Origin of the sequence: Streptomyces sodiiphilus (assembly GCF_039529215.1) — a bacterium.
GTDB classification, from domain to species: domain Bacteria; phylum Actinomycetota; class Actinomycetes; order Streptomycetales; family Streptomycetaceae; genus Streptomyces; species Streptomyces sodiiphilus.
In genome coordinates this window covers 1-43,212 of sequence record NZ_BAAAMJ010000084.1, presented here as the reverse complement: position 1 = coordinate 43,212, position 43,212 = coordinate 1, and the positions used below count along the sequence as shown (strand labels likewise).

Here is a 43,212-nt window from a genome sequence, read left to right as displayed (position 1 = left end):
ATCGAGCATGCCGTAGATCATTTACGGGACAGCCCTTAGTGCGGCGGATGCTGTACCAGGAGCAGATCTGGAACGCGGACGTACGTCGGCCCTTCCTCGTCGGGCGGGGTCGGCTGGTGAAACAGGGGGGTATGGAAGCCGCGATCGAGGTGGTCGCACGTGGACTTCCCAGTCCGTGCGACGGAGGCGTCCTGGTTGTCATCGACGCCGACGACGACTGCCCGGCGACGTTCGGGCCGGAACTACTGCGCCGAGCCAAAGCGGTACGGCCCGGGCTCCGCGTCGCGGTCGTCCTCGCCAACCGCGAGTTCGAATCATGGTTCCTGGCCGCCGCACCGTCGCTGGGCGGTCGGGCCGGTCTGCCCGAAGGGCTGAAGGTACCGGAGGACAACGAGACTCGGCGGGACTGCAAGGGGTGGCTGTCCCACCAGCGGGCCGACCAGGGAAAGTATCGGCCGCGTGTCGACCAGGCGGCTCTCGCGGATGCCTTCGACCTGGATCTCGCCGGGAAGAATTCGCGTTCCTTCCGAAAGTTCGTTCAGGACGTCAGCTATCTGATCACAGGGACCAGGGGGAAGTAGGAATGCCCGTGCACGACGAGTCGTCCTTCGGTTCCGCCATCGTCGCCGCTCTCTGCGAGCGTGGCTGGCGGGAGACGAACCCGGAGGACTACCGACCCGATCTCGGCCTGGACACCAACGAGCTGTTCACCTTCATCGGCGCGACCCAGGCAGACGAGTGGGACGAACTCCTCACCGTCTACGGCGGCAACCCGAACGAGGCGCAGCGTGGTTTCGCGCAGCGCCTTGACCGGGCCATCTCCGACGACGGGCTGCTCCACGTGCTCCGCAACGGGGTGAAGGACCGCGGTGTCCGTCTCCGCGTCGCCTACTTCAGGCCCAACCTCATCTCCGCGGACTCCGTCCTCGACGGCTACCGGGCCAACCGTCTCACCGTCGTCCGCGAGCTGCCCTATGCCACCAAGCAGGCGGACTGGGGTCACCGCCTCGACCTGACCCTGTTCCTCAACGGCATCCCCGTCGCCACCGCCGAGCTGAAGAACCCGCTCACCGGGCAGGGCGTCGAGCAGGCCAAGGAACAGTACCGGACCGACCGCGACCCGACCGAGCTGATCTTCGCGCGCCGCGTCCTCGCGAACTTCGCGGTCGACCCGGACCTGGTCTTCGTCACCACCCAGCTCCGCGGGAAGCACACCCAGTTCCTGCCGTTCAACACCGGCTCGAACGGTCCCGGCGAGCCCGGCGGGGCCGGCAACCCGGCGCCCACCGCCCACGGCACGTACGCCACCTCCTACCTCTGGGAAGAGGTGTGGCAGCGGGACAACTGGCTGGACCTCCTCCAGCGCTTCGTGCACCAGCAGAAGCAGAAGACGCCCGGCGGCGGCACCGCCAAGTCGACGATCTTCCCCCGTTTCCACCAGTGGGACGTGGTCCGTAAGCTCACCGCCCACGCGGCCACCCACGGCGCCGGCCAGAACTACCTGATCATGGCCTCGGCCGGCTCCGGCAAGTCGAACACCATCGGCTGGCTCTCTCACCGGCTCAGTGATCTGCATGCCGACACCGACCCGGCGGCGCTGGCCCCCGAGGCCGTCGCCGACGGACGTATCAGGCCCGGCGAGCCCGTCTTCGACAAGGTCATCGTCATCACCGACCGCCGCAACCTGGACGCCCAGCTCCGGGAGACGGTCGGCGGCTTCTCGCAGACCGACGGCCTGGTCGTGAAGGTCGACGAGAAGCACGGCGCGAAGAGCGAGCAGCTCGCCCGTGCTCTCTCCCGGGACACCGGGAAGATCGTCACGGTCACCCTGCACTCGTTCCCCGCGCTGCTGAACTACATCAAGGCCAACCCGACCGAGATCAAGGGCACCCGCTTCGCGGTCATCGTCGACGAGGCACACTCCTCCCAGTCCGGCGACGCGGCCACCGCCGTGAAGGCCGCCCTGCGCGACCTCGGCCTGGACGCCGACTCCGACGACCAGGGCGCCACCGCCGTCGCCGTGGAGGACAAGCTGAAGGCGAAGGCCGTCGAGCGCTCCCGGGCCGCCAACCTCTCCTACTTCGCCTTCACGGCCACCCCCAAGGCCAAGACCCTCGAACTCTTCGGCACGGAAGGCGTCGAGAACGGCGAGACCGTCTACCGGCCCTTCCACACCTACTCCATGCGCCAGGCCATCGAGGAAGGCTTCATCCTCGACCCCCTGCGCAACTACGTCACCTACAACACCTACTGGAAGCTCGCGAACCTCAACCGCGACGAGAAGGAGGTCGACCCCTCCAAGGCGAACAGCCTGCTCGCCCGGTTCGCGCTCATGCACGAGCACACGGTGTCGCAGCACGCCCAGGTGATCGTCGAGCACTTCGTCGCCCACACCCGCGGCCGGCTCGGCGGGCGGGCCAAGGCCATGGTCGTCACGGCCTCCCGCCACTCCGCCGTGCAGATGGCCCGGGCCCTCCGCAGTTACATCGCCGACCGCGCGTACGACACCAAGTATCCGGACCTCGGCGTCCTGGTGGCCTTCTCCGGCTCCCTCACCATCGACAGCGAGGAGACCACCGAGAGCAAGGAGAACGGCGGCCTGCCGGAGAGCCGGCTGCCCAAGGCGTTCGGTTACACCCGCGCTGACGACAAAGCCGCCAGGGCCGGCGGCAAGGGGCAGCAGGAGTACCGGATCCTCGTCGTCGCCGAGAAGTACCAGACCGGCTTCGACCAGCCGCTCCTCACGACGATGTACGTCAACAAGACGCTGACCGGCATCGCGGCCGTGCAGACCCTCTCGCGGCTCAACCGGACCGCCGACCGCAAGTCGCAGGCCGACCTGGCCGTCCTGGACTTCGTCAACGAGGCCGAGGACATCCAGGACGCCTTCCGCCCGTACTTCGAGGAGGCGCACACCCTGCCCTCCGACCCGAACCTCCTCTACACGGCGCAGAGCCGCGTCATGTCCGCCCCGGTCATCTCGGAGCAGGACATGGACGAGTTCGTCGCCGCGTACTTCGCCGCCCAGGAGAAGGCCGGCGGCTCCCAGGCCAAGTGGGAGAAGCTGCACGCAGAGCTGTACCGGCTGCTTTCCCCCGCCGTCACCCGCTTCAGCGCCCTCCTGGAGAGCGAGGAGGAGGACGACGTCGAGGACGCCGAGAAGTTCCGGGCCCACCTCAACGACTACGTCCGCAAGTACGGTTTCCTCGCGCAGATCGTGCCCTACCGGGACGCCGACCTGGAGCGGCTGTACCTGTACGGGCGCTACCTGCTCAACCGGCTGCCCCGCCTCGCGGACGGCGGTGTCGACATAGGAGAGGTCGACCTCAGCCACCTGCGCGTGGAGAAGACCGGCGAGCACGACAAGTCCCTGGTCCCGGAGGGCCCAGCCGAACTCAAGGGGTTCGGTGACGGGGCCGGCGGCGGGAAGGAGGCCGAGAAGTCTCTGCTGTCCGAGCTGATCGAGAGGTTCAACGCGAAGTTCGGCACGGAGTTCACCGAGGAGGACGTCCTCCCGGCCTTCAACGCCACGAAGAAGGACCCGAAGGTCCGTGCCGCCGCCCTGGTCAACGACGAGGAGAACTTCGGCGTCGTCTTCGACAAGAAGTTCGAGGAGAACATGATGGACCATGTCTCCACCATTGACACGCTCGGCAAGCGGTACTTCGGGACGGACCGGGACTTCAAGTCCAACCTCGACCGCAGCGCCCGCCGTGCGGCCTGGCGGATGATCCGCCGGGAGGAAGGGCTGGACGACTTCTGACACGGCCGGGGGCCGGGGCGCGTGTCGCACCGGCCCCGCCGTCGAAGGCAGGCCCCGCGGGCGCGGCGCCCGGCGGGCCTCCGGGGGGCAGCCGTGAACATGCCTCGGGGCCGAGCGCGCGCCTGCGAGACTGATGACCGGTCAGATCGAAGACCACTGCGAAGAGACTCGACGAGGCGAGGACGGGACCAGGTGCCGGACGTGCGGCGGATCGCGGGACGCTACGAGCTGCTGGAGCAGCTCGATCACGGTGGCATGGGGGACGTCTGGCGCGGTTACGACGGCGTGCTGGACCGGCCGGTCGCCGTGAAGCTGATCCGTCCCCAGGCCGTCACCTCGCCGCACCTGGCGGAGGAGCTGGAGAAACGGTTCCGGCGCGAGGCGCGGATCACCGCGCGGATCCAGCACCCGGGCGTGCCGCAGGTGTACGACGCCGATCTCGACGAGTCCTACGAGCAGCTGTTCCTGGTGATGGAGCTCGTCGACGGGGTGCCGCTGACCAGGTACGTCAACCCCGAGCGTCTCCTCCCCGTCAGCTGGGCGGTGGCGGTGGCCGCGCAGGTGGCGACCGTGCTGTCCCACGCGCACGACGTGCCCGTGGTGCACCGTGATCTCAAGCCGGGCAACATCCTGGTCGCCGGGGACGGCACCGTGAAAGTGCTCGACTTCGGCATCGCCGCCATGCTCCGCACCGACGTCACCAAGCTCACCGCCACGGGCAGCCCGATCGGGACCCACCAGTACATGGCACCCGAGCAGGTGCGCGGCGGCCGGGTCACCCCGCGCACCGACCTCTACGCGCTGGGCTGCGTGCTGCACGAACTGCTCTGCGGGCAGAAAGTGTTCAGCGGGGACAGCGAGTGGCAGCTGATGTCGCAGCACGTCAATGCGGCGCCGACAGCGCTACGGCGGCTGCGGGCCGATGTGCCGGTGGCGCTGGAGGAGCTCGTCCTGCACCTGCTCCGCAAGGCCCCCGAGGCGCGGCCGGCGGACGTGCAGGAGGTGTACGAGCGGCTGCGGCCCTTACTGCCGGTGCCCGGTGAGGAGTCCGCGCCCGTCGAGGGAGGACCAGCCGGGGCACCCGACCCGACCGGGATCTTCCGCAACCCGTACGCGCCCCGCTTCCGCGCCGGAACGGCGGGCGGCGCCCGGCCCGCCGTGCCCGCGGCCGGGCCGGACGCGCCGCCCGCCGTCCCCGCCGCCGAGCGGGAAGCGCTGCGGGAGGAGATCCGCGAGGTCTACGCGCACTACGTGGCGCTGATGGAGGAGGAGCGGTACGCGCAGGCCGCCGAGGTGGTGGGCGAGCGGATCGAGCCGGCCGCGCGGGCCCTCGGCTCGGAGAGCAAGGCGGTCCTGCGGCTGCGTGCCTGGCGGGCGGTGAGCCGTCAGCTGGCCGGTGACCACCGGGCCGCTCTGCCGGAGTTCGAGGCGCTCGCCGACGCCTACGGGCGGATCGGCGGACACACCAGCAAGGAAGCACTGGAGTGCCGGGCCCAGGCGGCGCGCTGCCGCGGCGAACTCGGCCAGGTGACCGAGGCGCTGACCGGGCTGCACGGCGTGCTCGACGCCGTCCGCGCCGTCGACGGCGACGTGAGCGAGAACGCCGTGGAACTGCGCCGCGACATCGGCATGCTGCTGCTCGCGCAAGGGCGGGCCGCCGACGCCTTCGCCGTCCTGGAGCCGCTGCACGCCGACCTGTGCGTGGTGTTCGGCCCGGACGACGAGCTGGCCGCCGAGGTGGCCGAGACGCTGGCCGTGATCCGGCTGGATCTCGACGGTCCCACCCCCTGATCCGGTCATCACCGTTGAGGCCGAAACCCCCGGCGCGCGCCGGGAGTTCGCGACATCATGGAACGATCACGCCGGCAGGGGCAGCAGCGCCGCATGTCCATGCTGCACCGTGCCGGCAGGAGGGGACGAAAGGCGTGAGCGTGAAGAAGGACCGGGAGACGACGCCGGGTGTGGCTACCCAGGTGCGCCAGGTGGGCGGGGCTCTGAAGAAGGTGTACGGGGGTCTTCTGGACGTCAGCGATCTGGAAGGCAAGCCTGACCACGAGCAGGAGCCGCGGCTGCTGTCGCGGGCACTGACCGCACAGGCCGTGCGCATCGTCACCGGCTTCAGCCCGCAGGAGGCGGCCCGGTGTGTCATCGACGGGCACGCCGACCAGGGCATCGACGCCATCGCGGTGGTGGACGGCCCCCAGCCCCACGTGTATCTGGTGCAGGCGAAGTGGAGCCCCGAGGGGAAGGCCAGGGCCGACCGGAACGCGGTGCTGGAACTCCTCGCCGGCCTGCGTCTCATCGACGACGAGGACTTCGCCCCGTTCAACCCGCGAGGCCAACAGCTGGCCGAGCACGCCAAGACCGTCATGGACCGGGGACCCGTACCGGTGACGCAGGTCGTCGTCCTGATGCGGCCCGACGAGCCCGGGGTCGGCTTCCAGGACGCCCTGGCCAACGGCGAGAAGGAGTTCAACCGCTACGGCGAGATCCTCGACCACCGCATCATCCTGGCCCCCGAGGTCTGGTCCTCGGTCCGGAAGGACCTCACGCCCGAGCCCGTCCGGCTCACCGCGACTCTCTTCCCCTGGTTCGGGATCAACTCCCCGTACGAGTCCTACCAGGGTGTCGTCACGGCCGAAGAGGTCGCCGCATGGGCCGAGACCGGCTCCGACCTGTTCAACCTGAACATCCGCAACCCGCTCGGCCGGACCCCGATCAACAACGCCCTCATCGAGACGCTCACCCAGGAGCCCTCCTACTTCTGGTACTTCAACAACGGCATCACCGTGCTGTGCGACTCGGTCGAGAAGGCTCAGCAGAACAGGCGCGCTCCGCACCACCATCCGCTCACACTCACGTTGCACAACGCCAGCGTGGTGAACGGCGCACAGACCGTCCGGTCCGTGGCCGAGGCACTCGCGGCCGACGGGTCCGCGGCAGAGGCACAGATCGGTGTGCGCATCATCGTGACAGGCAGCGCCGAGGACTTCGCCAAGGAGACGACCAAGGCGACGAACCGGCAGAACAGCGTGGAAGCCCGGGACTTCATCGCTCTCGACCCGGTCCAGGCGGCGATCCTCGACGACATGCGGGCCGAGCTCGGACTGGACTACAGCGTGCGGCGCAGCGAGCTCGAACCACCCGAGCAGACCGGCTGCTCAGTGGTCGAGGCCGCCTGCGCACTGGCCTGTGCCCACAGCGACGTCCAGTACGCGGCCCGGATGGGAGTGACGCTCGACGTGCTCTGGGAGCGGGGGTCACAGGGCATCTACGACGTCCTCTTCCGGCCGCAGCCGGGCGCCTACCTGCTGTGGAACGCGGTGCAGGTGCTGCGCGAGGTCCGCCGCACCCTGTACGGACTGCGCAGCCGCTACGAAGGACGTGGCGCGGCCCTGACCGAGCACGGCGTCTTCCTGATCGCCCACCTGGTGTTCCGTCTGCTGGACACCGAGGCCATCGACGAACCGGACCCCGGACTGGAATGGTCCAAGGACGCCACGGCGAAGACCGCGGACCTCGTCGAGCGGCTGCTGCCCGTGGTGGTCGCGTCCATCGACGAGCTGTTCACGGAGCGCTCGCAGATCCGGGCCGTGTGCTCGGACGTCGCGCGATGCCGTGAGCTCTCCGAGCATGTCCTCGGCACCATCGCGAACGGCGCCCGTGCCAAGGCCCCGGACAAGTACCGCCGGGCCAAGGCATCCCGCAAGCGCCGTCGCCCCAACGCCGTCTCCGTGCTCATCGACAAGCAGGTACTCGGAGACGGCGAGCCACTCACTCTCAAGGCCGGGTACCCGCTGGAGGAGGAGGCCCTGCGGGACTGGCTCGCCGAGGACGAACGGCGCGCACGGGCCACCTGGGTCAGCCACCGGACCAAGCCGCTCCTCTGGGCGGCCGACGGCAAACAGTACTCGCCTTCCGGTTTGATCACCCGGATGTGGGAGCTCGCGAACTGGGAGAAGCGGCCCGTGGCCAACCAGGGCACGGCCCGGTGGGCGACCGCGACAGGCGAGACCCTCGCGGACCTGGCGTGGCGCGCACTCGACGAACTCGAGTCCGCCGAGGACGAACCCGGCCGAGAGTGACGGAGGCGGGGACAAGACACCACGCTCAACCGATGGAAGACCGCCGACCCGGGCTCAGGAAAGCAACCAAGACATGCCGCAACTCGCTCTCGCCATCGGTTTCTTCGCCGAACTCCCCAAGCTCCAGCCCTCGGTCAGAAAGGGGGTCATGGACGCCTGGGAGAAGTTCGACCGGCTCAGTCTCGACCAGCTCTTCAAGGACCCGGGACTGAAGCTGGAGAGCCTGACGAACGCGCGGGACAAGCAGATCCGTACCATCCGCATCGACCAGTTCTGGCGCGGTGTGGTCCTCGCCCCGGCCTCCGGGGACACCTTCGTCCTGCTGCGGGTCATGCAGCACGACAAGGCAATCGCCTGGGCGAAGAAACAGAAGTCCAGCATCAACGAGGTGACACGGGCCGTCGAGATCCGGGACGCGGCGACCCTGGACGAGATCACGCCCGCGTACGAACGGGTGGCGGGGGACTCGTCGAAGGAGCGGCTGTTCGCCCCGTTCTCGGACGGGGACCTGAAGGCCCTCGGCATCGACGACGAGACGCTGCGGCAGGCCCGGTCGATCGTCGACCAGGAGCAGCTGGATGTCTTCGCGCCGCTGCTCCCGCAGGACCAGCGCGAGGTGCTGCAGTACCTCGCCTCGGGCTGCACGGTGGAGGAGGTCTGGCAGGACATCGTGGCACCCGCGCTCCAGGCGTCGGCGCACCCGGTGGACACGCGGGACTACGAGACGGCGATCCGGCACAGCCGGGCGCGCATCGCGCTGGTCACCGCGTCCGAGGAGTTGCGGGACATCCTCGAGAAGCCCTTCGCGGCGTGGCGGGTCTTCCTGCACCCCGCCCAGCACAAGGTCGCCTACCGGGCGTCCTACTCCGGTCCGGCCCAGGTGACCGGGGGGCCCGGCACCGGCAAGTCCGTCGTCGCCCTCCACCGGGTGCGGCACCTGCTGCGGCACCTGCGCGACGGAGACCGCATCCTGCTCACCACCTTCACCAACGCCCTCGTGGACTCCCTCAACCAAGGGCTCTCCCTGCTCGTCGACGATCCGGACCTGCGCAACCGGGTCGACGTCATGACCGTCGATGCCTTCGCCGGACGTGTGGTCAACACCTCTCGCCGGCCGGTCAACGGCTACGAAGAGGCCGCCCGGTGGGAGCAGGCCGCCGAGGCCACCGGCTTCACCGGCACCCCGCAGTTCCTCGCCCAGGAGTACAAGCACGTCGTCCTCGCCCAGGACATCCGCGGCCGGGAGGAGTACGAGAGCTGCGAGCGCCGGGGCCGAGGCAGCGCGCTGCCGGCCTCCGCCCGGGCGCTGGTGTGGCGGACCGTGGAGGAGTTCACCCGGCGCCTGGCCGAGGACGGCCTGCGCACCTACCTCGGCACCTGCGGGGAGGCCACCGACCTGCTGACCGGGCAGGGGCCGCGCTACCGGCATGTCGTCGTCGACGAGGCCCAGGACCTCCACCCGGCGCAGTGGCGGATGCTTCGCGCGGCTGTCCCGCGACGCCCCGACGACCTGTTCATCGCGGGCGACCCGCACCAGCGGATCTACGACAACCGGGTGTCGCTGAAGTCCCTCGGCATCAACGTCGCCGGCCGGTCGGTCAAGCTGCGCAAGAACTACCGTTCCACCCAGGAGATCCTCAGCTGGGCCACCGGGCTCCTGCTCGGCCGCCCCTACGCCGAACTGGCCGACAGCGGACGGCACGACACCCTGCTCGGGTACGGCTCCGCCCTGCACGGCTCAGGGCCGCGCGTCCACGCGGCTCAGACGGAGGAGGCCGAACTCGACACCCTGGCAGAGCAGGTGCGCGCCTGGGTGGACGGTGGCGCCGCGTACGGGGAGATCGGTATCTGCGCGCGGTTCCGCAAGACCTGCGAGAAGGTCAGGGACCGCCTGATCGCGGCCGGTGTCCCCGCCAGCCGGGTCCGCGCGGGAGCCGCCCGCACCGACGACGCGGTCAACGTGGGCACCATGCACACCTTCAAGGGGCTCGAGTACCGCTACACCGCCGTTGTCGGCGTCAATGACCGGGCCCTGCCGAACCCTTCGGCCATCACCCCCGAGGATGTCGACCGGATGCAGCACGAGGCCGACCTCGCCGCGGAACGCTGCCTGCTGTTCGTCGCCTGTACCCGTGCCCGGGACGGCCTGTACGTCTCGTGGACCGGCCGGCCGAGCCCGTTCCTGGTGGAAGCCGGCTGCGGGACGACCCAGACAGCAGGCCCCGCCCCTTCCCCCTGATGCGAGCACGCACAAGTACGAGCAGGTAGTTTGACGGCGCTTTCACGGTGTGGGAAGGTGTAGCCGCTTCGGCTCGTGGAGACGACGCGACGAAGAACTTGCGGTAGGAAAAGGCAGGCGGGCGGGAGCAAGGGGGCGCGGCATCAACCGCCCGCGGCATTGCACCGACGGCCGGAGTCCCTCGCCGGCCGCAGCAGAGCGGGACGCGTGGGGCGCTCCCGGAAGGGGTGTGTGATGGCCGAGGAGAAGACTCCTGACGAGGGAGCGGTCGAGAAGACCGGGCGGTGGGTCGCTGATCTCGCGGAGAAGGTCATGGTGAACGGCGCGGGCCCGATCACAGGGTCGGTGACCTGGGCCGAGGCTCGCCTTTCGCGTCGACAGGGCGACGAGTACCGGGCCCTCGAGGACGAGGAGCGACGTTCTCCCGAAGACATGCGGGACGACGTCGACGCAGTCGTCGCCCGCCTCATCAAGGAGTCCGTGGCCGCGGCCGGGACTCAGGGGTTCGTCACCGGACTCGGAGGCCTGGTCACCGCAGGCGTGATGCTTCCTGCGAACGTGGCCGCGTCCGTCACCATCAACTTACGGATGGCCGGTTCCATCGCGCACCTTCGGGGGTGGGACGTCCGCGATCCGCATGCACGGACTGTCGTGATGATGCTCGCGATCGGGATGAGCACCCAGAACGTCCTGGCGGCCTTCGGAGTGAAAGTCAGTCAGAAGCTCGGCGAACAGATGATCAAGAAGATCCCGATAGCCGCGCTCCACGCCGTCAACAAGAAGGTCGGGTTCCACCTCGTCGCGAAGTACGGGACAAAGCGCGCCACCATCACGCTCGCCAAGGGGGTCCCCATCCTGGGAGGAATCGTCGGAGGCGCCGTGGACGCGGGAGCCACCGCGGTCATCGGACGGGTCACGGACAAGGCGCTGCGCGGCGACACCCTGCGGACCGAGATCGAGATCGAGACCGAGACTGAGAAGCCGAAGTGACGAAGACGTCAGAGGCCCGACGGCGGGCGGCGTCAGCGCTGTGTGAGGTGATCGAACTCGCCGGCCCTGACCGCTGTCACGAACACGGCGAGCTCGGATCGCGTGTACCTCAGGGGGGCGAGGTCGGGCCGCTTTGAGTCCCCCACGGCGACGCCGCCGTCGATAACCATGAGCTGCACGCAGTTGTCGCTACTGCCGTTGCTGAAGGAAGACTTCACCCACTCGCCATCGAGAGACGCAGTGTAGAGCTGTTCCTTGTCGCGGTTCATGGGGCTTCCTTCTCCATAGCCTGCAAGAACTGGATAGTCTTCTCCGGAGTCAGCGCGTGCTCAGCAAGGTCTTGAAACCTTCGCCGGGCCTGCCTGACCTCGGCGGGGTCATCGTGCAGCATCTCGCCTGTCATCTTCTCCTGGGAGACGACGCTGCGGTTCACCGTTCCGGGGAAGTCGACGATGGTGAACGGCGCACTTGAGATGCTGGGGGCGCCGGCGGAGTGCGGGATGATGCGCAAGGTGATGTTCGGGCGGGTGGCCATCGTGATCAAGTGCTGGATCTGGCGGTGCATGACGGGCGCGCCGCCAACTACAGCTCGAACAGCCGCCTCCAGACACAGTGCGTCCAGTACCACCGGATTCCGCCGAGTGAGGATCGCCTGACGCTTGGTCCGTGACTCGATGAAGACGTGCCGGTCTTCGGCGCTCTCGTTCCGTTTCCCGAAGGCGGCGATCGCCTCAACGTACTCGCGGGTTTGGAGAAGGCCCGGTACGTATGTGCCGGAGTGGCTTGCCAGCCGTTCGGCGGCATCCTCGACGTAGAAGTAGCGGTAGGAGTCCCCGTGGAAGACCCTGCGGAACCGCTGTTCCTCCCACCACGCTCGACCGTACGACTTGCCCTGCTCGATCTTGGCCTCAAGGGACGCTCGCTCATCGGTGCTGGCGTCGTACAGGCCCAGGAGTAAGCCGAGCTGCCGCTCCGTCGGAAAGGAGCGGCCCCTCTCGAACTTGCTGACGGTGTACCGCGTCACCTGCAGCTTTGCCGCCGCATCGTCCTGACGAAGGCCGGCCCGCCTGCGAAGACGTTGCAGTTCCTCGCCCACATCGCGCATGGCGAAGATCGCGTTGGTGTTGACGTCGACGGACACAGCCCTCCTCCCCGGCCTGCCGCTGCGGGCCGTAGTCAGGGTACCGCTCTGCGGCCCTGCCGTAAGCCCGGGAAGAGCCTTCCGATCACCCGCCAGAGGGAAGAATTACACGTGCCCTTGCGCGTGACAGGTCACGTGACCCATGCTGCCGTCGGTACGCACCGGAGTCGGTGTATCGCTTTGCGTATCGATGGCCGTGCTCGGCCAGCTCGTGTGCGCTCACTCGGCAGGAGGGATCCCGTGACCGTCACCACGCACGAATCTGAGGACGACACGTGCGCATGGGGCTTGACTGCGCATCCGCGCACCATCGAGCGGTGGCGCAACAAGGCCGCGGCAGCGGTAGCGGCACAGGGCGGTGACCGGAGCGCCGTTGACCTGGCCCGCCTCGCGGCTTCGGAACTGCTGAGCAACGTGGTCAAGCACGTCGCCGACCCCCGATGTCGGCTGGTGGTCGAGTGCGGGGGTGGCTTTGCTCGCCTCCAGGTGCTCGATCGGTCAACGGCGGTACCCGCCATAAGAGTCCCCGACTGGGATGCCGAAAGCGGGCGCGGGCTGTGGCTGTTGCATTCGACGGCTGCGGACTGGGGCTACGTCTGCTTCCCCGGCGGCAAGTCGGTCTGGATTCGGTTCCCCCTCACGGGTGGCCGGGAGGAGGCAGCCACATGACCGCCCCTGTGAACTTCACACCGGCAGCCCGGAAGGGTGATGAGCCCTGCGGTCGGCGGAGAAGTTACCGCTTCCGGGAGCACCACATCGTCGCCGACGAGGAACCGGACGCCGAACCACTGTCCTTCTCCGCGGAGTGCGCGGTGTGCGAGCAATTCGGCCCGGAGGAGGAGACCTCGGAGGCCGCGGGCGCCTGGATCGTCCGGCACCTCAAGGCCAACCCCGAGCACCTGACGTACCGGGAGCGCCTCATCCGGCCTCTGAGAGCTGTGCCGGGAAGGTGGCTGTGAGCGTCGAGGCTGAAGTGAGCTGATCCGCTCGCTCCCTGCCAGGCCACGACACCCAAGGGCGGGAGGCGCCCGGCCCGAGCCTGACTCATTGCAAGTCCCCATGGCGACCGCAGGGTTAAGGTCGCGATAGACCACGAAGTGTGACGAGAAGGGCTACTTGCGTGACGGAACTCCAATCGGCTGAATCGAGCGGGACTGAAGAGACCAGATCAGCGCGCTTCGGGAGGCGCTGATCGAGCAGCTGTGCGGGCTGGACGCCGTGAGGAGCGACGCGGTTGAGCGTGTGGTCGGGTTTGCCCGCTGTTCTGCGGGGCCGGTCGCGGAACGACAGAAGCGGTCGTTGATGATCAAGGTGTCTGACGTCTCATCACCAACAACCGCTTCTGATGCCATCTTCCTCGATCACCGCTGCAGCGCCACCGCGGCCACGATGCGGTCGCCTCCCTCGACCTCGCGCTGACCCCTGCCGGGCCGTCGATGTCGCCGACGTACTGGTCGAGCTGCCCGATCCGCGGCGTCGCCAGGGACGCCGCTTCCGTCTGGGCTCCGTTCTGGCGGTGTGCACTCTGGCGGTCCTCGGCGGTGCCCGCACCCTCGCGGCCATCACCCGCTTTCACCGCCGGACTCCCACCCCACCCGCACGCCCGTCTCGGCCTGCGGGCTGTGCCCCGCGCCAGCACCGGCTGCCGGCTGCCGGCCCGCCTTGACGGCGATGCCCTGGACAAAGCGGTCGGAGCCTGGCTGGCCCAGCACGCCGACCCCGGTGAGCCCGTGGCCCTGGACGGAAAGACGCTGCGCGGCTCGCGCACTGCCGGACAGCGGGCGGTCCACCTGGTCCCCGGCGATCATCCACAGCCGATGACTGACGCTGAACCAGCAGCAGTGGCCGGCAGGAGCAGTGAGATCACCAGCTTCAAGCCCTTGCTGAGCGGCCTGGACCTGAACGGCAGGACCGTCACCTTCGACGCGCTCCACACCCAGCATGATCACGCTCGCTTCCTCGTCGAGACCAAGAACGCGCATTACGTCGCACTGATCAAGGACAACCGCCCGAAGCCGGCAGCGTTCTTGCGCACACTGCCCTGGAGCGACATCCCACTGGGGACACGCAGCCGCGAGCGTGGGCACGGACGCGACGAGATCCGCCGCCTCAAAGCCGCAACCGTGCCGCACCGGCCCGCCTTCCCCCACGCCGTCCAGGCCCTGCAGATCGTGCGCCGACGACGCGACCTACGCACCGGCAAAGTCACCCTCGAACGCCTCTACTCTCTGACCAACCACACCGCCCAGGACGCCGACCCCACTCGGTCGGCACAGATCATCCGCGGGCACTGGGCTATCGAGGCTCATCACCACGTCCGCTACCGCACCTTCGCCGAAGACGCCAGCCACGTCCACACCGGCACCGTCCCCAGAACAATGGCCAGCTTCCGCAACACTGCCATCGCCCTCGCCCGTCTGGCCGGATGGGACAACATGGCCGCCCCAACCGACTACTACCGGTCCCACCCCGACCACGCACTCGACCTCATCATGACCGGATCATGAGAATGCTCGAGCCCTGGGTGCCGACCGCCTCCGTGGGAGGCACCGGGCGCTTGGCCAACCGGGGAGTAGAAGTCCATGAGAGGTCTGAGGTGTACACATACGTCAATGCGGCGCTCTTGAGGTCCACCCCGTACCAAGCAGCCTGGCACCGGCATGGCCGACTGCCCTGGCCGTTGGGCCAGGGCTCGGAACATTTCGCATGCTCGCTTGAGGTCGTCGGACTCTCCCAGAGATATCGGCGCATGCCGGTTGTGAGGGACCTCCATCTGGTGCCGGGCCGAGGGCTTGCAGCTTGCTCGGGCCCAATGAGCCGACAAGAACACGCCGCTCCGCACGCTTGCGAGGATTCCCTACCGAGGCGAACCGAGTAGCTGAGACAACCGAGACAGCCGTCAAGCAATCCGGAGAGACGCAATCAACTGAGGTTGCTATTTGTCTGAGAATAGCCATGCCAGGGTAGACGCTAGAGTCATGCCACAGAAGAACAGGCAGGCGAGGACTGCCATTTGCCTCGGAAATCCCCCGTGTATATTCTCTTTGTCGACAAAGGATGCAAACGATATTATGCTCCTGAAGCGCTCTATTGATCCGCGGTAATCCATTGCTACAAATCCGAACCCGATTGCCATGAGGAGGAAAAGTCCGATTTCAAGGATGATCATTGTTATTTTCTTTTCTTTGTTGCCCTGAAGTTGATAGGGCTTCTCCTGTGCCTGCCGAGGGTGAAAAATCTGGTAACGTGTGTCTCATTTGCAATGACAGCAGCCTCGGTGCCCAATCCGGCGCCCATTGCCACCTGTATGGAGCCGGCATGCTGGCCGCTATCGTTGAGGACTGGCTTCCCGCCTCCCTGATATGCAGGCTCGCAGGAAGCGTGCACGGCCAGATAGTGAGCTGCTGTTACTTCAACCTCAACTTGAGGAGCCTCTACTTGCGAAAGCACTGTCCGCATTGCCCTCACCGGCAGACCGCCACGCTGGGCAGCAGTACGCGAATGTGAGCACAGTGGCCAGCCAGTGGCCCTCGGTGCGCTACCGCCAACCATGCGCGAGCGCGTTACGCTCACCCCATTCCTCGTCTCTTGGCCTCTGTGATACCCAGGATGCTAAGAATGCTCATCAGGAACAGGCCGAAAGCGATAAGCGTAATCCCTGCTGCATAGAATCTTACATTGACCATCGATAGCGCATGGGGCGGTACCAGCTCGGCAAGGCTGCGGCGCTGGAGTTCGTTCCATCGGTCAGCTGTTCCTCCAATATTGAAGATGACCTTTATTCCCACCCAGATTGCGGCAGAGGAGAAGAGGAGAAATGCAAAATCTTCAATGTGCATACTAACGCTCCAGTTGCAGTTCGCTATCGACCAGTTGCACCAGCGCGGTGGACATGGAGAAGATGCAGGAGCAGGCACGGGCTCGCCAAGTGTTTATGGGACTTCGACACTCACATGATCACCGCGACCGTGCCTGCACTGCGCTCCTCCCCTGCCCGAACCGGGACGGCCACCCCGACTCCGGACCAGCCCGGCCTTCCGGACGGATGGCGGTCACGCAACAGCCCCTGCCCCCGGGGCGGACTGAGTAGCTGAGACAACCGAGACAGCCGCCGGACAATCCGGAGAGGCGCAATCAACTGAGGTTGCTATCTATCTGGAAATAGCCAGGCCAGGGTAGACACTAGAGTTATTCCGCAAGAGACCAGGCAGCCAATGGCTGCCATATGTTTCACGATCCCTCTATGTATGTTTTGCTTGTCAGCAAAAGCCGCAAACGGTATCAAACTCGCGAAGCGATCTATTGATCCACGGTAATCCATTGCTATTAGTCCGAGCCCGATTGTCAAGAGGAGGGGAAAATGCAATTTCAAGGACGATCATTGCCATTCTCTTTTCTTTGCCGCTCTGAAGTTGATAGTGCTTCTCCTGTGCCTGTCGAGGGTGAAGAATCTAGTAGCGCGTGCCTCATTTGCCGTGAAAGCGGCCTCGGCACCCCATGCCGCGCCCACTGCCAGTTTTATGGATCCGACATGCTGGCCGCTATTGTTGAGGACTGGCTTCCCGCCTCCCTGATATGCAAGCTCGTAGGAAGCGTGGACAGCCCTTAGGTGGGTGAGGTCGGTGAGGTCTTTGGTGCCGTCGAGGAAGCCCTTGTCTCCGGGCCAGGTGGTGCTGCCAGTGGTGTTGCGTTCGTCGCCGAAGGGCAGTTGCCTGCGGCGGGTGACGCCTTGGCCGGCGAGGAAGCTGACGGCGATGAGTGCGGTGCCCCGGGGATCGTTGAAGAGGAAGTTGATGCCGTCATTATTGCGCATGGCGATGGTTTCGCCGGCGTGGCTGTATTCGCCCTGTCCGTCGTCGGGATCGCCGGTGGTGGTGACTGCCTGGACGGCTTGGGGGTTTGGCTGGCCGGGTGTGCCGACGTCGTAGGCGCGGGTGATGGTGTCGTGCCCGGTGCTGGTGGCGTGGCGGGTTTCGGTGGTGCGGTTGCCGGTGAGGTCGTAGGTGTAGGAGTGCCAGTAGGCGTCCGGTCCTCCGACAGTGGCCGCAGAGGGGTCTGCGCTGCAGTCGTCACTGCCGTTGCTGGTGGTCCAGGCTCCTATCCAGGCGGCCCAGAGCGTCCGTGGAGAAGCACTGAGCCTGTTCCAACCTGGCGGAGGGCGGTTGGTGTTGGCTTGGGGCCACGACGTGCGGGCTGCGCGCGAGCACGGCATCATCGGTGCTCTCGCCGACGCCGACGTCACGTGCTGGGCCGACAAGGCGTACCGAGGCTCGGGGAGCACGGTCCGTGTCCCGTACTGGGGCCGCTGGGAGACGCTTTCCACAGCCAGAAGGCCGTCAACCGGTCTCACGCGCAGATCCGGGCTCTGGTCGAGCAGGCCGTCGCCACCCTCAAGTCCTGGCGACTCCTCCGCAAACTCCGGTGCTCAACCACCCGCATCACCAGCTACGTCCAAGCGTTCCTCACCTCGCACCTGACGAGCTCGAACTGAGGATGGAGAAAGCTCAGTGTGGCCCCACAGTAACGTGTGTTGCATCCTGGCCGCACTGGAGCGTGAGTGGCAGGATCTCGTCACCTCGATCGCACAACTGACCAGGAAGAACCGATGAGCACGAGCAGGCTGACAGAGCGATACGTGGACGAGGTCGTGAGTCGGCTACCGGCCGAGCGGCGCGACGACATAGCCGCGGAGCTGCGTACCATCATCGCCGATGCCGTGGAGGGACGTGGCGCGTCCGACCCTGGATCTTCGGAGCGCGAGGTGCTGAGCGAGATGGGCGATCCGATACGGTACGCCGCTCGCTACAACGACCGCCGGCCGGGCCTGATCGGGCCCGACCTTTTCCCGGCGTACATCCGCATGCTGGCCATACTGCTGCGCGCCGTGGTGCCGCTGCTCAGCCTGGCGATGGCCGCGCTGCACTTCGCGGACACCGGCGACCAGGTCGCGGCCGTGCGGACCGGCGCAGTGACCGGCCTGGTGCTCGGGATCCAGATGGCTGCCGTGCTCACCGTGGTGTTCGCGGTCGCGGAGCGGGTCCGTCACGGTGACGGCACAACGGCCCGCGCCAGGAGCTGGACGCCCGACGACCTTCCCCAGGCCCGGCAGTCGCCGGACAAGGGCGGCATCATGGCCTTGTCCACGGTGGGATGGGACGTGCTGCTGCTCACGCTGATCATCTGGCAGTACACCGCGAAGCCCTACCGGACCGACGGGGCGGAGGGCGGGGGTGAACGAGTCGCGGTTCTCGACCCGGCCCTGTGGTCGGGGTGGATCTGGCCAGTGCTCCTCGGGCTGGTAGGCCTGGCCGCGGTCTCGCTGGCCCGGCTTGCCGCGCAGGGCTGGACCATGCGGCTCGCCTCGCTGTACGCCACGGCTCAGGCGGTGTTCGCCCTTCCGCTGGCTTGGGTCCTGTACCAGCAGATGCTCTTCAACCCGGCGTTCCTTGCCGACGTCGATCAGGTCCACGCGTCGCCGGAACAGTGGTACAACGGCGTGGCGCTGATCTTCCTGGCTATTGCGGCCAGTAGAGCGGTCATCAGCTTCCGCTCGGCACGCTGACATGAAGTGAACACTTCCAGGTGCGCGGTGCGGGTGAATCGGTCCGCCTCCTACGGGCCTGGACACGGGCGGGTCGCTCTGCCCTCACCGGCCCGTCGGATTGGCTCCTTCGGTGGGTACTGCCTGGTTCGACCGGGCCGGGCGAGGGAGCGGTTCCACGTTCGGTGAGGGGCGACCACAAGTGCGTAGCTGGTCAAGCCCTGTTCACTGTCCGCGGGTCCGGTTTCTGCGGGGCCGGGTTCGTTCCACACGTTCCACGGGTGGGCGTCACGTTCGCGGCCGTAGGTGCCCGTGACCGTGCCGAGGACGACGACTGTGCGCCGGCGGCACTGCACTTCTTCATCGGCTTGTACGAGACGTCGCCGCGGAGGTCGCCGAGTGGCCGAGGACCATCGACTTCCACCGGCCAAGGCGGCACCGCCCGTCGTTGGGCACCGATGAGGATTCCGCAGCGGTCAGACTTGCGACTTGGTGGGCTCTGCCGGGACCGTCGCCTCGTCGCCGCCGATAGTGCCGACCTTCCGCAGAACGACAGCAGACAGGGTCGTGAGCACCAGGGTGCACATCGCGGCGACGAGCATGGCGGTGCTCAGGCCGGAGGTGGCCGCCCTCGGCCTGTTCGAGCCAGCCGGCGGGCATCTGGTATGCCGACGAGGCCGCGCCGGTGAGGCCGTCGCCCGCCACGGCGGCCCCCTCGGAGGGTGTGCCGACGGGGACCGGCGATGCGGCTGCGGCAGACTGCGGTGGCCAGGCTGCCCAGGATCGCGACGCCCAGGGCGAGGCCCAGTTCCTGCACGGTGTCCGACATCGCGGAGGCCGAATCGGCCTTCTCCGGCGGCGCGGCTCCGACCACCAGATCCGTTCCAGGGCAGCGATCGCCCCGAGCCCGAGGTAGACGAGGCCGAAACCGGTCAGTATCAGGGCACTGGCATCCGAGGCGCACCTGGGTGAACAGCAGGTAGCCCACCGTGGACAGCGTCAGCGTGGCGGTCAGCACGATCCTGGCGGCACGCGGCACGCGGCACGCGGCCAGTAGCGCCCCGATCGCGGCCAGAAGCATCATCGTGCAGGTGGCCCCAGCCACAGGCCCGCCTTGATGGGAGGCCGTCCCTCCACGTTGCCCGGCGTGCACCTGCCGCTTCCGGTCCTCCACCCTGTCAACCGAACGCGATGGGCTTCAGGCCCGGCTGGCATCCCATACCGACCGCCTTCGAAGCCCCTTTCTTCCTTCCCGGTGGGTGTTTGAGTTCCCAGGTAGCAGCCGGAGAAATTCTCCCCGATACCGGACACGGGACGACCGTGTGCCGAACCAGATCGCCCCCACGCCTATTGCGGCGAGCGCTACTGGATCGCTGGAGTACAGGACCAGAGGCAGCACCAGCGCGGGAACGCCTGCACAGTGGTGTTGCCATACCTGGCACGGTGGTCGCGAGTTTCAACCGTCGCCATGCGCAGAATGTCAGGTTCTCGGCCAGCCGAAACGGCGGCAGGAACACTCCTTGGTGGGCGAGGGAGACGCGCGGAGTATTACACTCAGAACAAAATCAGAACGCCGGCAATATAGGCCGCACCCGTCATGGCGGCAAATGCGCCAAGGCGCTTCATTTTGTGTGCTTCAATAAGCCAATCTTCCTCGGTCTCGGCATTTCTGCTGGCAATTCGATCGGCAAGGCCTGCCAGGTTGGATGCCATCGAAATTCCCAGGATGATAAGGGCGGCTCCAATGAGAAAGGGGATTTGATTCTCTCCTTTGAGTGGTGGTGAAACTGCCACGATTTGCCATCCGTTGCGCCCAGTGCGAATGTTGCACGTCCAAGTCTGGTTTAGTCTGAAGCCAACGGTGTCTTCCGCTCCGACTCCAGCGCTTGCAGTCAAGGCTCGTACTGCGCTGCCCCTGCACTTTACACGAGGCTGCCGTCGCGATTGATTGCTGCCTCAAGATTCAACCTTAATCCGTAGAGGGCGTGACCCGATGCCGTGAAATCTCCACCTGCAGGTAGCAGCCGAAGAAATTCACCCCGATACCTATCCCTTTCGAAGGGTCTCCTGTTTCGACGGCGACAGATGCGCTCAGTGGGGCCGTCAAGAGCATTGCTCCGCACCTCGCGACGATCTCTCCGCCAGGAAGGCCTGAGCACCTGTCGGCCAAGACGGTCGGCAAGCAACTCGGACGCGTGCCATCAACTGAGGTTGCTATCTATCGGGGAAAACCCCGTCCAGCGCAATTACAAGCCCCAGGCCGAGAAATATCAGACAGCCGGTGGCCGCAATTTGTTTCACGACCCCCCTGTGTATATTGTCTTTGTCGGCGGAAGACGCAAGGGATATGATCCCCGTGAATCGCTCGATTGAGTCACGGTAATCCAGCGCCACCAAGCCGAAAATGCTCGCCATGGCGAGAAAGAATACGACCTGAAAGATAATGATTGTTCCGCCTTGTGTTTTCGGCCTGAAGATATGGTTGCTTCTCCCGCGCCTGCCGAGGGTGAACAACCGCAAGGCCCGGGTTTCATTTGCGCCGAGAGCGGTCTCTCCGCATCCTGCGCCTACTGCTATGTGCATGGATCCAGCGTGGCGACCGCCATCATCTCCCACCAACGTGATGGGCAGCGGAGGAAGTTGGTGGCCCATCATGAAAGATTGGATCAATGTCCTCGAAGAGGCGTCGAACCATGGCCGGCAAGAGAGTTGGGTAGAAAAATACCAGTCTCATGGCTGCAGTTGTTTTGCGTCTCCTGTTTGGTCAGGTAGTCCGAGGTGGGGTCCGTGTGGGGTGCTGCATCGGGAACGTTGCCGACGCCCTACCTGCGCTCACCCCATCCCTCGCCTCTTGGCCTCTGCGATGCCCAGGATCCTAAGAATGCTCATCAAGAGCATGCCGAAACCGAGGAGCACGCCCACCGACGCATACAGGCGTACATTGACTTTGGCCAGAAGATGGGGTGGCATCAGGTCAGCAAGACTGCGACGTTGGCTCTCATTCGATCGATCAGCCATCCCTCCAACGTTAAAGAGCACCTTCAATCCTATCCAGATCACGAAAATAGAAAAGAAGAAGAAGTACAATGTCTTCGACATGCATTTAGGTCACCTATGTGCAACTGGCACCGAAGCCAGACCTGAACCGGACTTCAGCGCCGAAGTCGTATGTCCGAGTACATACCTGTTCGCTGCTGGATGTCAATGCCTTGGCCGGCGAGAAAGCTGACAGTAATGAGTGCGGTTCCCTGGGGGGCGTTGAAGAGGAGGTTGATGCTGTCATTGCTGCGCATGGTGGTGGTTTCGCCGGCGCGCTTGTGGTGGCGGGTGGCTTCCAGGGTCCCGGTCGGTCGGTGAGTTCATTGCCTCAGTCAATGCTCATGGCGCCAGGGAAGATCAACCGCACAACAGCTAGTAGAGCCCAAACGGTGAAGATGATCATCGCCCCTCCCGCCATCACTCTCGCGATGGTTCGGTCCACCTTTTCGGGAGAAGTGAGCGCCATGAAGGCAATGGTTCTACCGAATCGATCAAGTGAATTGCGGTAGTCCATGGCCGTGAGCCCGGCCACGCTGGCAAGCGCAGAGAAAAATGCGATCTCAAAGACGGCCATGATGTGCGACTCCATTTTCGTGCGCCGGTACTTGCTCCTTGTTCTGCGCCTGTCAAAGCAGGGGCCTTTGTGTGCGCTCGATTCGATGTTATGGCGCCCTGCAATCCGTACCCCGGTCCCAGTCGGAACTGAGCCGACGTGCTGCTCAGTGCTGTTGGCTACCGGCTTTCCGGCCTCGTTTGCCAACTCGTAAAGGCGCGCATCGCGAGTCTTCGAGCTACGGTCGCCTCCGCCGCAAGTGGCGATCCTTCCGGCTGCCAGAAAGGCTCGGCGTTACTGCCCATGGACCCAAAGGGTTATATCCCCTCCGTGGCTGCCCAGCGTGACACCATACGAACTGCTAGTTCAATTCCCGGCCGCCATCCGCCGTTTATGTCGCTACAGGACAGAACGAAATGCTGAGCCTGTTCCAACGTGTCTGGTGGGGCAGAGGTGGAGCTCCTGGTAAGGGTTGTCCCGTAACTCTGGAGACCGCTTGCCGGTGTCCGGTTCGACCTGCTTGGCCGGGATCCCTTTGAGGCCGCAAGTCCGGGCGCAACCGGACAAGCCGATCTACCTTCCGTGTCCCACTGGCCTATGCCCGGAGTTACGGGACAACGCTTAGATGAGTTCACGACCAAGGTCACTCGCTCGACCGGGAGCTTCCTCGTGCTTGTCTACCCGTCCTGGCTGGACCTGTCCAGTTCGCACTCGCGCTACCTCGCCCGCCGCCTTGCGCGCACCGCGCGGCGATTGGTTCACGCTGGAGGAGAGCGCCGGTCGGGAGGCTCGGCTGGTGCTCGCTCACCTCCGCAACAGCCATCCCTACGTTCAGCTTGCGGCCGGGTTCGGTAGCGGGACCACCACCGGCTACCGCTATCCGCGAGGCCGTCGCCCTCCTCGCCTCGCCTGCCCCACCCCGCATGAGGCGGCCCGGGGGGCTCCTTCGTAGGCGTACGTTCTGCTGGACGAGACGCTCCTGGCGCTCGCCCGCACCGCCGCCGACCAGCCCGAGTCCTCCGGGAAGCACACGAAACACGGCGTGAGTGCCTCGCTGTGCCCCTGCAACGTCCCCGGACGTTCGCTCGAAGGGCTGCTTGGCGGATGGCCCCTCGGGCTGCTGCTGTTGTGACTCGTCGCGGCTATGGCCAGCGTGGGCGGGGAGGGCCGTATCTGGGTGGGTGAGGGACCGCGAGGCGCCGGCAAGTCGGCCACGATCGCTGACGGACACCGGCTGGTCACGGCGGACCCCTGGTGGCTGAAACCCAGGTGAACTGGAGTCTGTGTGAGTGTCCGAGGGGGGACTTGAACCCCCACGCCCGTAATCGGGCACTAGCACCTCAAGCTAGCGCGTCTGCCATTCCGCCACCCGGACCGGTGTGCGCGGCCGGGGGCCGCGGCGACGGGGAAACCATAGCAAAGACCCGGCCTGCTTGATCACGTCGGCCGCCCCGCTCCCGGCCGCGGCTCGGACCCGGACCTTGGGGGAGGGCGGCCGGAGCGGGGAGGATGGGCGGGACCCCACTCAGGAGGAGGCAGCGTGAGCCAGCCGAGCAACGACCCCGGCCGTCCGGGCACCGCGGAGCAGGAGGTCGTCGATCTGTGCCGGGATCTCATCAGGATCGACACCAGCAACTACGGCGACGGATCGGGGCCCGGCGAGCGGGCGGCCGCGGAGTACGTGGCCGAGAAGCTCGCCGAGGTGGGCCTGGAGCCGCAGATCTTCGAGTCCGAGCCGGGGCGGGCCTCGACCGTCGCGCGGATCGAGGGAGAGGACCCCTCCCGGCCCGCCCTCCTCATCCACGGCCACACCGACGTGGTGCCGGCCAACGCCTCCGACTGGACGCACCACCCCTTCTCCGGGGAGATCGCCGACGGCTGCCTGTGGGGCCGTGGCGCGGTCGACATGAAGGACATGGACGCCATGACCCTCGCGGTCGTCCGCGAGCGGCTGCGCAGCGGGCGCAAGCCGCCGCGTGACGTGGTGCTCGCGTTCCTCGCCGACGAGGAGGCCGGCGGGAAGCACGGCGCCCGGTATCTGGTGGACCGTCACCCGGACCTGTTCGAGGGCGTCACCGAGGCGATCAGCGAGGTGGGCGGCTTCTCCTTCACGGTGAACGAGAACCTGCGGCTCTATCTGATCGAGACCGCGCAGAAGGGCATGCACTGGATGCGCCTGACCGTGGACGGCACGGCCGGGCACGGCTCGATGACCAACAACGACAACGCCATCACCGAGCTGTGCGAGGCCGTCGCGCGGCTGGGGCGGTACACCTTCCCGGTGCGGGTCACCAAGACCGTGCGGTCGTTCCTCGATGAGCTCTCCGACGCGCTGGGCACCGAACTGGACCCGGAGAACATGGAGGAGACGCTCGCCAGGCTCGGCGGAATCGCCAAGATCATCGGAGCCACACTGCAGAACACGGCGGCCCCGACCCAGCTCGGCGCCGGCTACAAGGTCAATGTGATCCCTGGTCAGGCGACGGCCCATGTCGACGGGCGTTTCCTGCCCGGCTACGAGGAGGAGTTCCTCGCCGACCTGGACCGCATCCTGGGCCCGCGGGTGCGCCGTGAGGACATCCACGCGGACAAGGCGCTGGAGACGAGCTTCGACGGGCCGCTGGTGGCCGCCATGCAGTCCGCTCTGCAGGCCGAGGACCCCGTCGCGCGGGCGGTGCCCTACATGCTGTCGGGCGGCACGGACGCCAAGTCCTTCGACGACCTGGGCATCCGCGGGTTCGGCTTCGCTCCGCTGAAGCTCCCGCCGGAGCTGGACTTCGCCGGCATGTTCCACGGCGTGGACGAGCGGGTGCCGGTGGACGGGCTGCAGTTCGGGGTGCGGGTGCTGGACCGCTTCCTCGACCAGTGCTGATCGTTCGGGTGTACGGCATTACGCAGGAAGAGTGAATGATCTCCTGCCCTCGTAGCTTCGCAGGATTCCCCTCGTTACACGTGATGCGGTGCCCGGCTGGCATCGCGGTTGTCAACAAGGAGGAAGAATGATCAAGAAGGTCGTCGCTGCCGCGGCCGCTACCGGTGGTCTGGTCCTGGCGGGCGCGGGTGCCGCTGTCGCGGACGCCGATGCCTCGGGTGCTGCCCTCGACTCCGCGGGCATCCTGTCCGGCAATGTGGCTCAGGTTCCGGTCCACATCCCGGCGAGCGTCTGCGGCAACACCCTTGACGTCATCGGTGTGCTGAACCCCGCCTTCGGCGCTGCCTGCGTCAACCAGTGACGTTCGGCCCCACTCCATGAGGGCTTGACACCGGGCGGCCCCGGAGTGCGTGCCATGCGCTCCGGGGCCGTCCGTCTCTCAGGGCGGGCGCGGACGGTTCCGCGGCCCGCCTCCATATCCCAGAAGCGAAGAGGCAGGGGAAACAACTATGCGACAGATCACCAGGAAGGGCCTCATCACCGTGGCCGCCGCCGGTGGCGTGTTCGCGGTGTCGGGTGGTGCGGCCCACGCCGACTCCAGTGCTCACGGTGCGGCCCAGGGCTCGCCGGGTGTGCTGTCGGGCAACACCGTCCAGATCCCGGTGCACGTGCCGGCGAACATCTGCGGCAACACCGTGGACGTCATCGGCCTGCTCAACCCCGCGGTCGGCGTCGAGTGCGTGAACGGTTCCTCCGGTGGTTACGCCGACGGCGGTTCCTCGTCGGCGGGCAGCGGTTCCACCGCGCAGGCGGCCACGCAGGGCTCCGGCGGTGTGGCCTCGGGCAACGTGATCCAGGCCCCGGTGCACGTCCCGGTGAACGTCTGCGGCAACACCGCGGACATCGTCGGTGTGCTCAACCCGGCCGGCGACACCGCCTGCGGGAACAACGCGGCCCCCGCCCGGCCCTCGGAGCCCGGCCAGCCGGGAGAGCCGTCGCAGCCCGGTGAGCCGTCGGCGCCGGGCAGCCCGAGCCGTCCCGACGCTCCGGCCCCCGCCCCGCAGCAGCCGGGCGCGCCGGAGCAGGCGGTTCCCGAGGCGCCCGAGCAGGATGCCCCGGCCGCTCCGCGCCCGCAGGCCCCGGTCGCGAGCGAGGACGAGACCCCGGCCGCCGCCCCGGTGATGGACGGCACGCTGGCCGAGACCGGCACCGGCATGGGGGCAGCCCTGCCGCTCGGTGCGGGCCTGCTGGCCGGCGGCTTCGTCCTGTACCGGCGCGGCCGGGCGGCGCAGCGCGCCTGACACGCAACGGTGTCACGCCATGGAGTGAGTTCTGCCGAGGTCCGGCGGGCCCACTCCATGGCGTTGTTCATGTCCCCTTCCGCCTCACCAGGTGGCGCGCACCTGGCGGATGATGCGGCGGCGCAGTCTGACCCGGCGGCTGCCGTCCGGGTAGAGGCGAAGCCGGTCCAGCTCCCAGTGGCCGTACTCGGCGTGCTCGGTCAGCAGGCGCGTGGCGGCCGTCCGGGACACCCCCCGCGGCACGTACATGTCGCGAAACTCGTATTCCAGCATCGAATCCATTGTGCGTCGTGACCCAGAATGCCGATACGGTCTGCCTCATGTCTGATGCTGTGCAGCACACCGCTGCCGAAGTCCGCGCCGCGGCCGATGCGCTGAAGCAGGCGCTCGACCGGCACCTCGAAGCGATCGAACGGCGGGAAGCGGCCGCCGACGACAGCCCTGAGGCGGATACCGAGGTCTTCACCGCGTTCAACGAGGTGGCCGCCGCCGGCGAGGTGTACGACGAGCTGCTGTACGAGGTCTACGACGAGGTCACCCCCTTCGAGGTGCCCGTGACGGACGGCGGCGCCGTCTACCAGGGCCCGGAGGACCCGGACTTCCTCAGCGTGTTCATGCGCCGGGACTACGCCGTGACGGAGCCGCGCAGGCTGATGGCGCAGGCCCGGCGCATCGCCGAACTCGACCCGGAGAGCGTCGGAACCGAGGAGGAGGCCCCGGAGGAGACCGAGGCCGCCGCCGGGCACAGCCTGCGGGCCGCCCTCGGGGTGCTCTTCGGCGAGTTCGAGCCGGACGAGATCGCCAGCCGTCACGCCGAGTTCGGCCTCGAAGAGGGCGATGCCACCTTGTGGGTGACGGCGGGTGAGGAGCCCGAGGAGCCGGGGGAGTGGCTGTCCACCCCCTTCAGGACCGCCGACCCCGAGCGGATCATCTGCCGCTTCGACATCAGCGAGGCGTTCGACGAGGACGACATCGGCACCGGGCGTTAGGCGCCGCCGGTGCCGCCCGGTGCCGGTGCCCCGGGCGGCACCTGGCCGGCCTGCTCCCGCAGCAGGTCGGCCAGCCGCGTCGTGCGGGAGCCGGCCGGCGGCTGGGAGACGGCCCGGGCCAGACCGGGGCCCGCGCCCTGCACCACGGACAGATGCCGCTCGCCGCGGCTGAACGCCGTGCAGATCCAGGAGCGGTCGACGACCGGCCCGGTGTCGGCGGGCACCACTGCCACCACCGCCGGCCAGCGGACACCGGCTGCCTGGTGGGCGGTGATCGCCCAGCCGTGCCGGACAGTGGCCTCCACGCGCTCCCTGGGGACTGTGAAACGCTCGTCGCCGTCCTGCAGGACCAGGCCCTCGCCGTCGGCCGCGACCACGGTGGCCGCCCTGGTGCGGCCGGGGACGGGGGAGTGGGCGACCCGGTCGCCCGGGTCGAACCCGCCGAAAGCCCCGGGGCCCGGGGCGAGAGCCTGCTTGAGCGCGGCGTTCAGCGCCCGCGTGCCCGCCGGCCCGCCGTGCCCGGCGGTGATCACCTGCGCTGTCCCGGGCTCGACGCCGAAGGCCCGCGGGATCGACTCGGTGACGAGCTGGACCGTGCGGTGCACGGCCTCCCCGGGATCGCGCACCGGCACGATCACGATCTCCTTGCCGGGCGCCTCCACCTCGTTCAGCTCCCCGATGCCGACGCCGGAGACCAGCTCGCCCAGCGGGCCGGGGTCCGGGGTCCGGGAGACCACCCGCGGGCAGACGCCGGCCGCCAGGACATCGCCGAGCACCTGCCCGGGCCCGGCGGCGCCCAGGACGTTCACATCCCCGCTGAGCACCAGCCGGGCGCCGTCGGGGAGCAGCTCCACCAGGGCGGCGGCGGTCTCCACGGTCAGCTGCGGGGAGTCCAGCACCACGAGCAGGTCCACTTCGAGCACGCCCTCGGCATCTCTCCCGGGGCCCTCCCGGCCGGACAGCAGCCCCGCCACCGTGACAGCCTCAGCCCCTCCCGCCTGGCCGGCGGCCCGGCGGCGGCCGTCCTCGTGGTGGGCCGCCACGCAGGCCCGCAGGCCGAGCCCGTGCGCGGCGGCGGCCAGTTCGGCGGGCTCGGCCCTGGCCGCCTCGCCGCCGGTGTGCACCACCAGGCCGGAAGCCGCCACGGCCCGGATCAGCTCGGCGGCGGAGGGCGAGCCGGCCGCACCCGCGGCGGCCTCCCACCGTTCGGCGGCCACAGGCGCCACGGCGTCCGGTGCCGGAGCCGACTCGCCGAACGAGTCGCCGGAGGGCTCCGCGGCCCCGCCGCCCGCGTCGCCGGTCGCCGCCGGTGCCCGGAAGGTGCTGATCAGCCGCATCAGGCCGTCGGCCAGGCTCTCCTCGGCGGCCGCCCAGTGCTCCAGGGCGAGCAGCATCCGGACCGGCTCCTCGTCGCCCTCCTCGCTTCCCGCCGCCGGCGTTGTCCCGGCGGAGTGCTGGAAGGCCAGCACCGCGCCGGAGGTGACGGCGGTGCGCACGGCCTCCTCGGGGTCGGGCACGGCGTACCGGGCCAGCCCGCGGGCCAGCGCGCCGGCGTCCAGGGCGGTGTGCCCGGCGCGGGCCGCGCGCTCCATCAGCCATCCCGCCAGGGCGGTCACGCGCCGTTCGTCGCCCGGCCCGCACGCCTCGCCCAGCAGGGCGCGCGCGAAGCCGTCGGCCTGCTCGGGCCGCACGTTCTCGACGGCCAGCAGCTGCCAGGGGTCCGCCCGCAGCTCGTCCGCGGCCCCGGCCCCCAGCGCGGCCACCACGGCGGGGGCCAGCTCCGGCGGGGCGCCCGCCCCTGCCAGCAGCTCGGGCACCTCGGCGGGCGCGGGAACCGGCGCGCCGGGCGGTGCGGGGGAGACCCGCGGGGCCCGGCGGGGCGCCGGGGCGGGCTCGGGACGGGAGAAGAACGACGAGGCCGGGCGCTCGCCGCTCTCCACGGCGCGCACCGCGGCCAGCAGCTCCGCGGCCTTGTCCTGCGGGCCGCCGGGGTCGCCGGCGGCCGGTGCCGGCTGGCTCTGGGAGGTCACAGCGCGCTCCAGTCGTGGTCGGGGTAGTGGTGCACCGGGGCCGACACGTCGTCCAGCGCCCGGCAGATTTCCTCAGGAAGGCTAAGCTCCTCCACCGACAACGCCGCACCGAGCTGCTGGCGGGTACGGGCGCCCAGGATGGGCGCGACCACCCCGGGCCGGTCCCGGACCCAGGCGAGCGCGACCTGCAGGGGCGTGGCGGCCAGGCCGTCGGCGGCGGTGGCCACCGCGTCCACGATCCTGGAGGCGGTCTCGTCCAGGTAGGGGGCGACGAACGCCGCCATCCGGTCGGAGGCCCCCCGGGAGCCGGGCGGGGTGCCGTGGCGGTACTTGCCGGTGAGGACGCCGCGCCCCAGCGGGGAGGACGGCAGCAGGCCGACGCCGAGGTCGAGGGCGGCGGGCAGCACCTCCCGCTCGATACCGCGCTGCAGCAGCGAGTACTCCATCTGGGTACTGGCCAGCCGGGTTCTGGTGCCCGGCCCGGCGAGCTGCCAGGCGGCGGCCTTGGCGAGCTGCCAGCCGCAGAAGTTGGACACCCCGGCGTAGCGGGCGCGGCCGCTGGCCACCGCGATGTCCACGGCCTGGAGCGTTTCCTCCAGCGGGGTGTCCGGGTCGAAGGCGTGGATCTGCCACAGGTCGACGTAGTCGGTGCCCAGCCGTTCGAGTGAAGCGTCCAGGGCCGCCAGCAGATGGCCGCGTGAGGCGTCGAACCGGCGGTCGGGGTCGGGTACGCTGCCGGCCTTGGTCGCGATGACCAGGTCCCGGCGCGGGACCAGATCGCTCAGCAGGCGGCCCAGCAGATACTCGGCGCCTCCGTCCGCGTAGACGTCGGCGGTGTCCAGCAGGGTGCCTCCGGCCTCCCAGAAGGTCTTCAGCAGATCAGCGGCCTCCCGCTCACCGGTGCCCCGCCCCCAGGTGAGGGTGCCGAGGCCGAGCCGGGATACGCGCAGGCCGGTCCGGCCCAGGTGCCTGAGGTCCATGGCCGTTGAGCGTACTTCGGCCCCACGCTAGAGTCCGTGGGGACATATAGGTTACTGATCGGTAAGAGGAGAGTGCGATGCGACTCGGGATCAACCTCGGGTACTGGGGTGCCGGGATGGACGCGGACAATCTCGCGGTCGCGCAGGAGGCCGACAAGCTCGGCTACGCGGTCTGCTGGGCCGCCGAGGCCTACGGCTCGGACGCCCCCACCGTGCTCGCCTGGGTCGCGGCCCGGACCGAGCGCATCGACGTGGGCTCGGCCATCCTGCAGATCCCCGCCCGCGCCCCCGCCATGACGGCGATGACCGCCGCCACCCTCGACTCGCTGACCGGCGGCCGTTTCCGGCTGGGCCTCGGCGTCTCCGGGCCGCAGGTCTCCGAGGGCTGGTACGGCGTGAAGTTCGACAAGCCGCTGGCCCGCACCCGCGAGTACGTGGAGATCGTCCGCAAGGCGATGTCCCGCGAGCGCCTCACCCACGAGGGCGAGCACTGGACCCTGCCGCTGCCCGGCGGCCCGGGCAAGCCCCTGAAGCTCACGGTGCACCCGGTGCGCGAGCACATCCCCCTGTACATCGCGGCCATCGGCCCGAAGAACCTGGAGCAGACGGGCGAGATCGCCGACGGTGCCCTGCTGATCTTCTTCGCCCCCGAGCACGCCGAGGAGACGACCCTCTCCGCGCTGCGCGCCGGCCGTGAGAAGGCCGGGGCCACCATGGAGGGCTTCGACGTGGTGCCCACCGTGCCGATGGCCATCGGCGACGACGTCGAGGCGCTGGCCGACCAGTTCCGCCCCTACACGGCCCTGTACGTCGGGGGCATGGGCAGCCGCAAGCAGAACTTCTACAACCGGCTGGCCCAGCGCATGGGTTACGGCGAGGCGGCCGCCGAGATCCAGGACCGCTACCTGTCGGGGGACAAGGACGGCGCCGCCGCGGCCGTTCCCCACGAGCTCATCGACTCCACCACGCTGCTGGGCTCGGTGGACCGCATCGCCGACCGCATGCAGGCCTACGCGGAGGCCGGGGTCACCACGCTGTCGCTGGCGCCCGCCGGTTTCACCCTGGAGGAGCGGCTCACCTCGCTGCGCGCGGGCGTCGAGGCGATGGAGCGCGCCGGCCTGGCCTGACACGTCCCGGCGCGACCCGGACCCGCGCCGTGTCGTCGCCCCTTCGCCGGTGTGCGGAGGGGCGACGGTTCCGCTCCGGGGTGCGGAGCCCGCCGCCCCCTTCCGGCCCCTCCCCGGCGCCGCGAAGGAATCCGGGCGCATGGGCCCGAGGTGGTACATACGCTAGGGTTGGTACATGTCGATGAAGCGGACCAATGTCTATGCCGACCCGGAAGACCTCGCTCTCATCAAGGAGGCGGCCAAGCGGCGCGGCATCAGCGAGGCCGAGATCATCCGGCAGGGCATCCACCTCGCCGCCATGGCGAACCAGGTGTGGGACGAGCCTCTCTTCTCCCGCACGTTCGAGGGCTCCGGCCGGACTCCGTCCACGCGCGACGTGCGCGACGCCGTCGCCGACGCGGTGTGCCGGGAGACCGGGTCCGGAACCGCCGCGTGATCATCGTCGTCGCGGACACCTCCGGACTCCTCGCGGCGCTCGACTCCTCCCACGCCGAGCACCGGGCGGCTGGCGAAGCGATCATGGCCGCGGGGCTGCTGGTCATGTCCCCGCTGCTGCTCGCGGAGATCGATCACGTGGCCACCCGCGAACTCGGCCGTGACGCCGCACTCAGCGCCGTGGACGACATCCGGCACTGGATGCGCCGGGGACGCGTCGTCGTCCCCGGGGTGACGGAGGATCACCTGGACACCGCCCAGTCGGTGCGCGCCCGCTACCGTGCTCTCGACCTCGACCTGGCGGACGCCGTGAACGTGGCCCTCGCGGCCGAGTACGACACCGACGCCGTTCTCACCCTCGACCGCCGCGACTTCCGGGCCGTCCGGCCCTTGGGGCGCCACAAGGCGTTCCGGCTGCTGCCCGACGATCTGCCCCTCTGAAGCCCGCCGCCATCCGCCGGCCGGCACGCGGCCCGCACAGCCGGGGTGCCGAGGCTGCCGTGCGCGGACTCGTTAGGCTGGCCGCATGCCCACCCTGCTCCTGGTACGCCACGGACGGTCCACCGCGAACACCGACGGGCTGCTGGCCGGGCGCACGCCCGGCGTCCGCCTGGACGCGACGGGAGAGGAACAGGCGGCCGCGCTGCCGGGCCGGCTGGCCGGCATCCCGCTCGCCGTCGCCGTGCACAGCCCGCTCGAACGGTGCGCACAGACCCTCGGCCCGCTGCGTGCCGAACGGCCCGATCTGCCGGTGCACACCGAGGAGCGGATAGCCGAGTGCGACTACGGCACCTGGACCAACCGTCAGCTGGCCGAGCTGGCGGAGGAGCCGCTGATGGCCACCGTGCAACGGCAGCCCTCCGCGGCCGTCTTCCCCGGCGGGGAGAGCCTGCGCGCCATGCAGCACCGCGCGGTGGAGGCGGTCCGCGAGTGGTCGGAGCGGGTCCGCGAGGAGCACGGCCCCGATGCGGTCTGGCTGATGTGCACCCACGGAGACATCATCAAGTCCGTGGCCGCCGACGCGCTCGGCCTGCACCTCGACCTCTTCCAGCGGCTGCTTCCCGCCCCCTCCTCGGTCACCGCCCTGCGCTACACCCCCGAACGCCCCTACCTGCTGAGGTTCGGCGACACCGGCGACCTGACCGGCCTCGCGCCCGCCGCCGCGAAGGACCCCGGGCATCCGGACGGCCGGAAGGGGAGCGACGACGCTCCGGTGGGCGGCGGTGCCTAGGCGCGGTGATCGCCGGGCGCAGTAGGGTGCCAGTGACCCAGCCAACCGACCCCACGGAGCAGTAGGTGTCCCGTCAGGTGTTCCTCTACGACCCCCCGGACCGTTTCGTCGCCGGCACGGTCGGGCTGCCTGGCCGCCGCAGCTTCTTCCTGCAGGCGACGGCGGCGGGCCGTACCACCAGCGTCGCCTTGGAGAAGGCCCAGGTCGAGGCGCTGGCCGAACGCATCGACGAACTCCTGGACGAGGTGGTGCGCCGGACCGGCGGCAGCGCTTCGGTGCCCGCCGTCGCGCCCCCCGAACTCCACGACACCGAGCCGCTGCAGACCCCCGTCGAGGAGGAGTTCCGGGTCGGCACCATGGCCCTGGCATGGGACGGGGACGAGGAGCGGCTGGTCGTCGAGGCCCAGGCCCTCGTAGAACTGGAGGCGGACTCCGAGGAGGAGTTCGCCGAGGCCGAGGAGCGGCTGCTGCGCGACGACGAGCACGGCCCCCCGATGCTGCGGGTGCGGCTGAGCGGGACGATGGGACGGGCCTTCGCCAAGCGGGCCCTGGAGGTCGTCAACGCCGGCCGCCCGCCCTGCCCCCTGTGCAGTCTGCCGCTCGACCCGGAGGGACACGTATGTCCGCGCCAGAACGGATACCGGCGCAGCCCGGCCTGACGGCGGATGAGCTGCTGCTCTCCCGGGGCCGGCTGACCGTCCACGGGCGCGTCGTGGACGCCTCCAACGCGGTGCTCTTCGCGACCGCCGAGCTGGACGGACGCCGGGCACCGTGCGTCTACAAGCCGGTCGCCGGGGAGAGCCCGCTGTGGGACTTCCCCGAGGGCACGCTGGCCCGGCGGGAGGTCGCCGCCTACACGGTCTCGCGTGCCCTGGGCTGGCCGCTGGTCCCGCCGACCGTGCTGCGCGACGGGCCGCACGGCGAGGGCATGTGCCAGCTGTGGGTGGGTCCGGAACCGGGCTCCGGGGAAGACTCGCGGCCCGCCGGTGACCTGCTGGCCCTGGTCGACGGCGACGAGCCCGGGCCGGGCTGGAAGGCCATCGGCTACGCCGAGACGGCCCCCGGCCGCACGGCACTCCTGGTGCATGCCGACGACGAGCGGCTGCGGCGGATGGCAGTGCTCGACGCGGTCATCAACAACGCCGACCGCAAGGGCCGGCACCTCCTGCCGCTGCCCGACGGCCGGCTCTACGGCATCGACCACGGCGTGACCTTCCACACCGAGGACAAGCTGCGCACCCTGCTGTGGGGCTGGGCGGGCGAACCGCTGCCGCCCGAGGCCATGGCGGTCCTGGGGGAGCTGTCGGACACGCTGGAGGACCCCGGCAGCCCGCTGTCGGCCGAGCTCGCCTCGCTGCTCGGTCCGGACGAGTGCCGGGCCCTGCGGGAGCGGACGGCCCGGCTCCTGACCACGGGCAGGCACCCGGCACCGGGCGGCAGGTGGCCCGTTATCCCCTGGCCCCCGGTGTAGCGGTTCTGCTCGGATTCCGCCCCGGCGCTCCCGGGGCCGCGGCCCGGAACGCCGTCAGGACGCTGATCCACACGGCCCGGCCCCGGCTGCCGGCGACCCGCCGGGGCCGGGGCGAGCGGGAAGCGGGATAGATTTCCCCTCGTGCCGATCTCCGCCCACGACGACGCGCCTCCGGCCGCCGACTCCCACTGCTCCTTCTGCGGCTTCCGCTTCCCGCCCGGTGCCGGGTGGCCGCGCACCTGTGAGCGCTGCGGGCGGACCTCCTACCGCAATCCGCTGCCCGTGGCCGTGGCCCTGCTGCCCGTCGGCACCGGGAACGGCCCCGCCGCCCTGACGGTCGTCCGGCGCACGATCCAGCCCGGGCGCGGCCTCCTCGCCCTGCCCGGGGGGTTCATCGACCACGGCGAGACCTGGCAGGAGGCCGTGGTCAGGGAGCTCGCGGAGGAGACCGGCATCACCGCGCAGGCCGCGGACGTGCGGCAGGCGGACGTGCTCAGCTCCCGGGGCGGCCACCTGCTCGTCTTCGGACTGCTCCCCGAACGGCCCGCCGGTGAACTGCCGGCACCGCGGCCCACCGACGAGACCGAGGGCTGGGAACTGCTCCGGGCCCCGCGGGAGCTCGCCTTCCCGCTGCACACCGACGCGGCCCGCCGCTGGTTCGAGGGCCGGTACCGCTGAGCGGGCCGGAGCGGACGAGGCCCTGTGGGCGGCAGGCCTTCGGCCGGTTAGGCTCGGGGCATGCATGCCTGGCCTGCTTCCGAGATCCCCGTTCTGCCCGGTCAGGGCAGCGACCTGCGGATCCACGACACCGCCACAGGCGAGCGAGTCACCCTCGCCCCGGGCCCCGTCGCCCGGCTCTACGTCTGCGGCATCACCCCCTACGACGCCACCCACCTGGGGCACGCGGCCACCTACACCGCGTTCGACCTCGTGCAGCGCGTGTGGCTGGACAACAAGCGTCAGGTGCACTACGTCCAGAACGTCACGGACATCGACGACCCGCTCCTTGAGCGGGCCCGGGCCACCGGCGAGGACTGGACGGCCCTGGCGGAACGGGAGACCGTGCTGTTCCGCGAGGACATGACGGCACTGCGGATGCTGCCGCCCCGGCAGTACGTCGGGGCGGTGGAGTCGATACCGCTCATCGTTCCGGTCATCGAGCGGTTGCTGGAGTCCGGGGCCGCCTACACCCTGGACGGTGACGTCTACTTCTCCGTCGCCGCGGACCCCCACTTCGGCGAGGTCTCCGGACTGGACGCGGACCGGATGCTCTCCCTGTCGGCCGAGCGGGGCGGCGACCCCGACCGGCCGGGCAAGAAGAACCCGCTCGACGCGCTGCTCTGGCTGGCCGCCCGGCCCGGCGAGCCGTCCTGGGACGGGGCCTCGCTGGGGCCCGGCCGCCCCGGCTGGCATGTCGAGTGCGTGGCCATCGCGCTGGACCTGCTGGGCATGGGCTTCGACATCCAGGGCGGCGGCTCCGATCTCGTCTTCCCGCACCACGAGATGGGCGCCTCGCACGCCCAGGCCCTGACCGGCCGGTACCCCTTCGCCCGGGCCTACGTGCACGCCGGCATGGTGGCGTACCAGGGGGAGAAGATGTCGAAGTCGCGGGGCAACCTGGTGTTCGTCTCCCGGCTGCGCAAGGACGGCGTCGACCCGGCGGCGATCCGGCTCGCGCTGCTGGCTCACCACTACCGCAGCGACTGGGAGTGGACCGACGCCGACCTGACACGGGCGACCGCCCGGCTCGCCCGGTGGCGCGCCGCCGTCTCGCGCCCCGACGGCCCGCCGGCCGACCGGCTGCTGCGGGAGATGCGGTCGGCCCTGGCCGACGACCTGGACGCCCCCGCCGCCCTGGCCGCCTTCGACCGCTGGTCCGAAGCGCAGCACCGGGACGGCGGCGACGACCCCGGGGCACCCGGAGTCGCCGCCCGGGCGGCCGACGCCCTGCTCGGAGTGGCGCTCTAGCCGCCGGCCGGCCCGCCGCCGGAGCCGCCCGGATCCGAGGATCCCGGCTCCGGCGGCTCCGGGTCGTTCCCCGACGGCGGACGGGCCGGCCGGGTCCGCCCGCTGCCCGGATCACGCAGGTAGGAGCCCGGGCCGCTGCTCGGCCCCCCGCCGGGCTCGCCCGGGGCCTGGCCGCCGCCCCGCCGCCGCAGATAGCGCTCGAACTCCTTGGCGATGGCCTCGCCCGAGGCCTCCGGAAGCTCGGCGGTGTCCCGGGCCTCCTCCAGCGACTGCACGTACTCGGCGACCTCGCTGTCCTCCGAGGCCAGCTCGTCGACCCCGTGCTGCCAGGCACGCGCCTCCTCCGGCAGCTCCCCGAGCGGGACGGACAGCCCGAGCAGGTCCTCCAGGGAGTGCAGGAGGGCCAGTGTCGCCTTCGGGTTGGGCGGCTGGGAGACGTAGTGGGGCACCGCGGCCCACAGGCTGACCGCCGGGAACCCGGCGTGCGCGCAGGCCTCCTGAAGGATGCCAACGATCCCGGTCGGCCCTTCGTAGCGGGACTCCTCCAGGTCCAGCGAACGGGCCAGGCTCTCGTCCGAGGTCACGCTGGTGACCGGAACCGGCCGGGTGTGCGGGGTGTCCCCGAGCAGCGCGCCGAGGACCACCACCATCTCCACCCCGAGTTCGTGGGCGAACCCCAGGATCTCGTTGCAGAACGAACGCCAGCGCATGCTGGGCTCGATGCCGCGCACCAGGACGAGATCGCGGGCTCTGCCGCCGCCCTGCTCCTCGCCGATGCGGACCACGGACAGCCGGGTCGTGGGCCAGGTGACCCGCCGGACCCCGCCGTCCAGCCACATGTGCGGGCGGTTGACCTGGAAGTCGTAGTAGTCCTCGGCGTCCAGCGCCGCGAACACCTCGCCCTTCCACTCCCGTTCCAGGTGGGCGACCGCGGCGGAGGCGGCGTCGCCGGCATCGTTCCAGCCTTCGAACGCGGCCACCATGACCGGGTCGACCAGCTCGGGAACCCCCTCGAGCTCGATCACCCAGCGCCTCCTTCCGGCCGGGGCGGGGCTGATGCCGCCGGCCCGGCTGACAGATCCGTTCCGTGCCGCTCAGCCTACGGCGTCACCGTGCCCACCACGCAGCCGTCGTACGCCTGACCGGGGCTTCGCCCTCCGCGGAACGCCCCCGCCCGGCACCGCGAAGGAACCTCCAGGGGAACGGATCAGCCGCCGGCTGCCAGGATCCGGGCCACGTCGGCGCGGACGTCCTCGGTGTCCAGCCCCCGGACCGTCACGGTGGTGCGACGGCGCAGCACATCGTCCACCGTCTGCGCCCATTCGTGGTCCCGGGCATGGACGACCTGGGCCAGGATGTCCGGGCCGCCGGGATGGATGCGCTCGCCCAGGGCGGGGTCCTCGTCGGCCAGCGCGGCGATGTCGAAGGCCAAAGAGCCGTAGTGGGTGGCCAGGTGCCGGGCGACCTCCGGGTCCGTGACGGCGCCCGGCCCGTCCTCCGCCAGCAGCCGGTGCGCGACCGCGCCGGGATTGGCCACACCCGGCAGCGGCACCCTGCGCACCAGGTCCGCCGACGGCGGGCCGCCGGTCCCGAACGGGCCGCCGGGCAGTGCGGCCAGCGTGTCCAGGACCGTCCGGCCGATGTGCCGGTACGTGGTCCACTTGCCGCCCGCGACCGACAGCATCCCCCCGGGCCCCCGGGTCACGACGGTCTCCCGCTTGGCGGCCGTGACCGCGCCCGGCCCGCCCGGCAGCACCCGCAGCCCGGCGAAGGCGTAGGTGATCAGGTCCCGGGACAGCTGCTCCGGCCGGACGGAGAGCGCGGCCTCGTCCAGGATCTGGCGGATGTCCGGCTCGGTGGCGCGGATCTCGCCGGGATCACCCTCGTAGGGCTCGTCCGTGGTGCCCAGCAGCAGATGGCCCTCCCACGGAAGGGCGAACGCGATGCGGTGCTTGTCGACAGGCGTCGCCAGGGCGGCACGCCACGGTGCGGTGGTGCGCAGCACCAGGTGCGCCCCTTTGGAGAGCCGGACGCTGGGCGCCGCGCCCGGATCCTCCATGCGCCGCAGGTGGTCCACCCAGGGGCCGGAGGCGTTGAGCACCAGCCGGGCGTTCACCCCGAACTCCGTGCCGTCCACCCGGTCGCGCACCTCCGCGCCGGTGACCCGGCCGCCGGTCGTGCGCAGCCCGGTCACCTCCGCGTGGTTGAGGACGGTCGCTCCGGCCGCCGCGGCGGCGCGCACCGTCATCACGGCCACTCGCGCGTCGTTCATCTGGTGATCGCCGTAGACGGCGACGGCCTTCAGGTTCTCGGTGCGCAGCGCGGGGTTCGCCGCGGCCGCCTTCGCGGGGGAGATGACCCGGCCCACCCCGTCGCCGAAGGCGGAGAGCGCCGAGTAGGCGAAGACTCCGGCCCCGAGCTTGGCGGCGCCGTGCGGGCCGCCCTTGTAGACCGGGAGGTGGAAGGTGAGCGGGTTCACCAGATGGGGTGCCACGTCCCGGGCCAGCACCCGGCGTTCCTGGTGGTTCTCGGCGACCAGCCGGACCGATCCGGTCTGCAGGTAGCGCAGCCCGCCGTGGACGAGTTTGGAGGACGCGGAGGAGGTGGCGCCGGCGAAGTCACCGGCCTCCACCATCGCCACCCGCAGCCCGGCCTGCGCCGCGTGCCAGGCCACCGAGGTGCCCAGGATGCCGCCTCCGATGACCAGCAGGTCGTGGGGCGAGTGCGCCAGACGCTCCCTGGTCCGGGAGCGTGACGAGGTCCCGCGGGCGGCACCGTGGCCGGCGGTCGGGGAAGTCATCTCGGTCAGTTCTCCTCGTCGTCCAGCCAGCCCATCGTCCGCTGGACGGCTTTCAGCCAGTTCTTGTACTCGCTCTCCCGGCGCTGCGGGTCCATCTGCGGTGTCCACTCGGCCGCGCGGCGCCAGTTGGCACGCAGTTCCTCGGTGTCCGACCAGAAGCCGACGGCCAGCCCGGCGGCGTAGGCGGCGCCGAGACAGGTCGTCTCGGAGACCATCGGGCGGACGACCGGCGCGTCGAGGAAGTCCGCGATGTTCTGCATCAGGAGATTGTTGGAGGTCATGCCGCCGTCCACCTTCAGCGCGGTGAGTTCGACCCCGGAGTCCTTCTGCATGGCGTCGACGATCTCCCTGGTCTGCCAGGCGGTGGCCTCCAGCACCGCCCGGGCGATGTGCGCCTTGGTGACGTACCGGGTCAGGCCGGCGATGATCCCCCGCGCGTCCGAGCGCCAGTAGGGCGCGAAGAGACCGGAGAAGGCCGGGACGAAGTAGGCGCCGCCGTTGTCCTCGACAGAACCGGCCAGCGTCTCGATCTCCGCGGCGCTGTTGATGAGCCCCATCTGGTCGCGCATCCACTGGACCAGGGCGCCGGTGATGGCGATGGACCCTTCCAGGGCGTAGACGGGCTGCTCGTCGCCGATGCGGTAGCCGACGGTGGTCAGCAGCCCGTTGTAGGAGTTGACGGCCTCGTGGCCGGTGTTCATCAGCAGGAAGGTACCGGTCCCGTAGGTCGACTTGGCCTCGCCCTCGGCGAAGCAGGTCTGGCCGAACAGCGCGGCCTGCTGGTCGCCGAGGGCGGACGCGACCGGGACCCCGTCCAGCGCGCCGCCCCTGGCGTGCCCGTACACCTCGGCGGAGGAGCGCACCTCGGGAAGGACGGCGGCGGGCACCTGCATGGAGGAGAGGATGCGCGCGTCCCAGTCCAGCGTCCGCAGGTTCATCAGCATGGTGCGGCAGGCGTTGGTGACGTCGGTGACGTGCCGGCCGCCGTCCACGCCGCCGGTGAGATTCCAGATGACCCAGGAGTCCATCGTGCCGAACAGGATGTCGCCGGCCTCGGCGCGCTCCCGGAGTCCGTCCACGTTGTCCAGGAGCCAGCGGATCTTGGGACCGGCGAAGTAGGACGCCAGCGGAAGACCGGTCTCGCGGCGGAAGCGGTCCTGCCCGACGTTCCGGCCGAGCTCGCGGCACAGGGCGTCCGTGCGGGTGTCCTGCCACACGATGGCGTTGTGCACCGGTTCACCGGTGTTCTTGTCCCACAGCAGGGTGGTCTCCCGCTGGTTGGTGATGCCGATGGCCTTGACGTCCTCCCGGGAGATCCCGCCCTTCTCCAGGGCGCCGGCCACCACCTCCTGCACGTTGGCCCAGATCTCCTTGGCGTCGTGCTCGACCCAGCCGGGCCGGGGGAATATCTGCTCGTGCTCCTTCTGGTCGACCGAGACGATGCGGCCGTCCCGGTCGAAGACGATGCAGCGGCTGGAGGTGGTGCCCTGGTCGATGGCGGCTATGTACTCGCGGGGGGCGCTGGAGAAGGCGGGGTCGCGGTGGTCGCTCATGAGGGGCTCCTGATGGGGTCGGGCGGTCGGTCAGAACGCGAGCTGGTGGACGAGGGCTGCCAGGGCTCCGCCGGTGAACGGTCCGACGACGGGCACCCAGGCGTAGCTCCAGTCCGAACCCCCCTTGTTGGGCAGGGGGAGCAGCGAGTGGACGATGCGCGGCCCCAGGTCCCTGGCCGGGTTGATCGCGTACCCCGTCGGGCCGCCGAGACTCAGACCGAGCGCGACGACGACCAGGGCCACGAGCAGGCCGCCGAGGCCCGAGACCTGTGCGTTCTCGTCCAGGGCGATCCGCAGGACCGCGAGAACCAGGACGGTGGTGGCGATGATCTCGGTGACCAGGTTCTGCCAGGTCACGCGGATCTCGGGGGACGTGGCGAAGATGGCCAGCACCGGGCCGGGCTCGTCCCGCCGCGCCGCGGGGCGTTCCTCGACGGGCTGCTCCCCCTCCAGCGCCTCGGGCCCGGGCACCCCCGAGCCGCCGACGATCTCACGGTCCCGCAGGTGGGCCCGGAAGTGTCCGTAGTAGGCGAGCCAGCACAGGGTGGCCCCGAGCATGGCGCCCAGGAGCTGGCCGGCGAAGTAGTACGGCACCTGGCCCCAGATGTCTCCGGTGTCGAGGGCGATGCCCAGTGTCACGGCCGGATTGATGTGGGCGCCGGAGACCTGGCCCGCGATGTACACGGCTGTCATGACCGCCAGGCCCCAGCCGAAGGCGATCGCGACCCAGCCGGCGCCGAAGGACTTCGAGCGTTTGAGGATGACACCGGCCACGACCCCGCCGCCCATCAGGATGAGTACGGTGGTGCCGATGGTTTCGCCGATGAAGATGTCGAAGCTGGACAACCGCGACTCCTTTGTCCGTGAGGTCAGGAAGCGGAACCCGATCGACATCCGTCCGGCGTTCGACATTGTCGACCAATGAACGGCAGTTTTCCGCCGTGAGTGCCCGGCGTCAAGGGGGCAAGCGTCACGTTTCCCGCCATGGCGCCCATTGTGTCCGAGATGACCTAGAAGCGCCCGGCGCCCAGATCGCGGGAGACGGCACGCGCGCACTCCCGGACCGCCGCCACCAGGTGCGGACGGACAGCGCCGTCGTCCACCACGCGCTCCACCGCTCCCGTGATCGCCACGGAGCCCACCGGCATCCTGCGCCGGTCCAGCACCGGCGCGGCGACGGACGCCACGCCCTCCCAGGTCTCCTCCAGGTCCGCTGCCCAGCCCAGGGCCCGCACACGCACCATTTCCCGCTCGAAGTCCTCGCGGCTCGTCAGGGTGCGCCCGGTGATCGCCGTCAGCTCTCCGTCGTCGACGGCGTTGCGGGCCACCGGATCGAAGGCCGCCAGCACCTTTCCCAGTGCGGTGCTGTGCAGCGGCTGCATCGCCCCGACCTCCAGCACCTGCCGGCTGTCGTCCGGGCGGAAGACGTGGTGGACGATCAGCACCCCCTGCTGATGGAGGACGCCCAGGTAGGCGCTCTCCCCGCTGGAGCGGGCCAGGTCGTCCGTCCAGACCAGCGCCCTGGCGCGCAGTTCGTGGACGTCCAGGTAGCTATTTCCCAGCCGCAGCAGCTCCGCGCCGAGCTGGTACTTCCCGGAGCGGGGGTCCTGCTCGACGAACCCCTCCTGCTGGAGGGTGCGCAACAGGCCATGGGTGGTGGCCTTCGCCAGCCCAATCGACGAGGCGATGTCGGACAGCCCCAGCCGTCGGTCCCCGCCGGCCAGAAGCCGCAGCACCGCGGCCGCACGCTCCAGCGACTGAATGGTCCGGGCCATGGGGCTGCCTCCCGCCTGTCCGCCTCCGTGGTACCTCTGTTCGATATTGCCGAACGAGGGAGGGTCATATCGACGCCCTTGAGGCCGGAGACGAGTCTACGGCTGTCCACACCCCGAAACGCTCCCGGCAATCCGGCCGGAGGTCGCTAGGCTGACCGGACGGGCTCCGCCTGCGCGGAAGCCGCCAAAGCCGACAGCCGTCGCACCCCGGGAGTAGACCCATGGCTTCATCCCCTTTTCCGTCCGACACCCGCGCCCAGCGAGTCGACGCTCTCCGTGAGGCTTTGGCTTCGCGGGTGGTGGTGGCTGATGGTGGTATGGGCACGATG

General features: G+C 69.5%; 40 protein-coding genes, 1 tRNA gene and 1 pseudogene. 24 read left to right on the top strand and 18 right to left on the bottom strand.

All coding sequences use genetic code 11. The annotated features are described in order from the left end of the window. The 6 genes from ABD299_RS24255 to ABD299_RS24230 form a co-directional block, all read left to right on the top strand. Positions 1 to 581: hypothetical protein (locus ABD299_RS24255; RefSeq protein WP_344266717.1), on the top strand; the 581-nt coding region annotated here is incomplete at its 5' end. Between the two features lie 2 nt (positions 582 to 583). Next, positions 584 to 3,763 carry a type I restriction endonuclease subunit R gene (locus ABD299_RS24250; RefSeq protein WP_344266714.1) on the top strand — a complete coding sequence of 1,060 codons (3,180 nt, stop codon included), beginning with the start codon at positions 584 to 586 and terminating at the stop codon, positions 3,761 to 3,763. Between the two features lie 192 nt (positions 3,764 to 3,955). Further along, positions 3,956 to 5,554: a serine/threonine-protein kinase gene (locus ABD299_RS24245; RefSeq protein ID WP_344266711.1), complete on the top strand. Its 1,599-nt coding sequence runs from the start codon at positions 3,956 to 3,958 to the stop codon at positions 5,552 to 5,554. A 134-nt stretch (positions 5,555 to 5,688) separates the two neighbouring features. Next, complete coding sequence (locus tag ABD299_RS24240; RefSeq protein WP_344266708.1) at positions 5,689 to 7,848, top strand: AIPR family protein; 2,160 nt, start codon at positions 5,689 to 5,691, stop codon at positions 7,846 to 7,848. Between the two features lie 73 nt (positions 7,849 to 7,921). Further along, the gene (locus tag ABD299_RS24235) at positions 7,922 to 10,087 is read left to right on the top strand and encodes a UvrD-helicase domain-containing protein (protein WP_344266705.1); all 2,166 of its coding nucleotides are present in this window, start codon (positions 7,922 to 7,924) and stop codon (positions 10,085 to 10,087) included. Positions 10,088 to 10,321: 234 nt separating this feature from the next. Next, entirely contained in the window at positions 10,322 to 11,077 is a 756-nt protein-coding gene (locus ABD299_RS24230; RefSeq protein WP_344266702.1) for an EcsC family protein, read from the top strand. A 32-nt stretch (positions 11,078 to 11,109) separates the two neighbouring features. Here ABD299_RS24230 and ABD299_RS24225 read toward each other — a convergent pair whose 3' ends face one another. Both ABD299_RS24225 and ABD299_RS24220 read right to left on the bottom strand, forming a co-directional pair. Continuing rightward, positions 11,110 to 11,346 (bottom strand): DUF397 domain-containing protein, encoded by a 237-nt coding sequence (locus ABD299_RS24225; protein ID WP_344266699.1) that lies wholly within the window; start codon positions 11,344 to 11,346, stop codon positions 11,110 to 11,112. Next, entirely contained in the window at positions 11,343 to 12,218 is an 876-nt protein-coding gene (locus ABD299_RS24220; RefSeq protein WP_344266696.1) for a helix-turn-helix domain-containing protein, read from the bottom strand. Before ABD299_RS24220 ends, ABD299_RS24225 begins: the two co-directional genes overlap by 4 nt. A 240-nt stretch (positions 12,219 to 12,458) precedes the next feature. On the opposite strand from ABD299_RS24220, the gene ABD299_RS24215 reads away from it, so the two are divergent. From ABD299_RS24215 to ABD299_RS24205, 4 genes are all read left to right on the top strand, one after another. After that, positions 12,459 to 12,887 carry an ATP-binding protein gene (locus tag ABD299_RS24215; RefSeq protein WP_344266693.1) on the top strand — a complete coding sequence of 143 codons (429 nt, stop codon included), beginning with the start codon at positions 12,459 to 12,461 and terminating at the stop codon, positions 12,885 to 12,887. Next, complete coding sequence (locus ABD299_RS24210) at positions 12,884 to 13,177, top strand: DUF7848 domain-containing protein (RefSeq protein ID WP_344266690.1); 294 nt, start codon at positions 12,884 to 12,886, stop codon at positions 13,175 to 13,177. Before ABD299_RS24215 ends, ABD299_RS24210 begins: the two co-directional genes overlap by 4 nt. A gap of 386 nt (positions 13,178 to 13,563) precedes the next feature. Then, entirely contained in the window at positions 13,564 to 13,884 is a 321-nt protein-coding gene (locus ABD299_RS25215) for a transposase family protein (protein ID WP_425581413.1), read from the top strand. Then, positions 13,841 to 14,725, top strand: coding sequence for an ISAs1 family transposase (locus ABD299_RS24205; protein ID WP_344266687.1), 885 nt, complete (start codon positions 13,841 to 13,843; stop codon positions 14,723 to 14,725). Before ABD299_RS25215 ends, ABD299_RS24205 begins: the two co-directional genes overlap by 44 nt. Positions 14,726 to 15,153: 428 nt before the next feature. On the opposite strand, the gene ABD299_RS24200 is transcribed toward ABD299_RS24205, so the two are convergent. From ABD299_RS24200 to ABD299_RS24190, 3 genes are all read right to left on the bottom strand, one after another. Next, entirely contained in the window at positions 15,154 to 15,387 is a 234-nt protein-coding gene (locus ABD299_RS24200; RefSeq protein ID WP_344266684.1) for a hypothetical protein, read from the bottom strand. A gap of 400 nt (positions 15,388 to 15,787) precedes the next feature. Then, the gene (locus tag ABD299_RS24195; RefSeq protein ID WP_344266681.1) at positions 15,788 to 16,057 is read right to left on the bottom strand and encodes a hypothetical protein; all 270 of its coding nucleotides are present in this window, start codon (positions 16,055 to 16,057) and stop codon (positions 15,788 to 15,790) included. 539 nt (positions 16,058 to 16,596) lie between these two features. Further along, positions 16,597 to 17,475: a hypothetical protein gene (locus ABD299_RS24190; protein WP_344266720.1), complete on the bottom strand. Its 879-nt coding sequence runs from the start codon at positions 17,473 to 17,475 to the stop codon at positions 16,597 to 16,599. Here ABD299_RS24190 and ABD299_RS24185 point away from each other — a divergent pair. Both ABD299_RS24185 and ABD299_RS24180 read left to right on the top strand, forming a co-directional pair. Next, positions 17,399 to 17,709: pseudogene (locus ABD299_RS24185) on the top strand (transposase family protein); the annotation flags it as partial. The gene ABD299_RS24190 and the pseudogene ABD299_RS24185 overlap by 77 nt on opposite strands. Positions 17,710 to 17,823: 114 nt before the next feature. After that, positions 17,824 to 18,780, top strand: a complete 957-nt coding sequence (locus ABD299_RS24180; protein WP_344266678.1) for an HAAS signaling domain-containing protein — start codon at positions 17,824 to 17,826, stop codon at positions 18,778 to 18,780. A 1,533-nt stretch (positions 18,781 to 20,313) separates the two neighbouring features. Here ABD299_RS24180 and ABD299_RS24175 read toward each other — a convergent pair. From ABD299_RS24175 to ABD299_RS24150, 5 genes are all read right to left on the bottom strand, one after another. Further along, positions 20,314 to 20,553, bottom strand: coding sequence for a hypothetical protein (locus ABD299_RS24175; RefSeq protein WP_344266675.1), 240 nt, complete (start codon positions 20,551 to 20,553; stop codon positions 20,314 to 20,316). A 420-nt stretch (positions 20,554 to 20,973) separates the two neighbouring features. Next, the gene (locus ABD299_RS24170) at positions 20,974 to 21,342 is read right to left on the bottom strand and encodes a hypothetical protein (RefSeq protein WP_344266672.1); all 369 of its coding nucleotides are present in this window, start codon (positions 21,340 to 21,342) and stop codon (positions 20,974 to 20,976) included. Between the two features lie 249 nt (positions 21,343 to 21,591). Then, positions 21,592 to 21,858 carry a hypothetical protein gene (locus ABD299_RS24165; RefSeq protein ID WP_344266669.1) on the bottom strand — a complete coding sequence of 89 codons (267 nt, stop codon included), beginning with the start codon at positions 21,856 to 21,858 and terminating at the stop codon, positions 21,592 to 21,594. A gap of 268 nt (positions 21,859 to 22,126) precedes the next feature. Continuing rightward, positions 22,127 to 22,372, bottom strand: a complete 246-nt coding sequence (locus ABD299_RS24160; protein WP_344266666.1) for a hypothetical protein — start codon at positions 22,370 to 22,372, stop codon at positions 22,127 to 22,129. 1,269 nt (positions 22,373 to 23,641) lie between these two features. After that, a tRNA-Leu gene (locus tag ABD299_RS24150) sits at positions 23,642 to 23,726 on the bottom strand. Between the two features lie 165 nt (positions 23,727 to 23,891). Here ABD299_RS24150 and ABD299_RS24145 point away from each other — a divergent pair. The 3 genes from ABD299_RS24145 (at position 23,892) to ABD299_RS24135 (ending at position 26,524) form a co-directional block, all read left to right on the top strand. Then, entirely contained in the window at positions 23,892 to 25,223 is a 1,332-nt protein-coding gene (locus ABD299_RS24145) for a M20/M25/M40 family metallo-hydrolase (protein ID WP_344266663.1), read from the top strand. Between the two features lie 127 nt (positions 25,224 to 25,350). Further along, positions 25,351 to 25,584, top strand: a complete 234-nt coding sequence (locus ABD299_RS24140; RefSeq protein WP_344266660.1) for a chaplin — start codon at positions 25,351 to 25,353, stop codon at positions 25,582 to 25,584. A gap of 148 nt (positions 25,585 to 25,732) precedes the next feature. Beyond that, complete coding sequence (locus ABD299_RS24135; protein ID WP_344266657.1) at positions 25,733 to 26,524, top strand: chaplin family protein; 792 nt, start codon at positions 25,733 to 25,735, stop codon at positions 26,522 to 26,524. Positions 26,525 to 26,608: 84 nt separating this feature from the next. On the opposite strand, the gene ABD299_RS24130 is transcribed toward ABD299_RS24135, so the two are convergent. Next, positions 26,609 to 26,797: a DUF5703 family protein gene (locus ABD299_RS24130; RefSeq protein ID WP_344266654.1), complete on the bottom strand. Its 189-nt coding sequence runs from the start codon at positions 26,795 to 26,797 to the stop codon at positions 26,609 to 26,611. Between the two features lie 47 nt (positions 26,798 to 26,844). Here ABD299_RS24130 and ABD299_RS24125 point away from each other — a divergent pair, with 47 nt between their 5' ends. Beyond that, the gene (locus ABD299_RS24125) at positions 26,845 to 27,513 is read left to right on the top strand and encodes a hypothetical protein (RefSeq protein ID WP_344266651.1); all 669 of its coding nucleotides are present in this window, start codon (positions 26,845 to 26,847) and stop codon (positions 27,511 to 27,513) included. Here the strand turns inward: ABD299_RS24125 and ABD299_RS24120 are convergent. Beyond that, positions 27,510 to 29,543, bottom strand: a complete 2,034-nt coding sequence (locus ABD299_RS24120; protein WP_344266649.1) for a helix-hairpin-helix domain-containing protein — start codon at positions 29,541 to 29,543, stop codon at positions 27,510 to 27,512. The two genes, ABD299_RS24125 and ABD299_RS24120, sit on opposite strands and share 4 nt — an antisense overlap. Next, complete coding sequence (locus ABD299_RS24115) at positions 29,540 to 30,523, bottom strand: aldo/keto reductase (protein WP_344266646.1); 984 nt, start codon at positions 30,521 to 30,523, stop codon at positions 29,540 to 29,542. The genes ABD299_RS24120 and ABD299_RS24115 overlap by 4 nt, the downstream gene beginning before the upstream one ends. Positions 30,524 to 30,600: 77 nt before the next feature. Here ABD299_RS24115 and ABD299_RS24110 point away from each other — a divergent pair, with 77 nt between their 5' ends. From ABD299_RS24110 to mshC, 8 genes are all read left to right on the top strand, one after another. After that, positions 30,601 to 31,650, top strand: a complete 1,050-nt coding sequence (locus tag ABD299_RS24110; RefSeq protein ID WP_344266644.1) for an LLM class F420-dependent oxidoreductase — start codon at positions 30,601 to 30,603, stop codon at positions 31,648 to 31,650. A gap of 175 nt (positions 31,651 to 31,825) precedes the next feature. Continuing rightward, the gene (locus tag ABD299_RS24105; protein WP_344266642.1) at positions 31,826 to 32,086 is read left to right on the top strand and encodes a ribbon-helix-helix domain-containing protein; all 261 of its coding nucleotides are present in this window, start codon (positions 31,826 to 31,828) and stop codon (positions 32,084 to 32,086) included. Then, positions 32,083 to 32,526 carry a PIN domain-containing protein gene (locus tag ABD299_RS24100; RefSeq protein ID WP_344266639.1) on the top strand — a complete coding sequence of 148 codons (444 nt, stop codon included), beginning with the start codon at positions 32,083 to 32,085 and terminating at the stop codon, positions 32,524 to 32,526. Before ABD299_RS24105 ends, ABD299_RS24100 begins: the two co-directional genes overlap by 4 nt. Before the next feature lie 85 nt (positions 32,527 to 32,611). Beyond that, a complete protein-coding gene (locus tag ABD299_RS24095) occupies positions 32,612 to 33,316 on the top strand; it encodes a histidine phosphatase family protein (RefSeq protein WP_344266636.1) in 705 nt (234 codons plus the stop codon). Between the two features lie 65 nt (positions 33,317 to 33,381). Beyond that, positions 33,382 to 33,975 (top strand): DUF3090 domain-containing protein, encoded by a 594-nt coding sequence (locus ABD299_RS24090; protein ID WP_344266633.1) that lies wholly within the window; start codon positions 33,382 to 33,384, stop codon positions 33,973 to 33,975. Continuing rightward, positions 33,936 to 34,787, top strand: a complete 852-nt coding sequence (locus tag ABD299_RS24085) for an SCO1664 family protein (RefSeq protein WP_344266630.1) — start codon at positions 33,936 to 33,938, stop codon at positions 34,785 to 34,787. The genes ABD299_RS24090 and ABD299_RS24085 overlap by 40 nt, the downstream gene beginning before the upstream one ends. Positions 34,788 to 34,928: 141 nt before the next feature. Further along, the gene (locus ABD299_RS24080) at positions 34,929 to 35,465 is read left to right on the top strand and encodes an NUDIX domain-containing protein (RefSeq protein ID WP_344266627.1); all 537 of its coding nucleotides are present in this window, start codon (positions 34,929 to 34,931) and stop codon (positions 35,463 to 35,465) included. 60 nt (positions 35,466 to 35,525) lie between these two features. Further along, complete coding sequence (gene mshC, locus ABD299_RS24075) at positions 35,526 to 36,755, top strand: cysteine--1-D-myo-inosityl 2-amino-2-deoxy-alpha-D-glucopyranoside ligase (protein WP_344266624.1); 1,230 nt, start codon at positions 35,526 to 35,528, stop codon at positions 36,753 to 36,755. Here mshC and ABD299_RS24070 read toward each other — a convergent pair. The 5 genes from ABD299_RS24070 to ABD299_RS24050 all read right to left on the bottom strand — a co-directional run bounded on the left by ABD299_RS24070 (position 36,752) and on the right by ABD299_RS24050 (position 42,883). After that, the gene (locus tag ABD299_RS24070) at positions 36,752 to 37,780 is read right to left on the bottom strand and encodes a PAC2 family protein (protein ID WP_344266621.1); all 1,029 of its coding nucleotides are present in this window, start codon (positions 37,778 to 37,780) and stop codon (positions 36,752 to 36,754) included. The genes mshC and ABD299_RS24070 overlap by 4 nt on opposite strands. A 182-nt stretch (positions 37,781 to 37,962) precedes the next feature. Then, the gene (locus ABD299_RS24065; protein ID WP_344266618.1) at positions 37,963 to 39,555 is read right to left on the bottom strand and encodes a glycerol-3-phosphate dehydrogenase/oxidase; all 1,593 of its coding nucleotides are present in this window, start codon (positions 39,553 to 39,555) and stop codon (positions 37,963 to 37,965) included. A 5-nt stretch (positions 39,556 to 39,560) separates the two neighbouring features. After that, the gene (gene glpK / locus ABD299_RS24060; protein WP_344266615.1) at positions 39,561 to 41,108 is read right to left on the bottom strand and encodes a glycerol kinase GlpK; all 1,548 of its coding nucleotides are present in this window, start codon (positions 41,106 to 41,108) and stop codon (positions 39,561 to 39,563) included. Positions 41,109 to 41,138: 30 nt separating this feature from the next. Then, complete coding sequence (locus ABD299_RS24055) at positions 41,139 to 41,954, bottom strand: MIP/aquaporin family protein (protein WP_344266612.1); 816 nt, start codon at positions 41,952 to 41,954, stop codon at positions 41,139 to 41,141. 164 nt (positions 41,955 to 42,118) lie between these two features. Further along, on the bottom strand, positions 42,119 to 42,883 hold the full coding sequence (locus tag ABD299_RS24050; RefSeq protein WP_344266609.1) for an IclR family transcriptional regulator: 765 nt from the start codon (positions 42,881 to 42,883) through the stop codon (positions 42,119 to 42,121). Between the last annotated feature and the right edge of the window lie 329 nt (positions 42,884 to 43,212).

Coding starts and splice junctions, on each gene's coding strand:
- ABD299_RS24050 (WP_344266609.1), bottom strand. CDS start 42,883: ATGGCCCGGACCATTCAGTCGCTGGAGCGTGCGGCCGCGGTGCTGCGG.
- ABD299_RS24200 (WP_344266684.1), bottom strand. CDS start 15,387: ATGATCATCCTTGAAATCGGACTTTTCCTCCTCATGGCAATCGGGTTC.
- ABD299_RS25215 (WP_425581413.1), top strand. CDS start 13,564: ATGCCATCTTCCTCGATCACCGCTGCAGCGCCACCGCGGCCACGATGC.
- ABD299_RS24115 (WP_344266646.1), bottom strand. CDS start 30,523: ATGGACCTCAGGCACCTGGGCCGGACCGGCCTGCGCGTATCCCGGCTC.
- ABD299_RS24135 (WP_344266657.1), top strand. CDS start 25,733: ATGCGACAGATCACCAGGAAGGGCCTCATCACCGTGGCCGCCGCCGGT.
- ABD299_RS24230 (WP_344266702.1), top strand. CDS start 10,322: ATGGCCGAGGAGAAGACTCCTGACGAGGGAGCGGTCGAGAAGACCGGG.
- ABD299_RS24235 (WP_344266705.1), top strand. CDS start 7,922: ATGCCGCAACTCGCTCTCGCCATCGGTTTCTTCGCCGAACTCCCCAAG.
- ABD299_RS24195 (WP_344266681.1), bottom strand. CDS start 16,057: ATGCACATTGAAGATTTTGCATTTCTCCTCTTCTCCTCTGCCGCAATC.
- ABD299_RS24250 (WP_344266714.1), top strand. CDS start 584: ATGCCCGTGCACGACGAGTCGTCCTTCGGTTCCGCCATCGTCGCCGCT.
- ABD299_RS24105 (WP_344266642.1), top strand. CDS start 31,826: ATGTCGATGAAGCGGACCAATGTCTATGCCGACCCGGAAGACCTCGCT.
- mshC (WP_344266624.1), top strand. CDS start 35,526: ATGCATGCCTGGCCTGCTTCCGAGATCCCCGTTCTGCCCGGTCAGGGC.
- ABD299_RS24140 (WP_344266660.1), top strand. CDS start 25,351: ATGATCAAGAAGGTCGTCGCTGCCGCGGCCGCTACCGGTGGTCTGGTC.
- ABD299_RS24130 (WP_344266654.1), bottom strand. CDS start 26,797: ATGCTGGAATACGAGTTTCGCGACATGTACGTGCCGCGGGGGGTGTCC.
- ABD299_RS24110 (WP_344266644.1), top strand. CDS start 30,601: ATGCGACTCGGGATCAACCTCGGGTACTGGGGTGCCGGGATGGACGCG.
- glpK (WP_344266615.1), bottom strand. CDS start 41,108: ATGAGCGACCACCGCGACCCCGCCTTCTCCAGCGCCCCCCGCGAGTAC.
- ABD299_RS24165 (WP_344266669.1), bottom strand. CDS start 21,858: ATGTCGAAGACATTGTACTTCTTCTTCTTTTCTATTTTCGTGATCTGG.
- ABD299_RS24180 (WP_344266678.1), top strand. CDS start 17,824: ATGAGCACGAGCAGGCTGACAGAGCGATACGTGGACGAGGTCGTGAGT.
- ABD299_RS24170 (WP_344266672.1), bottom strand. CDS start 21,342: ATGCACATAGCAGTAGGCGCAGGATGCGGAGAGACCGCTCTCGGCGCA.
- ABD299_RS24210 (WP_344266690.1), top strand. CDS start 12,884: ATGACCGCCCCTGTGAACTTCACACCGGCAGCCCGGAAGGGTGATGAG.
- ABD299_RS24095 (WP_344266636.1), top strand. CDS start 32,612: ATGCCCACCCTGCTCCTGGTACGCCACGGACGGTCCACCGCGAACACC.
- ABD299_RS24125 (WP_344266651.1), top strand. CDS start 26,845: ATGTCTGATGCTGTGCAGCACACCGCTGCCGAAGTCCGCGCCGCGGCC.
- ABD299_RS24065 (WP_344266618.1), bottom strand. CDS start 39,555: ATGACTTCCCCGACCGCCGGCCACGGTGCCGCCCGCGGGACCTCGTCA.
- ABD299_RS24160 (WP_344266666.1), bottom strand. CDS start 22,372: ATGGCCGTCTTTGAGATCGCATTTTTCTCTGCGCTTGCCAGCGTGGCC.
- ABD299_RS24225 (WP_344266699.1), bottom strand. CDS start 11,346: ATGAACCGCGACAAGGAACAGCTCTACACTGCGTCTCTCGATGGCGAG.
- ABD299_RS24085 (WP_344266630.1), top strand. CDS start 33,936: ATGTCCGCGCCAGAACGGATACCGGCGCAGCCCGGCCTGACGGCGGAT.